Below are 54,597 nucleotides of genomic sequence, written 5' to 3'. Positions count from 1 at the left end.
GGATGCGAAATATTAGCTGTTGGGATGCCACGCGCGGGTGTCGCCGGTGTGTGTAACTCGATGTGCCGAGGGTGGAACGCATCTCGCGCTCCGTCTCCGCGCGGTGGCGGTCGTGGATCGATGACGGATCATGTGCCCACGAACGCGGTGATTGTGTTCTCGGTCACCCGAGCGGTGGTATCCGCATGGCCGCCACCGGGATTCGGCGCGAACCGCGTGTGGGCCGCCGCGCCGGGCTCGGAATCCGCGCGAATTCCGCCTCCGTGCGACACGCCTGACGGTCCGGCCGATATCGGGGTGAGCACCCGATATGACTCGTCATGGCGATTCGGCGCGTCCCGTCGATCCGATGTCGCGGCGGCGCAGGCCGAGTCGCGGTTCGCGCCCTCTCCGGTCTCCCGGTGCCGAGTGGTCGGATTCGACGCGGAATGTGGTTCGCGGCGCGTCGCGTGTCGCCGCGGGCCTCGACCGAAAACTATTGTGTCGGTGTGTCTCACGCGATGGCCTCGATCCCGCAGCCGGCAAAGTCCGGGCCAGTCGTGACCGAAGGGCAACGATCTAGCACACTTGACGGTGTGGGAGATGTCGAGGAGGTACTCAGCCGCCTGCGGCGGTATCCGGATGTGGAGGCCCTGAACCTCTATGCCGTCGATGCCGCCGATCGGCTCGTCCTCGACGTCGCGGGCGAGGCCGTCGCCGCTGCGGGTAGCGGAAAGGTTGCGGTGATCGGCGACGCGTACGGCGCGCTGACGCTGGGCGTGGTCGTGGGCCACGATCTGCGCGATATCCGCGTTCACCAGGATCTGCTGACCGGTGAGCTCGCGCTCGCGAACAACGCCAAGGCGCTGGGCCTGGCCGATCGCTACACCGCCCACGCGCTCGACGTCGACCTGCTCGACGGTGTGCGTGCGGTGCTGCTGCGCCTGCCGCGGGCGCTGTCCGGGCTGGCCGAGATCGCCGAGTCGATCGCGCGCTACGCGGCACCCGACGTGACGGTGATCGCCGGGGGTCGTGACAAATACCTCACCAAGTCCATGAACGACACCTTGGGTCAGTACTTTTCGCAGGTCCGGGCCAGTCGGGGGCGGCAGAAGTCGCGCACGCTGCTGGTCACCGGGCCGAAGGCCGTCGGCTCGCCCGCGTTCCCCGTGCGCGATCGACTCGAGGATTTCGACCTGGACGTTGTCGCGCACGGCGCGGCCTTCTCCGGCCCGCGCCTGGACATCGGCACCCGGTTCCTGCTGCAACATCTGAAGTGGATGAAGCCCGACGCCCGCGACGCCATCGATCTGGGCTGCGGGACGGGCATCCTGGCGGTCGCGCTGGCCAAGGCGCGTCCGGCGATCCGGGTGGTCGGCACCGACCAGTCGGCGGCGGCGGTGGCCTCGGCGCGGGCGACGGCGGCCGTCAACGAGGTGGAGGATCGGGTGCGGGTGGTGCGCGACGACGCGATGTCCTCGGCCGCGGACAACAGCGCGGATCTGGTGCTGTGCAATCCGCCGTTCCACGTGGGGGCGGCGGTGCACACGGGGTCGGCGATCAAGATGTTCGCCGAGACCGGTCGGGTGCTGCGTCCGGGCGGAGAACTCTGGACGGTGTACAACTCGCACCTGAACTATCGTGGTGTCGTGGAGCGGATGGTCGGGCGCACCGATGTGGTGGGCCGGAACCGGAAGTTCACGGTCACCCGATCCGTGCGTGGCCTGCACGACGTCCAGGAGCGGTAGACCCCGGCGACGGTGGAGTCCGAATTGTCGGTATTCCGCCCACCCTCGGGAACCGGACGGTCCGATCGTTCGTTACCTGGTCGATAGGGACATAACGGACCGATCATGGAATGCTTCCCGGTAACCGGACACAGGTAGCATCCCGGCCAGAGATCACCCCACCAGGAGGTAGGTGCTTTGCGTACCAGCAGCAATCCGGTCTTCAGAAACTTGCCGAGGCAAGAAGGCGTCGGCGGTTACGCCAATTTCGGATCCGGGGTGGCAGGCGCCGGCCAGGTCGGCAACCAGTACGGACAGCAGCAGCCCTACCAGCAGCAGCCGTACGCCCCGGCCCCCGCGACGCGGGCCATGACCATCGACGACGTGGTGACCAAGACCGGCATCACCCTGGGCGTACTGGCCCTGTCGGCGATCGTGTCCTACGCGCTCACCAACGCCAACACCTCGCTGGCCCCGCTGTTCGTCATCGTCGGCGGCCTGGTCGGCCTGGTGCTCGTGCTGATCGCGACCTTCGCGAACAAGATGGACAACCCGGCCATCGTGCTGTCCTACGCGGTCGCCGAGGGTTTCTTCCTCGGTGCGCTGTCGTTCATGTTCACCGACGTCGCCTTCGGCGGAGTCGGCGGCAGCGCCCTGATCGGCCAAGCGGTGCTCGGCACCTTCGGCGTCTTCGCGGGCATGCTCGTGGTCTACAAGACCGGGGCCATCCGCGTCACGCCGCGCTTCACCCGCATGATCGTCGGCGCCATGATCGGCGTGCTGGTGCTCGCCGTGGGCAACCTGATCGCGAGCTTCTTCATCTCCGGCGGCCTCGGCCTGCGTGACGGCGGTGCGCTGGCGATCGTGTTCAGCCTGGTGTGCATCGCGATCGCGGCGTTCAGCTTCCTGCTCGACTTCGACGCCGCCGACCAGCTGATCCGCGCCCAGGCGCCGGAGAAGGCGGCCTGGGGCGTCGCGCTCGGCCTGACCGTCACCCTGGTCTGGCTCTACGTCGAGATCCTGCGACTGCTGAGCTACTTCAACAACGACTGATCGGTCGAACCGAGAAGGGCGGTCCCACCACCGGTGGGGCCGCCCTTCGTCGTCCAGGGACCGCTAGCTCAGTCGCTCGATGACCATCGCCATGCCCTGGCCGCCGCCGACGCACATGGTCTCCACACCGAACTGCTTGTCGTAGGTCTGGAGGTTGTTGATCAGCGTGGTGGTGATGCGCGCGCCGGTCATGCCGAACGGGTGGCCCAGCGCGATCGCGCCGCCGGAGACATTGAGGGTGTCCTCGTCGATCTTCAGCTCACGCGCCGAGCCGAGCACCTGCACCGCGAACGCCTCGTTGATCTCGAACAGGTCGATGTCGGAGACGGACTTGCCCGCCAGCGCCAGCGCCCGCTTGACGGCCTCGATCGGGCCCAGACCCATGATCTCCGGCGAGAGCCCGGACACGCCCGTGGAGACGATGCGCGCCAGCGGGGTCAGGCCGAGGTCCTTGGCGGCGGTGTCGCTCATGATGACCAGCGCCGCCGCGCCGTCGTTGAGCGGGCAGCAGTTGCCCGCGGTGACGGTGCCGTCGGGGCGGAACACCGGCTTGAGCTTGCTGACCGCTTCGTAGGTGACGCCGGCGCGCGGGCCGTCGTCCTTGCTGACGACGGTGCCGTCGGGCAGCGTGACCGGGGTGATCTCACGCTCGAAGAAGCCCGCCGCGATGGCCTGTTCGGCCCGGTTCTGCGAGCGCACGCCCCACCGGTCCTGGTCTTCCCGGGTGATGCCGGTGAAGGAGGCGACGTTCTCGGCGGTCTGGCCCATCGCGATGTACGGGTCGGGGACCAGTCCGTCCTCGCGCGGGTCGTGCCAGGCGCCCTTGCCGCCCTCGGCGGTGGCCGCGGTGCGCGCCTGGGCCTCGTCGAAGAACGGGTTCTTGGTGTCGGGCCAACTGTCGGCCGAGCCGTTCTTGTACCGCGACACCGTCTCCACGCCCGCGGAGATGAACACCTCGCCTTCCCCGGCCTTGATGGCGTGGAAGGCCATCCGGGTGGACTGCAACGACGACGCGCAGTAGCGGTGCACGGTGGTGCCGGGCAGCGAGTCGTAACCCAGTTCCACGGCCACGATGCGGGCCAGGTTGAACCCCTGTTCGCCGCCGGGCGAACCGCAGCCCAGGATCAGGTCGTCGATGCGGGTGGGGTCGAGCGCGGGGATCTTGTCCAACGCGGCCCGCACGATCTGGGTGGTGAGATCGTCGGGGCGCATATTCACCAGCGAACCCTTGGCGGCGCGGCCGATGGGGGAGCGAGCGGTGGAAACGATGACTGCCTCGGGCATGAGGGCTCCTTGGGTACTCCGTGCTCAGTTTTGTACTGGCACTTCTATGTGTACCGAATCCGCGGAGCGTCGCAGACGCCACCCCGGCGATTCGACGAGTCCGCGCAGGCGGGCGGTGATGCCGCGACGATCGGCCGAGCGGGCCTGCTCGGATTCGCCGCGTCGTTGCGCGAGCGCGCCCACCAGGACCGGCAGGACGTGCGCGGCGGCCAGGGCGTAGCCGTCGGCGGAGGGGTGGAAGCCGTCCTCGGCGAACAGGCGGTCGGGGGCGGTGAGGAATTCCGGGCCGAGATCGCGCATCGACACCGGTTGTCCGCCCGCCGCGAGCACCACCCCGAGTTGGGCACGGGCGAGTCGGGCGCTCCAGTTGTGCACGACGGTGCGCAGCGGTTGCGGGATCGCCGAGACGGTGCCGAGGTCGGGACAGGTGCCGACCACCACGACGCTGCCCGCGGCGCGCAGACGCCCCACCGCCGCGCCGAGTCGGTGGGCCGAGGCGGAGATCGAATGCTTCTTGGTGATGTCGTTGGCGCCGATGAAGATGACCGCGGCGTCCGGCGGCGGCCCCGCGATGAACATCGCGTCCACCTGGCCCGCCAGACCTTTGGAGGTGGCCCCGCAGATCGCCTTGGTGCTCAGCCGCACGCGCAGCCCCGTCGCCTCGGCCAGCCCGCGCGCGATGCGCACCCCGGGCACTTCCTCGCAGACCGCGCAGCCCAGCCCGGCCGCCGTGGAATCGCCGAAGACCATCAGGTGCACGTCGACCGGCGTGCCCGGTCGCCACGGCAGCGGGTCCGCGCCGCCCGCGGTGTAGACGCCGTCCGCCTCCGGCGGTTTGGAGGTGTCCCGGCCGATGACGCCGCGCGCGACGCCCGCCTGCGCGGTCAGCACCCGATACGCGGCCCACGACGCCGTGCCCGCGCCCGATCCGGCCAGCACGGTGGCTATCCCTGTCATGGCGGCGGTCCGCCTGTTCATCCGACGTGCCACACCGGAAATATTACGGGGAGATGGCCGGTGCCGGCTCGTGCCGATTCCGACGAAGCTCAGGCCGGGACGTCGAATCCGGCCTGCGCCGGGACGTTGAGCGCGTCCGTGCTGACCACGACCTCCACCCGGCCCGGCCCGGTGTCCTGGAACAGCGAGTACTGGATGCTGCCGTAGATGCCGGTCACCACGGTGTTCTCGTAGGTGCCGACCGCGCCGGTGTTCATGTTGCGCCAAGCCACGATCGCCCGGACCTCGCACAGCGGCGCGAACGGGTACAGGCCCGGTCCGACGCCCTGGACCGGGGTGGCCTTCATGTTCAGGATCGCCCGGCCCGGCCAGTCGGGGCTGGTGTCGGCCCAGGTCTGGATGTTCGTCCAGCACAGACCGCCGCGCGCGAGGGTCGGGACCTGGGGGAAGGAGGTGGTGGCCGCGGCGGCGTGCGCGCCGGAGGCGACGGCCAGCGAGGCCGCGACGCTCACGAGTACCGCGACCGCGCGGGCGAGGTTGGGCTGCTTCATGTTTCCGCATCCTAGGCGCGCGGGGTCCGGTTCGGGGGACGGGACAGGCCGATGTCGTGCCGGTGCGCGAGCCCCCGGCCGATGTGGCGTGTTCTCGCACTTCTGCAACGATGGGGCTATGCGCATCGCGGATCACGTCGTGGACCTCATCGGCAACACTCCCCTGGTCCGGCTGAACTCGGTGGTCGGCCCGAACGCGGGTCTGGTCGCCGCCAAGATCGAATATCTGAACCCGGGCGGCAGCTCCAAGGACCGCATCGCGGTGAAGATGATCGAGGCGGCCGAGGCGTCGGGGCAACTGCGGCCGGGCGGCACCATCGTCGAGCCGACCTCCGGCAACACCGGCGTCGGTCTGGCGCTGGTGGCGCAACAGCGTGGCTACAAGTGCGTGTTCGTCTGCCCGGACAAGGTCTCCGAGGACAAGCGCAACGTGCTGCGCGCCTACGGCGCCGAGGTCGTGGTGTGCCCGACGGCCGTCCCCCCGGACCACCCGGACAGCTACTACAGCGTCTCCGACCGCCTGGTGCGCGAGATCGACGGCGCGTGGAAGCCCGACCAGTACTCCAACCCGGGCGGCCCCGACAGCCACTACGAGACCACCGGTCCGGAGATCTGGCGTGACACCGAGGGCAAGGTCACCCACTTCGTCGCGGGCGTCGGCACCGGCGGCACCATCACCGGCGCCGGCCGCTACCTCAAGGAGGTCTCCGGCGGCAAGGTGAAGGTCGTCGGCGCGGACCCGGAGGGCTCGGTCTACTCCGGCGGCACCGGGCGGCCGTACCTGGTCGAGGGCGTCGGCGAGGACTTCTGGCCCTCGGCCTACGACCCGGCGATCCCCGACGAGATCATCGCCGTCTCCGACGCGGACTCCTTCGACATGACCAGGCGACTGGCCCGCGAGGAAGGGCTGCTGGTCGGCGGCTCCTGCGGGATGGCGGTGGTGGCGGCCATCGAGGTGGCGCGCCGCGATCCCGAGGCCGTGGTGGTCGTGCTGCTGCCCGACGGCGGCCGCGGCTACCTGTCGAAGATCTTCAACGACCAGTGGATGAGCTCCTACGGCTTCCTGCGCACCCGCCTGGACGGCAGCACCGCCGAACCGCTGGTCGGCGACGTGCTGCGCGGCAAGTCCGGCGAACTGCCCGATCTGGTGCACACCCACCCGTCGGAGACCTTGCGCGACGCCATCGAGATCCTGCGCGAATACGGCGTCTCGCAGATGCCGGTGGTCGGCGCGGAACCGCCGGTGATGGCGGGCGAGGTCGCGGGCAGCGTCTCCGAGCGGGATCTGCTCTCGGCGGTCTTCGAGGGCCGCGCGCACCTCACCGATTCGGTGGAGAAGCACATGAGCGCCTCGTTCCCGCTGATCGGCTCGGGTGAGCCGATCTCCGCGGCCACCAAGGCGCTCTCGGACACCGACGCGCTCATGGTGGTCGACGACGGCAAGCCGGTGGGCGTCATCACCCGCCACGACCTGCTCGGCTTCCTCAGCATCGGCACCCTGGGCCACTGAGGGCGGCGGCACCGAGGGCGGCGGCCACCGGGTAGCCGCAGTGGGGGCAACGACTACCGGGTGGCAGTTCTCGAGGGCGGTGGCTACCGCGTCGGCGGCCACAGGGATTCGTGGCAACCATGTTCGGGGCGGCCGGGTTCGGGCCGCCCCGGCGTGTTCGGGGCGGCCGGGTTCGGGCCGCCCCGGCGTGTTCGGGGGCGGCTGCTCCCTCAGCGGAAGGCGTCCGCGCCGGTCAGCGCCTTGCCCAACACCAACTGGTGCACCTCGGCGGTGCCTTCGTAGGTCAGCACCGACTCCAGGTTGTTGGCGTGACGCAGCACCGGATAGTCCAGGGTGATGCCGTTCGCGCCCAGGATGGTGCGGCACTCGCGCGCGATGGCGATCGCTTCGCGCGTGCTGTTCAACTTGCCCGCGCTGATCTGCTCCCCGCTGATCTCGTGCCGGTCCTTGAGCCTGCCGAGCTGGATCGCCAGCAGTTGCCCTTTGCCCAGTTCCACCGCCATATCCGCGAGTTTGGCCTGGGTGAGCTGGTAGGCGGCGAGGGGTTTGTCGAAGACCTCGCGGGTACGGGCGTAGTCGATCGCGGCGTTCAGGCAATCCCTGGCCGCCCCCAGCGCGCCGAACACGATCCCGAAACGCGCCTCGCTCAGGCAGGCCAGCGGCGAGGCCAGCCCGCGCGATTCCGGCAGCACGGCGTCACCGGGCAGGCGCAGGTCGTCGAATTCCAGTTCCGCGGTGATCGAGGCGCGCAGCGAGAGTTTGCGGTGCATCTCGCGGGCCTGGAAACCGGGGGTGTCGGTGGGGACGAGGAATCCGCGGATGCGTTCGTCGGTGCGCGCCCACACCACCGCGACGTCGGCCACCGACCCGTTGGTGATCCACATCTTCGAGCCGTTGAGCACCCAGTCGTCGCCGTCGCGGACCGCCCGGGTGCGCATCCCGCCCGGGTTGGAGCCGAAATCGGGTTCGGTCAGGCCGAAACAGCCCAGGACCCGGCCCGCCGCCATCTCGGGTAGCCAGTGCTGCTTCTGCTCCTCGGAACCGAACAGGTGGATCGCGGTCATCGCCAGCGACCCCTGCACCGACACCATGCTGCGGATGCCGGAGTCGACCGCCTCGAGTTCCTGGCAGGCCAGGCCGTAACTGGTGGCCGAGAGTCCCGCGCAGCCGTAGCCCTCGAGATGCATGCCGAGCAGGCCCAGCTCGCCCAATTGCGGCGCGAGTTCGCGCACCGGCAGGCTGCCCGCCTCGAACCAGTCCGCGATGTGCGGACGCAGCCGTCGCGCCGCGAAGGCGGCCACGGTATCCCGGATCTCGCGCTCCTCGGCGGTGAGCAGGGCATCGATCGCGAACAGTTCGTCAACGGTCACCATGGGCTCAGCCTAGAGGTCCGCACCCGGGCGCTCGGCGGGCCGCGAAGCGCGGAGTTTAGGGTGGGACCATGACCGAGCTGGGATTCTCCACACGGGCCGTGCACGCCGGTTACGATCCGGATCCGCTCACCGGCGCGGTGAACGTGCCGATCTACGCGAGTTCGACCTTCGCCCAGGACGGCGTCGGCGGCCTGCGCGGCGGATTCGAGTACGGCCGCACCGGCAACCCGACCCGCACCGCGCTCGAGGCGAATCTCGCCGCGCTGGAATCGGGTTCCCACGGCCGCGCGTTCGCCTCCGGGATGGCCGCCACCGACTGCGCGCTGCGCGCGATGCTGCGTCCCGGCGATCACGTCGTGATCCCCGACGACGCCTACGGCGGCACCTTCCGCCTGATCGACAAGGTCTTCAGCCAGTGGGGGATCGAGCATTCCCCGGCGCACGTGTTCGACACCGACGAGATGCGGGCCGCGATCCGCCCGAACACCAAGCTGATCTGGATCGAGACCCCCACCAACCCGCTGCTCAGCATCGGCGACATCCCCGCGCTGGCCGACATCGCGCACGCGGTGGGCGCGAAACTGGTGGTGGACAACACCTTCGCCACCCCGTACCTGCAACAGCCGCTGCTGCTGGGCGCGGATGTCGTCACCCACTCGACCACCAAATACCTGGGCGGGCACTCCGACGTGGTCGGCGGCGTCCTGATCACCAACGATCCCGAACTCGACGCGGCCTTCGCGTTCCTGCAGAACGGCGCGGGCGCGGTACCGGGCCCGTTCGACGCCTACCTGACCGCGCGCGGCACCAAGACGCTGGCGCTGCGCATGGAACGGCACTGCGACAACGCCGAGACCTTGGCGGGCTATCTGACGGGTCATCCGAAGATCTCCCAGGTCATCTACCCGGGTCTGCCCGAACACCCCGGTCACGTGGTGGCCGACAAGCAGATGCGCCGTTTCGGCGGCATGATCTCGGTGCGCCTGCACGGCGGACGCGAAGCCGCCCACGACTTCTGCTCGCGCACGAAGATCTTCACCCTGGCCGAATCCCTCGGCGGGGTGGAGTCGTTGATCGAACATCCGGCCGCGATGACCCACGCCTCCACCGAGGGATCGGTGCTGGAGGTGCCCGCGGACCTGGTGCGGCTCTCGGTCGGCATCGAGGATGCCGGCGATCTGCTCAGCGACGTCGAACAGGCGCTGGCGGGTTGACACGACAGAGCGGCCGCCTCCGATCCGGGGGCGGCCGCTCTGGTCTCGGGTTTCCGACGAAGGAGATCAGCTGTGGTACGGCTCCGCGCTCAGCAGTGTGACCTTCATGGTGTTGCCGTTGGGCAGGGTGTACTCGCGCGTCTCACCGACCTTGGCATCGATCAGCGCGCCGCCGAGCGGGGAGTTGGGGGAGTAGGTCTCCAGCTTCGAATCGCTCAGACCTTCTTCGCGGGTGGCGATCAGGAAGGTCTCGGTGTCGGATTCGTCGCCGTCGTAGTAGACCTTGACCACCGAACCGGGGAGTGCGACGCCGGACTTGGTGGGGGCGACGCCGACCTTCGCGTTGTTCAGCAGTTCCTGGAGCTGCCGGATGCGCGCTTCCTGCTGACCCTGCTCCTCGCGCGCGGCGTGGTAGCCGCCGTTCTCCTTGAGGTCGCCCTCCTCCCGGCGCTCGTTGATCTCCGCGGCGATGACGGGACGGTTGGCGATGAGCGCGTCGAGTTCGCCCTTGAGCCTGTCGTGCGACTCCGGGGTCAGCCAGGTCACTTGCGTCTCGGTCATCTCGATCACTCCCTAGTAGTTGTTCCCGGCGTGCCGGGATTCCCTGATACCGCTGCGGCCCACCCGGAGGCAGGCGCGCACCAGCCGACGGCTAGAGCGATCCTGGGAAGTTCGTCGAACCCCGACAGGCCTGGTCCCGGGCAAACCCGAAAACCCGGAACTCACAGCGCTGGCCGCCAATGCAGCAAACACGGCTCCGAGCCCCGGAACCGTGTATCACGCCATTTTAGCATGATTCACAAATACGCAGGTCGGAGTTCATTTTGCGAGCGAGCGCGGGGTCGATTCGTGACCTTTGCACCGCTCGCTACTTCGCGGTCACTCCGCCCGCAGATACTCCGGCACGTGCATGCTGCACCCGTAGACATCCCCCGCTGAGGGCCGCGAGGAGGACCGCACCTCGGTGGTGAACTCGACCGTCCCGTGCTCGGAGGAGGTCACCAGGATCTCGCGCCTGCCGACCTCGACGGTGTCGCGATCCATCGCGCGAACGAAACAGACCGCCGGGCGCGTCGGATCGTCGCGGGTGACCTTCAGTCGCACCGACAGGGTGCTGTCGTCGACGACGGTGTAGCCGAGTTGTTCGGCCTCGACATCGCGGGTGCCGTACTTCTGGAAGCCCAGGTAGGCGACCCCGAAGCCGAGGACCAGCACCGCGGCGGTGGCCGCGACGGGCAACCAGGGCCGCCGCCGTGGCGCGGCGGCGCCGTAGCGATCGGCGCGCCGGGCCGCTCCCGCGGCGGGCGCGCCACCGATGGTTTCCGGCTCGGGCTCGTTCATGGACTCGGCACTCCCGGGGGGTACGTCGGAACAAAACTGGGTCGAATGGAACTATAGGGAACGAAGACTTGACACCCGCGACCGAGAGCGACGGTGAACGAGACGTGAGTGGCCTTCGCCTCATGGCGGTGCACGCCCACCCAGACGACGAATCCAGCAAGGGTGCCGCGACCACCGCCCGGTACGCCGACGAGGGGCACGAGGTGCTCGTCGTGACGCTGACCGGCGGCGAACGCGGCAGCATCCTGAACCCGGCGATGGACACCCCGGGGGTGCTCGACCGCATCCACGAGGTCCGCCGCGAGGAGATGGCCGCGGCCGCCCGCGCGCTCGGGGTGCGCCAGACCTGGCTCGGCTACGTCGACTCCGGGCTGCCCGAGGGCGATCCGCCGCCGCCGCTGCCGGAGGGCTGCTTCGCGCTGGTGCCGCTCGAGGAGTCCACCGAGGCGCTGGTGCGGGTGATCCGCGAATTCCGCCCGCACGTCATCACCACCTACGACGAGAACGGCGGCTATCCGCACCCCGATCACATCCGCTGCCACGAGGTGTCGGTGGCCGCCTACGAGGCGGCCGGTGATCCGGAGCGCTTCCCCGACGCCGGCGAGCCGTGGACGCCGCTCAAGCTGTACTACGACCACGGCTTCAGCATGAAGCGGCTCGAGGTGTTCTCCGCCGAATACGAGCGCATGGGCGAGCCGTTCCCGTTGCAGGAGTGGCTGGACCGGATGCGCCAGTACAGCGAAGCCCGCGCGGACCGCATGGTGCGGGTCACCACCCAGATCGAATGCGGCAAGTACTTCACCCAGCGTGACGACGCGCTGCGCGCGCATGCCACCCAGATCGACCCGAACGGCGCGTTCTTCGCCATCCCGATCGAGTTGCAGCAGCGGCTGTGGCCGACCGAGGAGTTCGAGTTGGCCCGCACCCGGGTCAGCACCGCCCTGCCGGAGGACGATCTGTTCGCCGGGATCGAGGACGAGCACCGGTGATTCTCGAACTGCTCGCCCAGACCCCCGGAACCCCCACCGGCCCCGAATTCGGCAAGGCGTCGCCGCTGGGTCTGGCGATCGTCCTGTTGCTGCTGGTCGGCACGGTGCTGCTGGTGCGGTCGATGAACAAGCACCTGAAGAACCTGCCGCCCACCTTCGAGCCCGAACATCCGGAACCGGATCAGGAGGCCGACGAAGGGACCGAGCACGGCATCACCCGACGTTCGGAATCCGGCCCGGAGGGGTCGGCGAAAGGTCGCTGACCGGGTTGGGGAACGCCCGCGCGTCCCCCGACCCGCTCAGAACGGCCAGCGGGCGTCGCGACCCGCCTCGAGCAGCGGGATCATGCCGAATCCCGCGTCGGTGAGCCCGCCGAACGCGTGCCGGTGCGCACCGCCGCTGGGCGCGTGGCCGTAGCGGTAGCCCGCCAGATTCCACGTGTACAGCGGCGTCTTCGCCGGCAGCGCCGCGCCGACGTCGCCGTCGCCCGCCTGCTCATCGGTGAGCAGGACGACCCGATCGTGGCCCGCCCAGTGCTCGCGCACCGCCGCCGCCGTCTCGGTGGCCGCGCCGAGGAAGTAGCCGTCGCGCTGCCAGCGCTCGACCGCCCGCAGCACCGGCTCGCGACGCCGCGCCTCGAACACCCGGGTGCGCGGGGTGTCGCCCCACGCGCTCGAGTAGGAGACCACCTCGGCGCGCGCGCACCGATTCGCCAGCGCCAGTCCGAAGACCACCGCCGCGTCCCACCGCTTGGTCGCGCCGTCGCGGGAGAACGGGGCGGACATGGAGCTGGAGGTGTCCACCAGGATCAGCGTGCGGCCCGGCAGCGCGGGCACGTTCGCCAACGAGTGGTTCAGCGCCCGCTCCAGGGCATGACCCCACCGCAGCGACGGCGCCGCGCGGTAGGCCGAGAGGAACCGCATCGGCAACTGCCGCGAGGTCGCCACCCGCTCCGGATCGGCCAACTCCGCCGCGACCTCGGCCGCGACGGCGTCGCTCACCCCGGCCGTGTCGAAGCTGCGCAGATTGCGCAACTTCGCCATGTAACCCATGGACGGGATCAGCGCCTCCCACACCGCCGCGTCCAATGGACCCTGGAGCCAGCCCGCGACCGACTCCCACGTCATCCCGGCCTCGCGCAGCGTGGCGCGGGCGACGTCGCGGTCGGCGAACAGGTCACGACGCCGCTCGACCGGCCGCGCCAGCAGCGCGGCGTTGGCGCGCAACACCGTCAGCTCGGCGGGCAGGTCGACCGCGCGGTTGCCGTGCCGCCGGTCCAGTGCGTGCGCGTAGACCGCGCCCTGCCACGGCTTGTCGGGCGCGGCCGACGGGTGGGTCAGCTCGATGACGTCGGCGAAGCGGAACGCGCGGCCCGCGCTGTCCCACTTCAGCAGGGAGCGCTGGTCGTAGAGGCGGCGCACCGCGTCGGCGACGCCGCGCTTGACCGGCTTGGGCAGTGCGCGCCCGTGCGCGGCGGTCCAGTAGGCCAGCAGTTCGCCGGGCTCGTCGGCCCGCAGCAACACCGAGTCGATCACCTGCCTGGACATGCCGGGCAGTCCGGCGTCCAGGCGCGCCTTGGCGAATTCGGCCGCGCCGACCAGGGCGGCGCTGCGCAGATTCGCCGAACCGCGCAGCCAGCCCAGCAGCCGCGCTGTCCACTCGGGATCGGCGAGTGTGGCCTCGCGCACCAGCGCGGTGTAGCGGTCGTCGCGCTGAACGGCGGCCTCGTAGAAGGTGTCCTCGCCGACCATGTTCGACACGGCCAGCAGGAACAGCTCACCGCGCACGGTGCGCGCGTAACCGGGCGCGCCCTCGTGGGTGCGGCCCGTGGGGACGGACTCGCTCACCACCGGCGAAGTGGGCGCGCGACGCGCACGCGCGATATTGAACTTGCTCATGGAAATTCCCCCGAGAGAAATGGCGGGGGGATTCGCGTGACCGGCCGAGATCGAAATGGCGGACGGCTCCCGCTGTGTCTGCCAATTCCACCATCACCGCGCGCGGTGATCCGGGTTCGAACCGGAACGATCCGGAGATCGGCGGGCTGGAAGTAGCCGTCGTCCACGCACCGGCCGGTGCGCACGCGAATCCTCCCGAGATCGTATCCGGTCGGACGGATTCACGCTGACCCTCGCGCGATATCCGTCGGCCGTGCACCGGGAGGTGCGTATGCAGTTGTGCGGCATCCGAGTTCAGGTCGGTGACGGAACGGAAGACCATATCGAGATACGGACGGGATTCGAACCCGAACTTCCCACCAGAAGTAACCGTTACCCACGCACCGGATGCGTTGTCGACTGTATTCGAGTCGATGTCATTCGCGCATCCCCTTTTCCGTGTGGTCGTAGAGTTGGCGCACCCGAGTTCGCCTCGGTGACGGTGTGTACCGCTCTGCCGCTGAGCTACCGGGCCTCGTGGTCCGGGCGGGATTCGAACCCGCGACCTGTTCCGTGAAAGGGAAGTAACCGTCTCCCTCGCACCGGGTGCTGAAGACGAAAGTAGCCGGTCGGCCGCGGGCGCGCACCGCATTTTTCGGCGGGACGTCCGAGATCGAAGCGGGGACGGTTCGTGCTCGCCGTATCGAGCGATCGGAGTTCCGACCGGAGTTGAACCGGAGTAGCCGTCCCCCGCGCACCGGAACGTCGACGGAAAGGTAACCGGACAGTCCCCGGCGCGCAAGCGTTTTCACCGATAGTGACGAACGGTACTCGCCGGTAGTGTGAGCCGTTGGATGTCGCTCCGTCGTGCTACCAATGCAGTAGACACTCCAGTGAAGGAAGCCCATGCAGACTGTGATCGGCCGGATCGACCGCGCCATCGATATGACAGGCCGAATCGTCGACGCGGTCGAGAAGGATCGATGGTCGGCGGCCACGCCGTGCACCGAATGGGAGGTCCGCAAGGTGCTCAATCACACCGTCGGCGGAATGCGCGTGTTCGCCGCCGAACTGTCGGGCACCGAACCGGTCGGCTCGCACGACAGCGACTGGCTCGGCGGCGATCCGCAGGCCGCGTTCGCCGCCGCCGCCGAAATCGACCGCGCCGCATGGCATCGCCTCGATCTGCCCGACGCGAAGGTCCGCCTCGCGGTCGGCATCCTCGCGGCCCCCGAAGCCGCGCTGGTCCACCTGACCGAGGTCGTCGTGCACGGGATCGACATCGCGCTCGCCCTGGGCCGCGCCGACCTGATCGACGAGGGGTTGTGCGCGGAACTGCTCGAGGTCATGCACGAGACCAAGGGCGTGGAACCGTTCCGGCAGCCCGGCCTGATCGGTCCCGAACTCCCCGCGCCCGCCGACGCGCCCGCGCACGCCGCGCTCATCGCCTACCTCGGTCGCACCTGGGGCTGACCGGCGAGCCGCCGAACCGGATGGCGCAGAACGGTTCTCATCGTCTCCGGATTCGCCCGCCGCGGATCGGAGAGATAGATCTCGTGATGGCGCCCGTTCATCGCGAGCCCTTCGGCGCGCAGGAATTCCTCCATGCGCGCCAGCGTCTCCGGTTCGGCCGCGTACGGTCCGCGGTGCATGACCTGCACGGCCTCCCCTTCGCACAACTCTTCGTAGGCGGCCCCTTCGACGGTCTCCGCCGTCACGAACTCCGGTAGCCGGATCATCATCTTCCAGTGCCACAACTCACGTGGCACCGTCAACGGCGGCTCCGTCGACTCCACCCACCACAACCCCTCCAACTTCGGCGCCACGAAATCCAGTCCCGCCGCCTTCGACCGCTTCTTGGCCCCGTACACGGCCCGATACAACCTGCCCACCGCCTCGGTGTACGCCTCCCCCAACGGCGCGCCCCGCCCGGTGACCGTCGCGTATCCGTAGGTGCCGAACGTGCGCAACACCGGTTGCGCGGGTGCGCCGTAATAGTGCGGGTCACTGCGGACCAGATCCAGTTTCATACAGACCTCCGATAGTCGATCTCGGGATCATGCCGTCTCCCCCGAGGGGAGGGTCCAGCCGCGCTGGACCCGGAGGTTCGGTGCGGTTGTGTCGATTGCGGGTGCTATTTGCTACTTCGAGTAGTAATCTTGTCGGGTGGCAGCACTACATGATGAGTACGCCCCGGGCTCCGGCCCTGCGGCGAAGGTCAGTGTGTCGCTCCGGGCGGGAAATATCAGAGCGATCAGGAAGCGGGTGGGTGCGCGAGGATTCTCGGCCTACGTGGATGCCGCCGTCGAGCGTCAGATCGAGCGCGACCTTCTGGAGGAGGCGTTGCTGGCGAATGAGCGGGAGGCCGGCGTCATCCCGGCAGAGATCGCGGACGAAGCCGCCGCCCTGTTCCGCGAGGTGAAATCCGCGCCGGAACTGCACGGGGAGGATGAATGGCGCGAACGCCGAGCCGACTGACCGCTGGAACGGTGGTACTCGACAGCGAAGGGCTGTCGAAGTGGTGCTCGGCGGACCGGAGAGTCATCGCACATGTCCGCGAAGCACAGAGCAACGATTTCCGCGTGGTCGTCAGCGCGCTGTCCGCCGTTGAGGCATTCGATACGCGGGTCGAGAACGAACGCTTTCGCTGGCATCTCTCCCGTCTACGGATCGAGCCCGTGACGGATGAGATCGCGTTCGAGGCAATCGGCCTTCTGCGTGCCGCGGGCCTGCACGGTCACAAATACGCGATCGACGCCGTGGTAGCGGCTACCGCACTTCGCGCGGTGAAGCCGGTGATCGTCCTGACTTCGGATGTGGACGACATGACCCAGTTGTGCGGCAAACGAGTTCGTGTGGTGCGGGTGTAGGGCTCGTGCGCGGTCGCTAGGACTCGAGGATCCAGATGCCTCGGCCTTCGGCTTTGGCGCGGTAGAGGCGGACGTCGGCGGCGTCGAGGAGTTTCTCCGGGTCGGCGCCCGCGACGGGGACGATCACCGCGCCGATGCTCGCGGTGATCGTCAGTGGGGCGCTCGTGCCGAGAGGGATCGGCTCGCGCAGGGTGGTGAGGATGGTGTCGGCGGTTCGGGTGATGCGGGCCTCGTCGCAGGGAGGTTCGAGCAGAGCGACGAATTCGTCGCCGCCGATACGCGCCAGGGTGACCTCGGGGGAGGTCAGGGCCGCGGTCAGGCGGCGGCCCACTTCGGTCAACAACCGGTCGCCCGCACTGTGCCCGTAGCGGTCGTTGACCTGTTTGAACCCGTCAAGGTCGACCAGGCACAGGCCGATCCGGTCCAGGGGTCGGGCCGTCGCGGCGGTGCGGGTGAGACGCTCGAGCAGACAGCGGCGGTTGGGCAGACCCGTGAGCGGGTCGTGCTCGGCCAGCCAGCGCAGTTCGGCCTGCATCCGATGGCGTTCGGTGGTGTCCTCGCCGACCGCCAGCAAGTAGGCGTCGCCTTCGCCGAGCATCAGCGTCATCGTCCACACCCCCTGTCCGATGCTGCCGTCACCGCGCACGAAACGCCCCTCGAAACGCAACGTGCCGGAACCGCGTCCACGCAACGCGAGCACCAGATCACGAAGTTGCGCGCGATCCTCGGGATGCACCAGCCGCAGACCGGGCATACCGGGCAGCTCCTCGACCGGGATGCGGACCATCCGCGCCGTCGCGCGATTCGCGTCGATCGTGACGCCGTCCACGTCGTACAGGGCGATCGCGATGGCCGCGTTGTCGAAGACCGCCCGGAAACGCTCGGTCGCGATATCCCGCCGTCGCGCCTGCATCTCCAGAAGTTCGGCGGCCGAACCCTCCCCGATCTCGGCGAGCACCGCCCCGAACCGGTACGCCCGATCCGCCCGACCCGAGCGTTCCAACAGACCAGCCCACGCCGTCGCCGCCGCCCCCATCGCGGCGGGCGAGGCCAGACCGCCGCGCACCATCTCCCGGCCCACCCGCCGCCCCGGCGCGGGATCGAACGGATCGCTGTCCATCGCCGCGTCCAGATCCGCCAACCAGACCGCCATCGCCCGCCGCAACTCGGTGTCCGGCGGCACCACGAACCCGCCGTCGAGCGCGGCCGTCAACCAAGCCCCGGCCATCTCGACGAATTCCCAGCGCTCCATGACACCGAGAGCCTCCTGCCCGGCTGACCCGGGCGACCGACATCGCGCATCCTTCCGACTCAAAGGTATGCCCCTGGACCGCCCTCCCGCGGCATCGCGGCCCCGCGAATCCCCACCGAACACCGATCCACCCCCGACCCGACGTTCCGCGCGCGATTTCGGGGGCCGATCTGTTCGCGCAACTGTGGAAGGGTGGGGATATGAACCGATTGGGCAGCGCGACATCTCCGTATCTGCGTCAGCATGCCGACAATCCGGTGCATTGGCGGGAATGGGATGCCGACGCGCTGGCCGAGGCACGGGAGCGGGATGTGCCGATCCTGCTGTCGGTGGGGTATGCGAGTTGTCACTGGTGTCATGTGATGGCGCACGAGTCGTTCGAGGACGCCGAGACCGCGGCGGTGATGAACGAGCACTACGTGTGCGTGAAGGTGGATCGGGAGGAGCGGCCCGATCTGGACGCGGTGTACATGAGCGCCACCGTCGCCATGACGGGCCAGGGCGGCTGGCCGATGACGTGTTTTCTCACCCCCGCGGGGGAGCCGTTCTACTGCGGCACCTATTACCCGAAGGTGCCGCGCGGGGGGATGCCGTCGTTCACCCAGGTGCTGACGGCGGTGGCGGAGACATGGCGCACTCGCCGCGACGAGGTGGATCAGGCGTCGGCGCAGGTGGCGGAGGCGCTGCGGGGGCAGATGCAGGGGTTGCCGGAGACCGAGATCCGGATCGACGCGGATCTGCTCGCGCACGCGGTGGCGGCGGTGCTGCGCGACGAGGACGCCGAGCACGGCGGCTTCGGGGGCGCGCCGAAGTTCCCGCCCTCGGCGTTGCTGGAGGGTCTGCTGCGGCATGTCGAGCGCACCGGCGACACGGCCGTGCTCGACGCGATCGGGCGGACGGCGTCGGCGATGGCCCGCGGCGGCATCTACGACCAGATCGGCGGCGGTTTCGCCCGCTATTCGGTGGACGCGGCGTGGCTGGTGCCGCATTTCGAGAAGATGCTCTACGACAACGCCCAATTGCTGCGCTGCTACGCCCATCTCGCGCGCCGCACGGCCGATCCCTTGGCGCGGCGCGTCACCGAGGAGACGGTGGATTTCCTGCTCGACGATCTCGGTACGGGCACGGGCGGTTTCGCGTCCGCGCTGGACGCGGACACCCGGTTGGAACCCGGCGGCCCCGGCGTGGAGGGCGCGACCTACGTGTGGACCCCGGCGGAACTGGTCGGAGCGCTCGGCCCGATCGACGGCGCGTGGGCGGGCGAGGTGTTCGGGGTGAGCACCGCGGGCAATTTCGAGCAGGGCACCTCGGTGCTGACCCGCTACGCCGACCCCGAGGACGCCGAACGCCTCGAACGGGTGCGCGCCGCGTTGCGCGCCTCCCGCGACAACCGTCCGCAGCCCGCCCGCGACGACAAGGTGGTCACCGCCTGGAACGGCATGGCGATCACCGCGCTCGCGGAAGCCGGTTCCGCGCTGGGCAGGCCGGACTGGGTGAATGCCGCGCTGCGCTGCGCCGACTATCTGCTGGACGCGCACGTGGTCGACGGACGGGTGCGCCGCGCGTCGCTGGACGGTCTGGTCGGCACGGCCCCGGGTATCCTCGAGGATCACGCCTGGCTCGCGGTGGGCCTGCTGTCCCTGCACCAGGCGACCGGCGAACTCGTCTGGCTGGAACGGGCACAACGCCTGCTGGACACCGCGATCCAACATTTCGCCGACCCCGAATCGCCGGGCAGTTGGTTCGACACCGCCGCCGACGCGGAAACTCTCGTCGCCCGCCCCCGCGACCCCATCGACGGCGCGACCCCCGCCGGTGCGTCGGTCTTGGCGGAGGCCCTGTTGACCGCGTCCGCCGCGAGCGCCCCCGAGCACGCCGAACGCTACCGTCTGCTCGCCGAGCAGACCTTGCGCCGGGGCGCGGTGGTCCTGGCCCGCGCACCCCGCTCGGCGGGTCAGTGGCTCACGGTCGCCGAGGCGGCCCTGCGCGGCCCCCTGCAAGTCGCCGTCGCCCTGCCCGATGGCAACGAATCCGCCGCTGCCGCCAGGGATCTCGTCGAGGCCGCCCGGTTGGGTGCGCCCGGTGGCAGCGTGGTCGTGGCCGCCGCCCGCGACGCCGTCCCGCTACTGGCCGAACGTCCGCCGCTCGGCTCCGACGCGGCCGCCTACGTGTGCCGTGGCACGGTCTGCGATCTGCCGGTCACCACCGTCGAAGACTTGGCCGCCGCCCTGGCACGCTGACCCTCGCGTGCGGGCTGGTCCTCCGACAGTGCCTGCTGCCTCCACGCGTGCTGGTCATCTGCCGGCCTCCACTGCACGAGGCCGGGGCTCTCGGTGGCCTGCGGGCCTTCACTGCGCGAGGCTGGGCTCTCGCGGCCTGCCGTCCTTCGCACGCGGGGGCTGGGTTGCCGGTCGTGCCTGTTGAGCGTGCCCGCTCGGGCTCGACTGCTGATCGGGTGTGCTGACCCGGCAGCGCGCGATGCCCGGTAGCGGCCCGTGCCGCGCTCAGTGTTCCGGAGAGTAGGAATCGGCAGCGGCGGAGTGGGTTTCGGTGCGGGCCGGAGAAGTGGCCGTCGGTGGCTGCCCCGGATGCTTGCCCTCGTAATCCTCCGGGATGGAGGTGCCCACCTGCGGAAGCGGGCCTGCCGCAACCGCTTCGGATTCGACAGGTGCGGGGGAGGCGGCTGGAACGACGGCGGGTGCCATGTCGGTCCAGCAGACGGTCGGTTCGAGCCGTCCGCGCAGGAGGATGTCGCCGTAGTGCGTCCACGCGCGGCGTTCGTCGGCGTGCGCGGCGTCGAGTACCGCGTCGCTCACCAGGATTCGGCGGGGGGCGGCTTTGGCCTGGGAGGTGAGGCGGGCGGCTTCGTTGACCGCGTCGCCGATGACGGTGAATTCCAGGCGACTGTCGGCGCCGACGTCGCCCGCGAAGACGCGGCCGCGCGCGACGCCGATGCCGATGTCGAGTTCGCCGCCCGCGAGGACTTCGTCGCGGATGCGGCGGGCGGCGCGCAGCGCGGGGGTGGCGTTGTCGGCGAGGGCGATCGGCGCGCCGAATACGCACAGCGCCGCGTCGCCCTCGAATTTGTTGACCAGACCGTCGTTCTCCTCGGTGGCGGCGACGACGATGGCGAGCAGCCGGTTGAGTTTGGCGACGAATTCCTGCGGGGGCAGGCCGGTGGAGAGGGCGACCGACCCGGTGACGTCGACGAACAGGGCGGAGACCACGCGCACGTCGCCGGTGAGGTCCATACCGCCCGCGAGGGCCCGTTCGGCGACCTGCGCGCCGACGTGGCGGCCGAAGACGTCGCGCATGCGTTGGCGTTCACGGAGATTGGCGGCGAGTTCGTTGACCGAGCGTTCCAGCAGCCCGATTTCGCTGGTGCTGCCCACGGTGACGCGGATATCGCTCTCGCCCAGCGTGATCCGGTCCAGGGCCAGGCGCAGCGCGCGCAGCGGCAGCGCGACCGAGCGGGCGAGCAGGGTGGTGGCCAGCGCGCCGACGCCGATGCCGACGACAGATAGGTACAGGGCGGTGCGGATGCGGTCCTCGGCGGCGGAGGCGGGGTCGGCGAGCACCACGATGAGCATCGCCAGCGGCATGGCCCCGGCGACTCCCCAGGTGACGATCACGCGGACCAGCACGGACGAACTCCAGTGCGTGGTGGGTCCGAGGACGGCCGAGACCATGGGAATGGTGGGTCGGATCATCCGGTCGACGATGAGGAAGGTGACGGCGGCGGATTGGAACGCGCCGAGGGTGAACACCGAGGCGGTGACGGCTTTGTCGTTGTGTTCGGTGAGGTGGGCGAACATCGCGGTCGCCACGACGACGCCGGGCAGCCACAGCGCGAGCGCGCGTGCGGTGACGGCGGCGGGCAGTCGCAGGAGTCTGCGGGCTTCGGGCGGGGTGGGCGCGCGGCCTTCGTCGAGCCAGGCGAAGTGGGCGGTGCGGTCGCGCAGCGCGAGTCCGATGCCGATCGCGAACCCGATGGACGGGTAGATGCCGACCTGCGCCAGCGTGTGTCCCCAGCCTTCGCCGAGCCGGCCGAAGAACCCGCTGAGCCACAACTCGGTGACGATGACCCCGAGCCCGCTGATGTTGGCGGCGATGACGACCGCGGCCAGTCCCCAGCGTGCCGCGAGCGCCCGGAGGACGAGTTTGGCGATCACGGTGCGCGCACTTCCCCTTCAGCGCCGCGCCCACGACCGGTCGGTCGCGGGGACGGCGACGACCAACACGAACGTGCAGCATAGAACTCGCGCGCCTCGCGCAGGCGATTTCCGCTGTCCGTGATCGGATCCGGGCGGTCTCAGTGCAGGACGACCAGCCAGATCGCGATGTAGTGGGACAGCGCGGCGATGACGGTGGCGGCGTGGAAGAACTCGTGGTGGCCGAAGACTTCGGGCCACGGGTCGGGCCAGTGGGTGGCGTAGAGGATCGCGCCGATGCTGTAGGTGACGCCGCCCGCGACGAGCAGCAGCAGTGGGGCGAGGCCGACGTTGGCGTGCAGTTGGCCGGCGACCGGGACCACCGCCCAGCCCAGCAGCAGGTAGAGCGGCACGCCGACCCAGCGCGGCGCGGTCGGCCACAGCAGTTTCAGCGCGACCCCCGCCAGCGCGCCCGCCCACACTACCGCGAGCAGGGTCTGTCCGGTCTTGCCGGGCAGGCCGAGCAGCGCGAACGGGGTGTAGCTGCCCGCGATGAACAGGAAGATCATCGAGTGGTCGGCGCGTTTCATCCGGATGCGGGTGCGCGGCGATCTCCAGGTGACGCGGTGGTAGACGGCGCTGATGCCGAACAGGCCCAGGACGGTGAGTCCGTAGACCAGGGTCGACCAGCCCGCGGTGGCCGAGACGTTCGAGGCCACGAGGACCAGCGCGAATACGGCGACGGCGGCGATGCCGACGGCCCAGGTGTGGATCCAGCCGCGTAGCCGCGGTTTCACCAGGGCGATGGCCGCGACCTCGCCGATCGCGGCGGCTCCGGTCTCCTCGTGCGCGGGCGTCGTCGAGCCCTCGCCCGCCACGCGTGTTTCCGACACGAAATACCTCCTGGGTGACCGATGAGTAACCTACGGTACCGTAAGTTTCGGGTCCGCGACAGATGCGCCGTCGATGTAATGATCCCGGTCGCGGGGCGTACTGTTGGACGCCGTGGAGGTTCCGAGTCCGGTCCGTGGTCTGCCCTACCGCATCTACGAGGCGCGGCTGTCCAAGCAGCTGGCCGGTAAACAACACCCCCGGCACGTGGCGGTGATGTGCGACGGCAACAGACGGTGGGCGCGCGAGAACGGCTTCACCGACGTCAGCCACGGCCACCGCGTCGGCGCGCTGAAGATCGCCGAACTCGTCGGCTGGTGCGCCGACGAAGGCATCGAGATGGTCACCGTCTACCTGCTCTCCACCGAGAACCTGAACCGCGACCCCGAGGAACTGGAAACCCTGTTCGAGGTCATCACCGACGTCGTCGAGGAACTCTCGGCCCCCGAGCAGAACTGGAGCGTGCGCATCGTCGGCACGCTCGACGACTTCCCGGAACTGATCGCCAAACGCCTGCGCACCGCGGCCGAACGCACCGACGGGCGCGACGGCGTGCACGTCAACGTGGCCGTCGGCTACGGCGGACGCCAGGAGATCACCGACGCGGTGCGCAAACTGGTCCGCCAGGAGATCGCCGCGGGCGAGACCGGCGAGGACCTGGTCCAGTCGATCACCGTCAACGCGATCGGCCAGCACCTCTACACCTCCGGCCAGCCCGATCCGGACCTGGTCATCCGCACCTCCGGTGAACAGCGCCTGTCCGGCTTCCTGCTCTGGCAGAGCGCCTACTCCGAGATCTGGTTCACCGAGGCGTACTGGCCGGAGTTCCGGCGCGTCGACTTCCTCCGGGCGCTGCGCGACTACGCCGCGCGCCACCGCCGTTTCGGCGTCTGATACCCCCGCCGTTTCTCATACCTCGCCGCTTCGGCGACCTACCGCGCCGCCGCGTCCGACCGCATCTCCGTCCGGCGTCGGAGCCCGCCGGCCGTCGCGGTGGTCATCCTTCACAGTTTGCGCAGGCGCAACCGGTTGATGCTGTGGTCGGCGTCCTTGCGCAGCACCAGCGTCGCGCGCGGGCGGGTGGGCAGGATGTTGTCGACCAGGTTGGGCCGGTTGGTGGAATTCCAGATGTCCTGGGCCGCGACGGTCGCCTGCTCGTCGGTCAACGCCGCGTAGTGGTGGAAATGCGCGCCCGGATCGGCGAACGCCGTCGCCCGCAGGGCGAGAAAGCGCTGCACATACCACTTCTCGATGTCCTCGATCCGCGCGTCGACGTAGATGGAGAAGTCGAACAGGTCCGAGACCATCAGCCGCGGCCCGGTCTGGAGCACGTTGAGTCCCTCGACGATGAGGATGTCGGGCTGACGGACGCAGTGCTTTTTGTCCGGGACGATGTCGTAGGAGATGTGCGAATACACCGGCGCGCACACCTCGGCCGCGCCCGATTTCACCTCGGTGACGAATCGCAGCAGTTTCCGGCGGTCGTAGCTTTCCGGGAATCCCTTGCGATGCATCATCCCGCGCCGGGTCAGTTCGGCCGTGGGATAAAGGAATCCGTCGGTTGTGATCAAATCCACACGCGGGTGGTGATCCCAGCGTGCGAGCAAAGCCTGGAGTACGCGCGCGGTGGTCGATTTCCCGACCGCGACACTGCCCGCGACGCCGATCACGAACGGCACCTGGCGATCGGGATGCTTTTCCCCGAGGAAGGTCGCTGTGGCCGCGAACAGGCGTTGTCGGGCCGCCACCTGCAAATGGATGAGTCGGGCCAGAGGCAGATAGACCTCGGCGACCTCTTCGAGGTCTATCTGTTCGCCGAGACCGCGCAGACCGATCAGTTCTTCCTCGGTGAGCACCAGCGGAGTCGATTTGCGAAGCGTTCGCCACTGCTTCCGATCGAATTCCACATAGGGGCTCGGCTCGCTCATTCGTCCCACGTACCCGACGCTCCATTTCGGCAAACACGCGCCCAACCCGCGGTGGCGTGTGAGATTCGGTCCAGCTCTCGCCGCATGGCCGAATTGTCCTCCGGGTCAACGGGGTGAAGAACGCGGGGTATCACTACCCGCCGGTAACCCACTCGATACGCGGTGTTCGTCGCACTACTGTGGGCCGATATGGAAGCGCATCCGCTGGTGACCGAGTACCTGCGACTCGGCCTGGCCTTCGATCGGCTCGAAGAAGGTTTCGTCGACGCCTACACCGGTGATCCGGTGCTGCGGCGCGAGACCGAGAACGCCCCCGCCCCCCAACCGGGTGAACTGGCCGTACGGGCCGCGCGACTGCGCGCGGAACTGCCCGCCGCGGGCCTCGCACCCGAACGCACCACCTTCCTCGACGCCCACCTGCGCGCGCTGGAGACCTCCGGACGCAAGTTCGCGGGCGAGGACATCGGCTTCGTCGACGAGGTGCACGCCTATTTCGACGTCGAGATCGCACCGGGCGACGTCGAGGACTACCGGGCCGCACACCGCGCGATGGATGAGGTGCTGGCCGGCGACGGGCCGTTGGCCGAGCGTGTGGCCGCCCACCGCAGGACCGACGAGATCCCGCCCGCCCGGTTGCGGGAGTGCGTCGACGCGTTCTCCGGGGCGCTGCGCGAACTGGTCCGCGCCCGCTACCCCCTGCCCGACCACGAACACGTCACCTACGAGGTGGTCGGCGACAAACCGTGGTCCGGGTTCAACTACTACCTCGGCGACTACCGGTCCAAGGTCGCGATCAACGCCGATCTCAAGCAGCACATGGCCAACCTGCCGCACCTGATCGCGCACGAGTCCTATCCCGGCCATCACACCGAGCACTGCCGCAAGGAAGCGGGACTCGTGGCGGCCGGCCAGGCCGAACAGACCTTGTTCCTGGTCAACACCCCGCAGTGCTTGATGGCCGAGGGGCTCGCCGATCTGGCGTTGCGGTCCATCGTCGGACCGGACTGGGGCCTATGGGCGCAGGAGATCTACGCCGATCTCGGTCTGCGTTTCGACGGTGAACGCGCCCAGCGCTTGGCCGACGCGTCCGGGAAACTGCTCGGGGTCCGGCAGGACGCGGCACTGCTGCTGCACGACCGGCGTCGTGACGAGACGGAGGTGGCCGAATTCCTCCAGCGCTGGAACCTGCTCACCCCCGACCGGGCCCGGCAGTCGCTGCGATTCCTGTCCTCGCCGCTGTGGCGCGCCTACATCAGCACCTACGTGGAGGGCTACCGCCTGCTCGGCGACTGGCTCGACCGGGCCGCCGACGACGCGGAGCGCGCCGAGCGGTTCCGTCGCCTGCTGGACGAACCCCTCACGCCCGCCGCGGTCCGCGCGATGTGAGTCGGAACGCGAACGGCCCCGTCACCGTGGGTGACGGGGCCGTCGTGCGAGCAGGGGCCGCGCTCACCAGTTGGCGCAGGCCGCTCCCCCCGAGGAGATCGAGCACGCGGACTGCAACAGCGACTTGAGCAGCGCGTCGAACGTACCGGTGGCGATGAAACTGAGCAGCATTTCCGAATTCCCTCTTGATGTCGAATGTGGACCTGTGCTGTCCACCGGCCATCCTGTCACAGACGGCCGACATCGCGTCGGGGGGCGTCGAAAACGATTGTGCTGCTGACCAACACCGGTCGGATGCCTGTGCCGCGTTACCGCTCGTCCTGCCCCGTTGATCAGGGGCGGAACAGCACGCAGGTGGTGGTGCCGTGCGCGACCAGGCGGCCTTGCTCGTCCACCACCCGCCCCTCGGCGGTGGCCGTGGTGCGGCCGACGTGGATGGTCGTGCCGGTGGCGGTGAGCCTGCGGCCGTCGGTGGGCGCGGAGCGGATGTAGTTGATCTTCAGTTCCAGCGTCGTGTAACCGACGCCGGGTTCCAGCGTGGTGTGCACCGCGCAGCCCATCACCGAATCGAGCAGCGTGGCGCAGATTCCGCCGTGGGTGGTACCCAGCGGGTTGGCGAAATCGGGACGGGTGCGCACCGCGAAGACGACGCGGCCGTGCTCGAGTTCGTCGACCTCCATGCCGAGCAGATCGCCGATGAAGGGCGGACGGTCGGTCCGGCCCATGGCCGCGCGCAGCAGTTCGAGTCCGGTCATCGCGCCGTAGTCGGCTTCGCCGGTGCTCGATTCGCCGGTGCTCGACTCGGTGGTGGTCATCGAATCCGTCCTTTCCGGTGAACCGATCGGTCCACATCTGTCATGATTGCAACATGGACCGATCGGTTCACGCAAGATGTCCGACACCGGACCGAACGCGCCGCAGCGGAGGAGAGGACACCCGTGGGACCACGTGACCGCCTCGTCGAGAGCACCATCGAACTGGTCAGGGAACAGGGCGTGCACGGTGCCGGACTCACCGCTCTGCTCGACCGCAGCCGCACCTCGCGCAACTCGCTCTACCAGCACTTTCCCGCCGGCAAAGGCGAACTGGTCGAGGCCGCGACGCAGATCGCGGGCGCGCGCCTGACCCGCTTCCTCGCCAAGGTCGTCGCCACCGGCGAACCTCGCGACTGGCTGGCCGCGATGACCGGGTGGGCGCGCGCCCTGGTCGAGCCCAGCGACTACCGCGCGGGCTGCCCGGTCCTCGGCGCGGCCCTCGCCGAGTCCGAACCCGCCGTCCAAGCCGCCGCGGGCGCCGCCTTCGCCGACTGGACCGCGCTGCTCACCACGGCGCTGCGCGAACGAGGCGTCGACCACGAACGCGCCGAAGCTCTCGCGGGCACGCTCATCAGCGCGATCGAAGGGGCCATCGCGCAAGCGCGGGCACTGAAGACCTCGCGCCCGCTCGACGACGTCGAATCCGTGTTCGCGCCGTTGCTGGACGCGATCGGACCGGCATGACCCGCGCCGACGCCGGGAAGTGCCGCGAAGTCCTGCGCGCGGGCGGGTCCGCGGGTAGCCTGGTCGATCGGTCCGCGGTCGCCCACCCGCTGCCGGTGGAGACGCTCCCGGACCATAGACTGTCCGGGTGACGCAGACGACCGCCTCTGTCAATACCCAGTCCCTCGGTGAGCTCGATCCGGAGCTCGCGGCCGCGATGGCAGGCGAACTCGCCCGCGAACGCGACACGCTCGAGATGATCGCCTCGGAGAACTTCGTGCCGCGCGCTGTCCTGCAAGCCCAGGGCAGCGTGCTGACCAACAAGTACGCCGAGGGGTACCCGGGCCGTCGCTACTACGGCGGGTGCGAGGATGTCGACGTCGTGGAGAACCTCGCCCGCGAACGCGTCAAGGAACTGTTCGGCGCGGAATTCGCCAACGTGCAGCCGCATTCGGGCGCCCAGGCCAACGCCGCGGTGCTGATGGCGTTGATGGACCCGGGCGACAAACTGCTCGGCCTGGACCTGGCCCACGGCGGTCACCTCACCCACGGCATGCGCCTGAACTTCTCCGGCAAGCTCTACGAGACGCATTTCTACGGGGTCAGCAAGGAAGACCACCGCGTCGACATGGACGAGGTCGCCGATATCGCCCGTCAGACGCGCCCGAAGGTGATCGTCGCCGGATGGTCGGCGTATCCGCGTCAGCAGGATTTCGCGCGGTTCCGGGAGATCGCCGACGAGGTCGGGGCCTACCTGTGGGTCGACATGGCCCACTTCGCCGGACTCGTCGCCGCCGGTCTGCACCCCTCGCCGGTCCCGCACGCGCACGTCGTGTCCTCCACCGTGCACAAGACCCTCGGCGGCCCTCGTTCCGGAGTGATCCTGGCCAAGCGGGAATTCGCCAAGAAGCTCAACAGCGCGGTGTTCCCCGGCCAGCAGGGCGGCCCGCTCATGCACGCCATCGCCGCCAAGGCCGTCGCGTTCAAGATCGCCGCGGGCGCGGAGTTCCGCGACCGTCAGGTCCGCACCCTGTCGGGCGCGAAGATCCTGGCCGAGCGTCTGGGCGCCGCCGACGTGAGCGACAAGGGCATCAGCGTGCTTACCGGCGGCACCGACGTGCACCTGGTCCTGGTCGACCTGCGCAACTCCCAGATCGACGGTCAGCAGGGCGAGGATCTGCTGCACGAGATCGGGATCACCGTCAACCGCAACGCCGTCCCGTTCGACCCGCGCCCCCCGATGGTCACCTCGGGTCTGCGCATCGGCACCGCCGCGCTGTCCACCCGCGGGTTCGGCGACACCGAGTTCACCGAGGTCGCCGACATCATCGCCGCCGCGCTGACCGGAGGCTCCGACACCGAGACCCTGCGCGGCCGGGTCTCGGCGCTGGCCAAGTCCGTCCCGCTCTACGACGGCCTCGAAGACTGGCGTCTGCTCGGCTGAGCGTCCCGCGTCACCCCGCGGCCCGTACGCTCCGGCGTGCGGGCCGCGGCCTTTCGAATCCGCGGCCTTGCGAATCTCAGCGCAGGGCGGCCTCCGCGCGCCGGATCGAATCGTCCACGTAGCGCAGGATGTCGGCCCCCGAGGCGGGCCGGATCATCAGGGCGCGGTTGACGGGGATCTCGCAATAGCGGCCGTCGTCGGCGTCGATCCACCGCACGCGCCCGGTGCGTTGGGCCTCGCTGGTGCGGGGGCCGTGCAGCACCGTGACCACTCCGCGGGTGGTGGACGGCCGATTCCAGAAGCGGCGGTAGCGCTCCTGCACCGCGCGGGCCGGGTCGTTGTCGAACGGGTCGGGGCGGTCGGCGGCGAGATCCTCGCGCAGGAAACGCTTTTCCGAACTCTCGCCGGGGGCGCGGTCGGGGAGCAGGCGCAGCAGTTCGGTGGCGACCTGTTCGGCGCGGAAGCGGCGCAGGCGGACCCGACCGCCGTCGGCGTCGGGATTCTGCTGCGCGACGATTCCGGCGCCGCCGCGCACCCCGCAACCGATCCCGCGCAGTTCGACGCCCCCGCGCCGGTGGTCCAGGCCGAACAGTTCGATCCGCCAGTCCGGTGCGCTCAGGACCTGGACGGCCCGACGCAGCGGGGTGTGATCGGGATTCTCCAGTTCGTCGCGGAATTGCCGCTGGTACGCGTCGTATTCGCGCAGTCCGGCGAAGCGACTGGTGAAGCGGAACGGGAACGGCAACCGGTCCAACCCGGTGCCGAACCACGCCGCCGCGAACTGCTCGGCCGACAGGATCCATTGCGCCGTCATTCGGCTCCGATCGCCGGGGGGACCGTCTTCTCCGGTTCGCCGAGCAGGTCGGCGGCGTGCTCCTCGCTGCGCAGGTACCGCGCCGCGCGGTGCTCGCCGTCGTCCTCGCCGCGCCCGCGCGCCCCGGGCGGCATCATCCCCGCGTACCCGGAGGACCCGGGCATCCCCGGCCTGCCCGGTGCGCCCGACGAGGTGGGCGGAGGCGCTGTCTGGGCGGCCGGCTGGGCCGGGACGGAACTGCCCGGTCGGGGCGCGGGCCCGGAGGCTCCAGCCGCCGTACCCGCGGGAGTATCGGTGCGGATCGGCGCACTCGCCGGTTGCGCCGCTGCGGCCGGGGCGACGCCGCCCGGGACACCGGGGGCCTGCGTATTCGTGTACTGCGGCGCGTAGGGGTTCACGGCTCCGCCGCCGGTGCCGGAGTAGCCGTTCCCGAAGCCGGCGGGCGCCGTATTCGTGGGTGCGAGGGGCGGGCTCGGCGTCGTGCTCTGCGCCGCGGTCTGCGCGCCCTGCGTGTCGGTGGATGTTGGGGGCACGCTGTCGCCGGGTTCCCCGGGCGACGGGGATTCCCCGTCGGACTTGCCCTCCGATGCTCCTGCCGACGCCGGGTTCTCCTCGCCCACCGGCGTTTCGGCGGTCGGCGGGTTGTCGTTCGGCATCGACGGTTGTTCCGCACCCGGAGTGTTCGCGCCGGCACCCGCATCCTGCCCGGGGTGTGCGCCGACCCCATTCACGACGGCCGCACCGTCGCCCCCGGTGGCGGGCGAATCCGATCCGCCTGCGCCGGCCGTTCCGCCGTCACCGCCGAGCGCCCCGAGCAGCGCGCCCACGATCGTCGGCCGATCCGGGCTACCGGCGGGCCGCACCGGATCGGGCAGCGCGGGGATCTGGCCTGCCGTCGCCCCGAAGGGACGGATGTAGTAGGTGATCATGTCGTCGCGGGCCTGCTCCTCGGCCGCGTTGCGGGCTTCGGGCGCCGAGGAGGACGTGGACGCGTCGGGGACCGCGGGCACGGCCGCCTGGAACTGGGCCGCGGACTGCCCTGCCGCCGCGACCGGTTCGGACTGACTCGCCAGCGCGCCGCCGAGTTCGCCCACCCGCGTGGTGAACTCGAGAATGGAACGCAGGGCGGCGTCGGCGGCCGCGCCCTCCCACTGCTGCCCGACCACGCCGCGGATCGCGGACTCGAACCGCGCGCCCGCCGTCTGCACCGCGTCCGCGATGGCGTTCCACGACACGACCACCTCGGTCAGCGCGTCCGGTTTCATCCGGTCGGCGGCCTGTCTGATCTCGGCGTGGGAAAAGCTGTGCGCGTTCTCCGGATTCGTGATGCCCCGGCCGTCGATCGGTTTCATGACAGTGCCGGTTTCATGACAGTGCCGATTTCATGACAGTTGCCGCCCCATGGCAGTGGCCCCTTCCGTCAGTGCCGTCTGACCATATAGACGCGACGGGGGTCCGCGCGGTTCCATCGATCCGGCCGCGACCGCTGTCCCATACGGTCCTACCGTCGGGCCCGCCCGCCGCCTATCGTCAGGTCATGACCGACGAACTGACCCAGAACTCGATCACCACGGTGCGCGAATTCCTGTCCGCGCTCGAGCTCAACGCCCTCGACGAGGCGGCGGAACTGCTCGATCCCGACATCGTGTGGAAGAACAGCTCGCTGCCCGATGTCCGGGGCGCGCGCCGGGTCATCGGGGTGATGCGCGGCTTGGAGGGCGATCGTTTCGGCTTCGCCGTCGACATCCACCACATCGCCGCCGAGAGCGAGCAGGTCGTGCTCACCGACCGCACCGACTATCTACGCTTCGGCCCCGTCCGCATCGCGTTCTGGGTGACCGGCACCTTCCGGCTGCGCGAAGGTCGAATCGTGTTGTGGCAGGACCGCTTTTCTTTCGAGAACTTCTTCCGCGGCGTCGCGGTCGGGCTGTTCCGCGCGGTCTTCGCCCGCGACGCGGTCCAGCGCCTCTGAGCCTCAGGAGTGTTCGCTCAGGTACTCCAGGTAGACCGGGCGCAGGACCTCGGCGACGTCGCCGTCCCCGGCGTGGACGTAGTCGTCGAGCATGGGCAGGACCCACTTGATGTCGGCCTCGCTCTCGCCCACATTGCCCGCCGCCGCCTCGGCGGCGGGGATCGCGGTCAGCAGCCGCCACAGGAACCGCACGTCCCCGTGGCGTACCGCCAGCTTCACCGCCCGGTCGTGCAGCTGCTTGGAGGTCAACTTCTCGAGCTCCGCGTCATCGGCCATATTTCGAGTGTAAATGGCCCCGGTGACCTGCGGCGACGACTGTGCACCCGCCGCTCGTTAACGGGATCTTCACCGACACGCCTCGCACTCCGGGAGCGGAGAGTGGGCACTCGGCGGTAGCGTCGATGCTGCGGACCGCGTCGTTGTGGTTCGTACGGGAGGTCCTGACCGTGACTGAGCTACTCAGTGCGAGGGGGCCGGCACCCGGCCCTCGTGGTATCTGACCCAGTCGGAACCATCAGGACGGACCGGTCCAGCGAGATCGTCCGCGCGGGTGCCGCACGGACACAAAAGGAGCCACCGTGACTGCTGCACGCTCCGTTTCCGCTCCCTCGGCGAATACCCGTAACACCGGGAAGCTCGCCTCCTCCTCGGATATCGCGTCCGCCGATGCCGTATCCGTCACCTCCGAGGGAGTCCGCCCCTCGCTCGCCCGGGAATCCGGCGCTCGGACCTACGTCATCGATACGTCGGTCCTGCTCTCCGATCCCTGGGCCTTCACCCGGTTCAGTGACAATGACGTGGTGCTACCGCTGGTCGTCATCAGCGAGCTCGAAGCCAAACGGCATCATCACGAACTGGGCTGGTTCGCGCGGGAGGCCCTGCGCAACCTCGACGAGCTGCGTCTGCGGCACGGCAGGTTGGACCAGCGGGTGCCGATCGGCGCCGAGGGCGGAACGATGCAGGTGGAACTCAACCACACCGATCCCGCGGTACTCCCGATCGGCTTCCGCACCGACACCAACGACTCTCGCATCCTGGCCTGTGCGCTCAATCTCGCGGCGGAGGGCCGCGACGTCGTGCTGGTGTCGAAAGATATTCCGCTGCGCGTGAAGGCGGGCGCCGTCGGTCTGCGCGCCGACGAGTACCACGCCCAGGACGTGGTCACCTCCGGATGGTCCGGCATGGTGGAGATCGACGTCGCGACCGCGCAGATCGACCGGATCTACGCCGAGTCGATCCTGGATCTGGACGAGGCCAGAGAACTGCCCTGCCACACGGGGGTGCGGTTGCTCGGCAGTTCGTCCAGCGCGTTGGGCCGGGTGACCGCGGACAAGCGGGTGCAGTTGGTCCGCGAACGCGAGGCGTTCGGCCTGCACGGCCGCTCCGCCGAACAGCGCATCGCCCTGGACCTGCTGTTGGACGAGAGCGTCGGCATCGTCTCGCTGGGCGGCAAGGCGGGCACCGGCAAGTCGGCGCTGGCGCTGACCGCGGGTCTGGAGGCGGTGCTGGAACGCCGGACCCAGCGCAAAGTGGTCGTCTTCCGTCCGCTGTACGCGGTCGGCGGGCAGGATCTGGGCTACCTGCCGGGCAGCGAGAGCGAGAAGATGGGCCCTTGGGCCCAGGCGGTCTTCGACACCCTCGACGGCCTGGCCTCGGCGGAGGTGATGGAGGAGGTGCTCAGCCGCGACATGCTCGAGGTGTTGCCGCTGACCCATATCCGCGGCCGGTCGCTGCACGATTCGTTCGTGATCGTCGACGAGGCGCAGTCGCTGGAGCGCAATGTGCTGTTGACGGTGCTGAGCCGGTTGGGCACCGGTTCGCGGGTGGTGCTGACCCACGATGTCGCCCAGCGCGACAATCTGCGGGTGGGCAGGCACGACGGCGTCGCGGCGGTCATCGAGAAGCTCAAGGGGCATCCGCTGTTCGCCCACATCACCTTGACCAGGAGTGAGCGGTCCCCGATCGCGGCACTGGTCACCGAAATGCTGGAGGAGTACGGTCCCAACGCTTGAGCGGGACGTTTGTAGCAATCTCTCGGCATGTGGTTCGTCTCACTTATCGGTGGGTAGAATCCGCGTGACAGCTGTTCGGTAGATGAACCGGCGAGTCTCATCGATTCGCCGGTTCATTGCTGAACGACAGCCCGGCTACGCGCGGCGCACCGCGTACGGAGCGGCACGCAGGCCATTTCCGAGAGGATGGACATGCACCACTTCGCTCGACGAACGGCTGGACTCTCCTCCGCGGCGCTGCTGTCCGCGGGCCTGCTGCTCACCGCGGGCTGCGGTGACGACGACAACTCGGGATCGAACGCGCTCTCCAGCGTGTCCTCGGCGATCCTCGGCTCCACCACCGCCGCCTCGCCCACGCCGACCACCGCGGGCACGGGCACCGGCACGACGACTCCCGAGACGACGAGCCCCGGGGCGACCACGACCGGCGAGGAAGCCGGCGAGCAGACCAAGATCGCGACCCCTTCGGGCGCCGAGGTCACCGTCTCCGGCGACATCTACGACAAGTACGTCGCCTCCGGCGGCCCGACCGGTCCGCTCGGCGCGCCCGAGGAAGCCGAGGAGAACGGTCCCGCCAACGGTAAATACCAGGACTTCGTCGGCGGCACCATCTACGAGCCCGAGGAGGGCGAACCGCACATCGTGTGGGGCGAGATCCGGGAAGCCTGGGAGGCCAACGGCGGCGCGAGCGGCAAGCTCGGCTACCCCACCAGCGACGAGACCGACATCCCCGGCGGCAAGCAGTCGACGTTCACCGGAGGCACCATCACCTGGGTCGACGGCAAGATCACCGTCACGCCGACCTCCTGAGCGGATGCGGCGTCCGGGACCTGCTGTGAGATCATGTCCCGGTCCCGGACGCCGTCCGTGAACTCTCACCGTCCCTCCCCGCACAGCGGGCCCGGCAGCTAGGTTGTGGTGGTGCAAAATCTGTTGACCGATCGTGAGCTGCTCGAATCGCTCGCGGACGAAGTGGAACTGAATCTGCGTCGGCACATCCAGGTGGCCGACGGCTGGCAGCCCCACGACTACGTGCCGTGGGACGACGGGCACAACTTCGGTTTCCTCGGCGGAACCGACTGGGCTCCCGAGCAGTCCGAGCTCAGCGACACGGCCAAGCTCGCGCTGACGGTCTCGGTGCTCGTCGCGGACAACCTGCCCTCCTATCACCGTGAGGTCGGCAAGTACCTGCGCACCGGTTCGTGGTGGCGCTGGGTCGGCCGCTGGACGGCCGAGGAGAACCGTCACGAGATCATGATCCGCAACTACCTCATGGTCACCCGCTCGGTCGATCCGGTCGAACTCGAGCGGCTGCGCATGGATCACATGACCAAGGGTTTCCGCAGGCCGCCGCTGCACCTGCTCGAGGTGTTGGCCACCTGCGCGTTCGAAGAGGCCGCCGCCGCGATCCGGCACCGCAACACCGCCGCGCTCGGTGAGAACGCGCTGGTCACCGCGATCAGTGAGCGCATCGCCCGCGACGACGAACTCCAGGCCGAGTTCTTCGCCGATCTGATCGCCGCCGGCTTCCAGATCGCGCCCGATCAGACCGTCCGCGCGATCGCCGACAGCGTGGCCGCCTTCCACGTGCCCACCGTCACCCTGCCCGACGGCCGCACCAGCGACACCGTGCTGGCCGAGGCCGGGATCTACGATCCGGCGCGCGAAGGCGAACTCGTCTTCGCGCCGCTGCTGCGGCGCTGGAACGTCTTCGACCGCACCGATCTCGGTGAAGAAGGCGAGCGGGCCCGCGCCGAACTGGCGCACCTGCGCGGCTGACCCGTCCGGTCGGCGCGCCGTCCGCGCGCCGACCGCCTCGGGCACTCAGCCCTCGTCGACCTTCGCCATGGACAGCACATCCAGGCGACGGTCCAGTTCTTCCTCGCTCAACTTCTCGCCGAGCAGACCGCGATCGATGACGGTCTGCCGGATGGTCTTCTTCTCCTTCAGCGCCTGCTTGGCCACCGCCGCGGCCTCCTCGTACCCGATCGCCGAATTCAGTGGCGTGACGATCGAGGGCGAGGATTCGGCCAGCGTGCGCAGATGCTCCTCGTTGGCCACCAAGCCGTGCACGCACTTGTCGGCGAAGAGCCGGGACACGTTGGCGAGCAAGCGGATCGACTCGAGCAGGTTGCGCGCCATCACCGGGATGTAGACGTTGAGCTCGAACGCGCCGCTCGCCCCGGAGAACGCCACCGTCGCGTCGTTGCCGATGACCTGCGCCGCCACCTGCGTGACCGCTTCCGGCAGTACCGGATTCACTTTGCCCGGCATGATGGAGCTGCCCGGTTGCAGGTCGGGCAGTTGCAGCTCGCCCAGACCGGTCAGCGGTCCGGAACCCATCCAGCGGATGTCGTTGGCGATCTTGGTCAGGCTGACCGCGATGGTGCGCAGCGCGCCCGACGCCTCGACCAGACCGTCGCGCGCGGCCTGCGCCTCGAAATGGTCCTCGGCCTCGGTGAGCGCGTCGATGCCGGTGGTCCGGCGCAGTTCGGCCACCACCGCCGCGCCGAAACCGTCGGGCGCGTTGAGGCCGGTGCCGACCGCCGTGCCGCCGATCGCGAGTTCGCCCAGACGCGGCAAGGTCGCCATCGCCCGATCGATGCCCGCCGCGATCTGCCGGGTGTACCCGCCGAATTCCTGGCCGAGGGTGATCGGCACCGCGTCCATCAGATGGGTGCGACCGGATTTCACCACCGTCCGCCACGCCGTGGACTTGTCGAGCAACGCCAGTCGCAGGTGCTCCAGCGCGGGCACCAGATCCTTGATGACGCCCTCGGTGGCGGCCAGATGGGTCGCGGTCGGGAACGTGTCGTTGGAGGACTGCGACATGTTCACGTCGTCGTTGGGGTGCACCGTGACGCCGTTGGCCTTGGCGATCGAGGCGATCACCTCGTTGGCGTTCATATTCGAGCTGGTGCCCGAACCGGTCTGGAAGACATCGATCGGGAACTGGTCGTCGTGGCGGCCCTCGGCGATCTCGTTCGCCGCGGCGATGATCGCCTCCGCCTTGTCGGTCGCCAGCAGCCCCAGATCCCGGTTCACCGTCGCGCACGCGGCCTTGAGCAGCCCCAGCGCGCGGATCTGGGCCCGCTCGAGACCGCGTCCGCTGATCGGGAAGTTCTCCACGGCACGCTGGGTCTGCGCCCGCCAGAGGGCGTGCACCGGAACCCGTACCTCGCCCATGGTGTCGTGTTCGATGCGGTACTGCGTTTCCTCGGTCATGAAATCGACCCTATGCGGACCCGTCCCGCGGTGGGGCTGCCACGCCTGAGGTGATGCGCACACCCCGCCGCGCGCCGGCCGGCGCGAGAGCCGGACTGCCCCCCGAGGGGATCGCTCGGCCGCGAAAATAACCGAGGACGCGCGACTTCCGCCGCGCGCCCTCGCCGTCGCGCACCGCCCGGTCAGGGCAGCGGCGGCACCGCGTCCTCGTCGCCGATGAAATCGACCGAGGAGTATTCGCGCAGTTTGGTGAGCCGGTGGTAGGCGTCGATCATGCGCACCGTGCCGGACTTGGACCGCATGACGATCGACTGAGTGGACGCGCCGCCACCGTAGTAGCGGACGCCGCGTAGTAGATCACCGTCGGTCACGCCGGTCGCGCAGAAGAAGATGTTGTCGCCCGACACCAGGTCCTCGGTGGTCAGCACCCGGTCCAGGTCGTGGCCCGCGTCGAGAGCCTTCTGGCGCTCCTCGTCGTCGGTGGGGGCCAGCTTGCCCTGCAACGCGCCGCCCATACAGCGCAGCGCCGCCGCCGCGATGATGCCCTCGGGGGTGCCGCCGATGCCGACCAGGATGTCGGTGCCGGAATCGGGGCGGGCGGCCGCGATCGCGCCCGCCACGTCACCGTCGGAGATCAGGCGGATCCGCGCGCCCGCGTCGCGGACCTCCTGGATCAGCCCGGCGTGGCGGGGCCGGTCCAGGATGCAGACCGTCAGATCCGACTTCGACAGGCTCTTGGCCTTGGCGACCCGCGCGATGTTCTCCGCGATCGGCACCGAGATATCGATCACGTCGGCGGCCTCGGGGCCGACGGCGATCTTGTGCATGTAGAACACCGCCGAGGGGTCGAACATCGCGCCGCGTTCGGCGACCGCGAGCACCGAGATCGCGCCGGGCGAGCCCTTCGACATCAGGGTGGTGCCGTCGATCGGATCGACCGCGAAGTCCACCTCGGGACCGGTGCCGTCGCCCACCGCCTCGCCGTTGTACAGCATGGGGGCTTCGTCCTTCTCGCCCTCGCCGATCACCACGGTGCCGCGCATCGACACCGAGTTGACCAGTTCGCGCATGGCGTCGACGGCCGCGCCGTCGCCACCCTCCTTGTCACCGCGGCCGACCCAGCGGCCCGCCGCCATGGCTCCCGCCTCGGTCACCCGGACGAGTTCGAGCGCCAGGTTGCGGTCCGGGGCCTCGCGGCGGCTGGGTGCTGGCGAAGTTGCCGTCATGGCGGGGTGCCTCCCTCGGTTGGTTCGTTCCGCACGATTGTCTCATTCGCTGATCAGGCGACCTCGCACCAGAGGTGCCGCGAGCACCGGGGGAGTGCGGGGCGCGCGCGTCGGCGGGTGGATACTGAGGGGGTGTCCTACCAAAAGCCCCGCATCCTGCACGACTACAAGGATCTGTTCTTCTCGCTGATCCCGTTGGTGCTGATCGCGGTGGTCTTCGCCGGTCTGGCCAGCCAGTGCAGCTTCTCCGCCACCGGTCCGACCGAGGGGCGCATCCCGCAGTTCGACGCGCGCGCCGCCCTCGCGGCCGACGCGCGGACCCTGCCGTTCCCGGTCCGCGACCCGGCCATGCCCGAGGACTGGACCCCGAATTCGGGCAGCCGCGACACCATCATCGGCGCGGGCGGCGGTCCGGTCAGCACTGTCGGTTACATCACTCCCGGCGGCGCCTACATGCGGCTCAGCCAGAGCAACGCCGCCGACGACGTGCTGGCCCGCCACATCCTGGGTTCGCGCTTCGCGAGCGGTACGCAGACCGTCGGCGACCAGCGCTGGACGGTCTTCGCCGAACCGGCCGAGGAGACGGCCTGGGTGGCCGATTTCGGCGGGTCGAGAGTGCTGATCACCGGTTCGGGCGACGCCGCCTCGTTCACCACGCTCGCCACGGCCGTCACCACCGCGCGACCGCTGACCCGCTGAGCCTCGCTCAGCGGTGGCCGACGATGTTGACCACCGTCCCGTCCGGATCGCGGACGAAGAACCGCCGCACACCCCAGGGCTCGTCGCGCAGCGCGTAGACGATCTGCGCGCCCGCCGCCTCGAGTTCGGCGTGCACGGCGTCGACATCGGCGACCTCGACACTCATCGCGGGCCGTACCCGTTCCGCGCCCGCGCCGATCAGCAGCACCTGCGCGGTGGGATTGCTCGGCGAGACCATGGCCACCGCCCAGCCCAGATCCATCGCCTCCTCGAAGCCGATCCGCCGGTAGAACTCGCGACTGGCCGCCAGATCGTCGGTGTGGATGTCGGGGGTGGCGCGGCGGATGTCCATGGCTGCTCCTCCTAGACCTGCTCGTCGGCTTCGGATCGGGAGATGGCGTCCTCGACGCGTGTGCGCGCGCCCGCGAGATGCTGTTCGCAGCGCGCGGCCAACGCCTCGCCGCGCTCCCACAGCGCCAGCGAATCGTCGAGGTCCATCCCGCCCTGTTCGAGCATCTTCACGACGTTGACCAATTCGTCCCGCGCGCGTTCGTAACCGAACCCGCTGATCTCGGCCAAGCCGCTCTCGGCCGTCTCGCCCGCATCGGTCACCGTCGGTTCCTCTCGGTCTCGTGATCGCGCCTACCCGCGCCGCCGCCCGAGGCTGTGACGCCCAACGCGGCGGCGGTGACCGCGCCGTCGGCGACGCGCACCCGCAGTTGACTGCCCGCGGGCGCGTCCTCGATGGAGCGCACCACGTGACGCTCGGCGCCCGCGACCCGCTGCACCACAGCGTAACCGCGGGCCAAGGTGGCGGCGGGGCCGACGGCGACCAGTTTCTCGCGCAGATGTGCCGTCGCCGTGTCCTCGACCGACACGCGGTGTCGCGCGCAGCGCCGCGCCGCCTCGCGCAGTCGGACGATCTCCTCGCCGCGCCGAGTGAGTTCGCGCAGCGGATCGGCCAGCACCGGCCGCGAGCGCAGATTCGCCACGGTGTGCGTCTCCCGCTCGACCCAGCCGCGCAGGGCGGCCGCGGCGCGCGAGCGCCATTCGCGCACGCCGGCGAGTTCGGCGACCGCGTCCGGGACGACTTGTTTGGCGGCGTCGGTGGGGGTGGCCGCGCGCAGGTCGGCGACGAGATCGCTGATCGGCGTGTCGGGTTCGTGGCCGATCGCGCTCACGATCGGGGTGGTGGCCGCGGCGATCGCCCGGCACAGCGCCTCGTCGGAGAAAGGCAGCAGATCCTCGACGCTGCCGCCGCCGCGAGCCAGCACGATCACCTCGACGGCGGGGTCCCGGTCGAGTTCCTCGAGCGCGCGCACGATCTGCGGGACGGCCGTCGGCCCCTGCACCGCGGTGTTGCGCACCTCGAAACGCACCGCGGGCCAGCGTTTCCTGGCCACGGTCAGCACATCGTGCTCGGCGGCGCTCGCGCGCCCGGTGATCAACCCGACTGTGCCGGGCAGGAACGGCGGCGGGCGTTTGCGTCGCGGGTCGAACAGTCCTTCGGCGTCGAGCAGCGCCTTGAGGCGTTCGATCCGGGCCAGCAGTTCGCCGACGCCCACCGGCCGGATCTCCAGGACGCGCAACGAGATCGTGCCGCGCCCGACGAAGAACGAGAGCTTGCCGAAAACCACCACGCGGCTGCCCTCCTGCAACGGCACGGGGGAGCGGCGCAGCAGATCCGGGTCACAGGTCACCGACAGCGACATGTCGGCCGACGGGTCGCGCAGCACGAGGAAGGCCGTGCGGGCGCCGGGGCGCAGAGTGATCTGGGTGATCTGCCCCTCCACCCAGACACTGCCCAGCCGGTCGATCCACTGGGAGAGCTTGAGGGCCACCGTGCGCACCGGCCAGGGCGACTCGGCGGAGTTGGCGGGCGCGGGCGCGGGGGCGCCGGGCCGGGCCGGCGTGGCGTCCTGAGTCATACCGCCAGATATACGCGCCGCCGCCGACAGATTCGCGGCGGGCCGGCCGGGTGTGTCCGGCCGGCCCGTGGCGCGCGTGTCCCGACCGGGGTCACTGCGCCCTGACGGTCGCGATCCGGTTGGTCAGCATGGTGACGAACGGCGCGCGGGCCAGGGTGCGCTGTTCGTAGTCGAGCAGGTCGGTGAGGTCCTCGACGCTGAGCATGCGCAGGCGGGCGCGCAACTGGGCCAGCGTCATGTTCGCGTAGTCGTAACGGGTGGCGACCTCGGGAGCGAGGACCTCCTCCGCCTCCGCGGGGTCCGGGTCCGGCACCGGGGTGAGTTGCGCCTCGGCCGGGATCGGCGCGGATGTGACCTCGGTCTCCACGGGCTCCGGATCGGGGACGGCGGTGAGCGTCACCGGCTCGGTGTGCCCGTTGGTCTCCGGGCGCGTGGTCGGTTCGTCGCCGGTGAACAGGTCGAAGCTGCTGGCCCGCCCGGGTATGCCGGTGGTTTGCTCGGAGTCGAGGTCCTCCTCGAAGGTGGCCCACTCCGGCTGCTCCTCGTGGCCGCTGCCCAGACGGTCGAACACGGCGTCGCCCTTGAGTGCGAGGCTGGTCACGAACTGCTGGACGTGCATTGTGGTCTGTAACAGCTGACTGATGGCCGTGATCGGGAAGTTCATCGCCGCGGTGGGTAGCCGCCGGGACTCTTCCAAGGCGTAGACGGCGGCGCCGGCCGCGACCCGGGCCAGGTAGGGAGGTCGGAACATGGTTCTAGCCTGCCCGATGGGCCGGGTTATGCAAAGGGTAGGTGTCACAGACAGATTGTCGCGTCCGGCTCCGGCCGGGTCGCGCGCGGCGTACGCAAGTAAGCTGGGCGCATGTCTTCGGCCATCCCCTTGAACGTCGGAATCGCCCGCACGGCGGGAACCGGAACCGCCGATGCCGATGGCGGAAAACGCGTGCTACTCGCGGAACCGCGCGGCTACTGCGCGGGCGTCGATCGCGCCGTGGAGACGGTGGAGAAGGCGCTCGAGAAGCACGGCGCCCCCATCTACGTCCGCAAGGAGATCGTGCACAACCGCCACGTCGTGGAGACGCTGCGCGAGCGCGGCGTCATCTTCGTCGACGAGACCGACGAAGTGCCCGAGGGCCAGGTCGTCGTCTTCTCGGCGCACGGCGTGTCGCCCGCGGTCCACGCCACGGCGGCCATCCGGAACCTGCACACCATCGACGCCACCTGCCCGCTGGTCACCAAGGTGCACCAGGAAGCCAAGCGCTTCGCCCGCGACGACTTCGACATCCTGCTGATCGGCCACGAAGGCCACGAAGAGGTCGAGGGCACCGCGGGCGAGGCGCCCGAACACGTCCAACTGGTCGACGGCCCCGACGCGGTCGACAAGGTCACCGTGCGCGACGAGAACAAAGTGATCTGGCTCTCCCAGACCACCCTCAGCGTGGACGAGACCATGGAGACGGTGCAGCGCCTGCGGCAGCGCTTCCCGCTGTTGCAGGATCCGCCCAGCGACGACATCTGCTACGCCACCCAGAATCGTCAGGTCGCGGTCAAGGCCATGGCCCCCGAATGCGATCTGGTGATCGTCGTCGGGTCGCGCAACTCCTCGAACTCCGTGCGCCTGGTCGAGGTCGCGCTCGGCGCGGGCGCGCGTGCCTCGTACCTGATCGACTACGCCCGCGAGATCGATCCGGCGTGGCTGGAGGGTGTGCGCACCGTCGGCATCACCTCCGGCGCCTCGGTGCCCGAGATCCTGGTGCGCGGTGTGCTCGACACACTCGAGGAGCACGGTTTCGCCGACGTGCAACCGATCACCACCGCCAACGAGACCTTGGTGTTCTCGCTGCCCCGTGAACTGCGCACCGCCCGACAGTGATCTCTCGCGTCCCGGCCCGCGGCGGGCCGGGACGTTCCGTCAGCGCTTCTCCGGCTTGCGCCGTTCGGCGCGCTGGGGTTCGCGTTCCCGGTAGCGGACATTGGGCCGCGGATGCGGCGGCGCCTCACCGCGCTGCCTGCCGCCGCGCGGCGGTTCGTCCGCGCGCGGCACCGCGGCGGCTTGGCGGGCGGCGTTGCCGCGGCCCTGCGCCGGCCTGCCCTCGCGGGGCCGCCCTTGTCCTTGCCCCTTGGCCGCGACCCGCGGCGGCTTGTCCGCCACCTCGTCGGAGGGGCGCTTGCCGCCCGGGCGCGGCGGCTCGTACTTGTCGGTCTTCTGATCGGCGATGTCCACGATCGGCTCCGGCTTGGGCCGCGGCCTGCGCTTGACGGGCGCGTCCTCCGCGCGTGACGTGTCTTTCCCTTTCGCGCCGCCTTTGCCCGAGCCCGCCCGACCCGCCGCCGTCTTGGCCGACTTCTTCGCGGGCGCGCCCTTGCGCGCCCGATCGACCGTCGAATCGCGGCCCCAACTGGTGCCGCGCCGGGCCTCGTCGTCCTTGGCCGCGTTCTCGCCGTTGCGATGCAGGTAGATCCGCAGGCCGCCGAGCGCGAGCACCAGCGAGGTGGCCAACATCATCACCGGGAACCGGTCGACCAGCGGGATCGCCAGGTTCAGCAGGATGTCCTTGACGCCGGTGGAGGATCCCTCGGTCAACTGCTGGTAGGCCAGCGGCACGGCGAGGAACAACAGCAGCGGCGGCAGCACCATCGCGGTGAACAGGCCCCGGTAGCGCACGGCGCACACCGCCGCGACACAGCCCACGACATACAGTGCGGCGAAGGTGCCGGTCAGATCATCGCCGCCGCCGTTGGCATCGATGAAGAACCCGAGGAACGTGCAGGCAACCGCAATGAGGATCGCGGCCCCGGCGGGGATTCCCGAGACCGAGGGCAGGATCGAACGTTGCGGCGCGGGCACCCGGGATCGCACACGTTGGGAAGCAGCCACGTAAAGACACTAACCGCCGGCGCGTCGGTGGGCGTTACGGCACGGCCTGCCACCGGGTAGCGAGGATCACATCGGGGCCGGGAGAATCCGTCGTCCGGGCTCGCGCGCGGCTCAGTCCTCGGCGTCGGCGAACCCGACCGCGCGCGGCCAGGAATCGACCCGACGAACGGCGGGCAACTCCTCCTCGGCCAGCTCCAACTCGTGCAATCGGCGCGCGGTGACCAGGACCCGCGACTCCACCGAGGCGACCGCCTGGTTGAAGGAGTCGACGGTCTTGCCCAGTTGCGCGCCGAGTTTGTCCAGGTGACGACCGGTCAGGCCGAGGCGCGTGTAAAGCTCCCTTCCCAATTGCTGAACTGTTGCCATGTCGCGGGAAAGCGCTTCCTGTCGCCAACTGAAGGCCACGGTCCGCAGCAGCGCGATCAACGTGGTCGGGGTCGCGAGGATCACATTTCGGCCGAAGGCGTACTCCAGCAGGCCCGCGTCGGTGGTGAGCGCGGCGTCCAGGAACGGGTCGCCGGGGACGAACAGCACCACGAATTCCGGCGACGGGTCGAACGCCGCCCAGTACGCCTTGTCCGCGAGTCGGTCGACGTGGGTGCGCAGGTGTTTGGCGTGGGTGCGCAGCAGGTCGGCGCGCGCGTCCGGGTCCTCGGCGGTACTGGCGTTCAGATAGGCGTCGAACGGGACTTTCGCGTCGACCACGATGTGCCGCCCGCCCGCCAGTCGCACCACCAGGTCCGGGCGGACCAGACCGGCGTGGTCGCCGGTGGCGGTCCGGCTGACCTGGGTGTCGAAATCGCAGTGCCGCGTCATCCCGGCGAGTTCGACCACCCGTTCCAACTGGATCTCACCCCAGCGCCCGCGCACCTGCGGGGCGCGCAAGGCCGCGACCAGTTGACCCGTCTGCCCCGACAGTTGGTGGGAGACCCGGTGGATGCCCGCGACCTGTTCGCGCAGACCGGCGTAGGCGTCGACGCGCTGGTGTTCGATCCGGCGGATCTGTTGATCGAGCGCGCCGACCGCTTCGCGCAGCGGTTCCACCATCGCGCCCACGGCGTGGGAATGTCGGCGTGCCGCATCCTCGTTCGCCGCGTTCAAAGATTGGCGCAGCAGTCGTTCGTTGTCGCCCGCGGCGGCGAGTCTGGCCTCGGCGGCGGCGGTGCGTTGCCCCGCGCGGGCGGAGTGGCCGAGCCAGCCGATCCCCACCCCGGCGGTGAATACCAGCATCAGTGCGACGAGCATCGGTGCGGTCATGCCGGTGATGGTGCACCACGGCACCGACACATTCCGCGCGGCCCCGCTATCGAGTGGCGATCGACCTGGGATCGGGTGGAACTGCCGCAACCGGGATCTCGTGAAGTAGACCGACCAGTCTGGCAAACGATCCGGAAAACGCCGCCGGACACGCCGTGACGAATGCGACGAATCCGACACGGAGTCGACGGCGATTGAATTGTGTCGGTGGGTGCGCCTACGGTGTGCGCCCATGCGGATGCTGCACACCTCGGATTGGCACATCGGGCGTACCTTCCACGGTGTCGATCTGCTCGCCGACCAGGAACGCGCGCTGCTGGCCATCGCCGACCTGGTCCGGGAGGAGCGGGTCGAGGCGGTCCTCGTCGCGGGCGACGTCTACGACCGATCCGTCCCCGGCGCCGACGCGATCGCGGTGTGCAACCGCGGATTCGAGGCCATCCGCGCGGCGGGCGCGGTGATCGTCGCCACCTCCGGCAACCACGATTCGCCCACCCGACTCGGCGCGGGCGCGCGGTTCGCCGCCGCGGGCGGGCTGTATCTGCGCACCACCGTCGCGGGCGCGGGCGAACCGGTCCTGCTGCGCGACGACCACGGCGAGATCGCCTGCTACGGCATCCCCTATCTGGAACCCGAGATCACCCGCGCCGAACTCGGCGTCCTCCAGGCGCGTTCGCACGCCGACATCCTCGCCGCCGCCATGGCGCGCATCCGGGACGACATCGAGCGGCGCGCGCCCATCCGCACGGTGGTGCTCGCGCACGCCTTCGTCGTCGGCGGCGAGGCCACCGGTTCGGAGCGCTCGATCTCGGTCGGCGGTGTCGAGACGGTGCCGCGCTCGGCCTTCGACGGCATCGACTACGTGGCGCTCGGTCACCTGCATTCACCGCAGGTGCTCGCGGAATCGGTGCGCTACAGCGGATCTCCGCTGCCCTACTCCTTCGGCGAGAGCTCCCACCGCAAGGCGGTGTGGATCGTCGACCTGGACGCCGCCGGCCTGGGCGAGGTGCGCCGGCGCGACCTGCCGGTGGTGCGCGGGCTGAGCAAACTGACCGGCACCGTCGAGGAACTGCTGGCCGACCCCGTGCACGCCGCGGCCGAAGACCACTACGTCGCGGCCACCCTCACCGACATCGCCCGTCCGGTCGACGCGCTGCGCACTCTGCGCGATCGGTTCCCGCACATCGTCCACGTGGAATGGGCACGCCCGGAGGGCGATACGGTGCTGCGCTACCGTGAACGCGTGCACGGTCGTCGCGACAGCGAGGTCGCCCGGAGCTTCCTCACCGACGTGCGGGGCGAGCCCTCCGCGGGCGAGATCCGCTGGCTGGACCGGGCGCTCGCCGCGGCGGTCGCCGAAACCGATCATCCGCGCCGTCCCGCGCCGGTCACGGGCGACCTCGACGCGTGAACACCGAACGGGGGTACGCCATGCGGCGGTGCACGGGGAAGGGGCGCGTATGAGACTGCACCGGTTGGAGATGACGGCGTTCGGTCCGTTCGCCGCGCCCACCGTCATCGACTTCGACCAACTCGGGGCCGACGGCCTGTTCCTGCTGCACGGGCGGACCGGCGCGGGCAAGACCACGGTCCTGGACGCCATCGCCTTCGCCCTCTACGGCAGCGTCCCCGGCGCGCGCGGGGAGAGCAAACGTCTGCACTCCGATCACGCCGACGAGCGCACCCCGCCGCGCGTGGAACTCGAGGCCACCCTGGGCGGCCGTCGGGTCCGGTTGGTCCGCACACCGGAATTCCACCGGCCCAGCAAGCGCGCGAAGAACGGCTTCGTCAAGGAGAACCCGTCCGCCACCCTGGAATGGTTGGACGGCCGCGGGGTCAACTTGTCGCGGCTCACCGACATCGGCGACGAGATCATCCGCCTGCTCGGGATGAGCGCCGACCAGTTCTTCCAGGTCGTGCTGCTGCCCCAGGGCGATTTCGCGAAATTCCTGCGCGCGGAGAACGAGGATCGCGAACGACTGCTCGAAAAGCTGTTCGACACACGTCGATTCGGTGACGCCGAACAATGGTTGACCGAACGCAAGCGCGCGTCGGAAGCCGAGATGAAGGTGCGCGGCGACGCGATCGACCGGCTCATCGACAAGGTCGCCATCGCGGCGGACCGGCATGTCACCGAGGCCGTCGCGCCCGGCGAGGCCGAGGTGTGGTCGCAGGAACTGCTCGCGGCGGCGCGCGCCGAACTGACCACGGTCACCGCCGACTGGGAACGTCACCGGGTCGCGGCCGCCGAGGCCCGCTCCCACGCCGAACGACACCGTCGACTGGCGCGGCAACGCGCGCGGATCGCGGATGCGCGAGGATTCCTCGATCGCTATGCCGCGGGTTCCGCCCACCGCGCCGCGCTGACCGCCGAACTGGAACTGGCCCGCCGCGCCCAACCCGTCGCCGAGGCCATCGACGAGGCGCGCACGGTGGTGGTGGCGAGCAGACAGCGACAGACGCAACGGGACGAGGCCGAGGCGCGGTTGGTGTCCGCTGTCCTCGCGCCGGAGGCCGCCGATCTCGGTGGCGCCGAATTGCTCGCGGAGGCAACCGATTCAGCGAATCCGGTGCTGCGTGCCGACGCCGATGTCGACGCGGTGATTCGCCGGTGGAGTGCCCGCTCGGGCGCGTTGGACGAGGTGCGCGGCGATGCCGAGGCGGCCCCGCGGTTGTCCGCCGACCTCGCGCAGGCACGGGCCGAGGACGAGCGACTCGCGGCGCGCATCGCCGAGTCGACCCGCCGCCGGGCGGCGCTGCCCGCGGCCATCGCCACGGCCGAGGTCCGCCTGCGCGAGGCGACCGCCGCCGCGGCCACCGCACCCGCCTTGGCCGCCGAACTCGAACGGTTGCGCACGGCCGCCGACGCGGCGGTGGACCTGGCTCGCCGCCGTCCCGAACTCGACCGCGCCCGAGTCGAACTCGAAACCGCCAGGTCCGCGCACAACGACGCGCGCGAACGGGTGCTCGCGCTGCGGGAACGTCGACTGGCGGGCATGGCGGCCGAACTGGCCGGTCAGTTGGTCGCGGGGGAGCCGTGCGCGGTGTGCGGGTCGGCCGAGCATCCCGCTCCCGCGACGCCCGCCGCCGAACAGGTCTCAAAAGAGGCCGAGCAGGCCGCGATCACCGCCGAGCGGGCGGCGGAGACGGCCCGCGACGACGTCCAGAACCGCATCAACGCCCTCGAAGTGCGGATCGAGAACCTCAAAGCGGTGGGCGGTGACGCCGATCCGGTCGATCTGGCCGCGCGGCGTCGCGCCGCCGCCGACCGCTACACCGATGCCGCCGAGAGCGCCGAACTGGTCGACGCCTGCACCGCCGATCTGACCCGCCTGCGCGGCGCGGACGCCGAACTGGGCGAGGAGGTGAGCGCCGCCGAGAACCGGCGCGGTGCGATCGCCACCGGGATCGCGTCGACCGAAGCCCGCCTGACCGAGATCACCGACCGATTGCGCGCCGCGGCGGGCGCCGACCGTGACATCGCCGCCCGCCGTCGCCGACTGGACGCCCTCGTCGGCGCGGCGAGCGCGTTCCGCTCCGCCCGCGACGCGGCCGTGGCCGCCGCCGACCATGTCGTCGCGGTCGCCGCCCGGGTCGAGAGTGCCGCGAACGCGGCCGGTTTCACCGCCGACGTCCGTGCCGTGGCGGGGGAGGAACTGACCCTGCTCAAGGCGTACGCGGCGGTCGTGGCCGAGGCGGCGCGCCCGCAGCGCCGCCAGGACGAGATCGACACCGAACTGCGCGCCGCCGAGGAGGACCGGGTGCGCGCGGAAAGCGTGCTCGCCGACCCCGAGTCCAGGGCGGCCGAAGCCGAGGCACCGCGGGACCTCGCCGAGGTGGACGGCGCCGAGGCCGCGGCGCAGGCCGCGTTGGAAGCCGCCGTCGCCACGCACGCCGAGGCCACCCGACGGGTGAGCCAACTCGAGGATCTGGGCGCGCAACTGTGGGCCGCGCTGGACCACATCGCCCCGCTGCGCCGCGCCCACACCGAACTCGCCGCGCTGGCCGAGGTGGTGGCGGGGCGCGGCGAGAACAACCGCCGGATGTCGTTGCGCTCCTACGTTCTCGCCGCGCGCCTGGAGGAAGTCGCGGTCGCCGGTTCCGTGCGACTGCGCCGAATGTCGGGTGGCCGTTACGAATTCGTCCACACCGACCGCGCGGGCAAGTACGGCCGCCGCGGCGGCCTCGGTCTCGACATCCGCGACGACTACACCGGTGCGATCCGCCCCGCCAAAACCCTCTCCGGCGGCGAGACCTTCATGGCCTCGCTGTCCTTGGCCCTGGGCCTGGCCGACACCGTGGCCGCCGAATCCGGCGGGCTACGCCTGGACACCTTGTTCATCGACGAGGGTTTCGGCAGCCTCGACTCCGACACCCTCGACGCCGTCATGGGCGTCCTGGACGAACTCCGCGCGGGCGGTCGGGTGGTCGGCATAGTCAGCCACGTGGACGAGATGCGCCAACGCATTCCCAGCCGCCTCCACGTCATCCGCGGCCGCGAGGGCTCCCACCTGAAATCCACCGTCGCCTGACCCGGAGGTTTCCGCCGAGTCTTCGGGCGGGAGTGTGGTCCCCCGCCCGCAGCATCGAGGTTTCAGGCGCGGTGTTCGTGGGCGAGGAGCCATTGTTTGGCGGGCAGGCCCCAGCGGAAGCCGCCGAGTGCGCCGCCGATGCGGATGACGCGGTGGCAGGGGACGAACAGGGCGGCGGCGTTGCGGGCGCAGGCGTTGGCGGCGGCGCGGGTGGCGGCGGGGCAGCCCGCGACGGCGGCGAATTCGGTGTAGGTGACCGGGTCGCCCGCGGGGATCTTGCGCAGGATCGTCCAGGCGTGCAGGAGGAATTCGCCGGAGTGTTGGGCGACGGGGATGTCGTCGATGGCGGTGACCTCGCCGCGGTGGTAGGCCGTCACGGCGTCGCCGATGGCTCCGAGGTCGGGGCGTTCGCGCAGGTCGGTGGGGCGCAGGCGCGGGTGGACGAGGGTGCGCAGGTTCTCGGCGTCGGCGGTCCACCCGGAGGCGAGGACCGCGCCGTCGCTGTCGGCGAGGGCGGTGAACGGGCCGATGGGGGTGGTGAGGGTGGTGTAGTCCGCGGTGCGGGTCATGGTGCTCGCCTTTCGGTTCGGGTGGGTCAGCGCGCGGCGCGTCCGGCCAGCGCGGCCTTCCACAGGTGCATGGACAGGTAGGACCGCCACGGGGCCCAGCGGGCAGTGTCGGTGAGGTCGACGCCGAGCAGGGTCGCGCCTTGGCGCACGACCAGGTCGGTGCCGAGCAGGATGTCGGGGTCGGCGAGCAACCGCATGGTGACGTAGTCGGCGGTCCACGGGCCGACGCCTTCCAGCGCGAGCAGGTCGCGGCGCAGGTCGGCGGCGGTGCGGCCCGGATGCAGTTGCAGGTCGCCGGTGGCCAGGGCGGTGGCCGCGCCGACGATGGAGCGTACCCGCCGTCCGGGGCCGGTGAGGACGTCCATGCCGCGTTCGGCGATGGCGGCGGCGGTGGGGAACAGTCGGGGGACGGGTCCGTCGACGGTTTCGCCGAGCGCGTCGACCAGGCGCGCGGTGTGGGTGGCGGCGGCCGAGACCGAGATCTGCTGCCCGATCATGGTGCGCAGCAGCAGTTCGTGGCCGTCGAGGCAGCCGGGAACCCGGATGCCGGGGCTGAACAGCGGTCTGCGGGCGTCGTCCACGTGCGGCGGTTCTTCGGTGGCGGGCGCGGTGCCCGCGTCGGGCAGTTGTTCACCGTCGAGGTCTTCGGGCTCGGTGTGGCGGGGCAGTACACCGAGGACTTCGTCGATGCCGACCGGGTCGGCGTCGAGGTCGAGCAGATGCCGCAGTCGGGCGACGGTGGGCGCGAGGTCGCGCATGTCGTGCAGGGCGAGTTCGGCGCGCACGTGGTCGCGCTGGAAGCTCAGGCGGGTGGTGGCGTGCCCGAGCGGGGTGCGCAGGGTGCGGGTGTAGGCGTGGTCTTCCCACAGTTCCATGCCGGGGGCGACGTGGGCGGAGAGGAACCATTCCAGCCAGGATCGGTCCAGGGGTTCGCGGTAGGGGAGCCGCAGGGTGAGCGAGCCGTTGGTGGCCTGCGCGGGGGCGGTGTCGCGACGGGCCCGCTGCGCTTCGGTGCGCATGGTGGTGGGGCTGACCGCGAAGACCTCGCGGACGGTGTCGTTGAACTGGCGGATGCTGGCGAAGCCCGCCGCGAACGCGATGTCGGACATGGGCATCGCGGTGGTCTGGATGAGCAACCGCGCGGTGTGGGCGCGGTGGGCGCGGGCCAGGGCCAGCGGCCCCGCGCCGAGTTCGGTGGTCAGGACCCGGGTGAGTTGTCGCTGCGAGTAGCCGAGGGTGGCGGCCAGCGCTGGCACGCCGCCGCGTTCGATGACCCCGTCGCCGATCAGGCGCATGGCCCGGGCGGCGAGGTCGGCCCTGGTGTTCCACAGCGGGGAGCCGGGGGCGGCGTCGGGCAGGCAGCGGCGGCAGGCGCGGTATCCCGCGTGCTGGGCGGCCGCCGCGGTGGGTAAGAAGGTGACGTTGGAGCGCTTGGGGGTGATGGCCGGGCACGAAGGGCGGCAATAGATCCCGGTGGTCCGTACCGCCGTGAAGAATTGCCCGTCGAAGCGCGAGTCGCGCGTCGACACCGCTCGATAACACCGCTCGAAATCCAACGCCGTGATCGTCACGTAATCAACAATGTCAGCTCGCGCGCGGCCGTGCTAGCGGGTTTCGGACACGTAGGGTTGTCGCCGGGGATTCGGGGGCAATCTCCGGTCTCAACAGCAGCGTTGCTGCGGATTCCGATCGGCCTCGGCCCAGCGTTCGCGCCAGTACTCGCGCTCGCTGGGAATCGGGCGTCCCGGATGTCTGCGCCGCAGGTGTTCGACGTAGCGACGGTAGTCCTGACCGCCGAGCACCGAACTGAACCACCAGGTGACACCACGCGCGGCCGTGCGGAGACGTGCGAAACCCACCCGCGCGACCTCGCTCATTCCGCCTTCTCCGCGACCTTCTCCGCGGCCCCAGGCGCGCGCACCGTACCGGCCTCGATCAGCGCGTCCCACTGTTTCTGCACGTCGCGCTCGGCCTTGGTCGCCAGGAACCCGCTCGGCGCGAAGATCGCCGACGGTTCCTCCGGCGATTCGGTCGTCGTCGATCCGCCCGACCGCAGCGCCCGCGCGCACACGACCGCGCCGACCACGGCCACGACCAGGACGAGCACCGCGAACACGATCGAGAGCGTGCCCTGGATGAAGGTGTTGCGCAGGGCGGTATCGACCTGATCCGGTTTGGCCGTCAGACAGCCTTTCCCCGCGTCCTTCGCCGCCTGACACAGGCTATGTTGTTTCCAGTAGCCGAGTTTCGGGTCGGCGGAGAAGATCTTCTGCCACGAGGCGGTCATCGTCACCACCAGATCCCAGACCAGCGGAATGCCGGGAATCCAGGCGTATTTCACCAACCCCTTCTTCACGACGATGGTCAGCACGACCGTCAGCGCCACCGCGGCCAACAGTTGGTTGGCGATGCCGAACAGCGGATAGAGCGCGTTGATCCCGCCGAAGGGATCGTTGACGCCCATCAGCAGCACCGACCCCCACGCGGCCACCACGACCAGCGAGCACAGCCACGCCCCGACCCGCCACGACGGGTCCTTGAATTTGCGCAGCGGCCCACCGAAATTGCCGAGCGCGTCGGAGACGATGAATCGGGCGACACGGGTGCCCGCGTCGATCGTGGTGAGGATGAACAGCGCCTCGAACATGATCGCGAAGTGGTACCAGAACGATTTCATGCTCGCGCCGCCCAGGAATTCGGAGAACACCTGGGAGATGCCGATGGCCAGCGTCGGGGCGCCGCCGGTGCGCGAGATGATCGAGGTCTCGCCGACGTCGGCGGCGGTCTGCGCGAAATCGGCCGGGGTGGCGGGCGGTCCGGACAGGCCGAGTGAATTCGTGTACGCGGCGGCGGTTTCCGGGGTGCCGCCGGTGAGCGCGGCGGGTGCGTTCATGCCGAAATACAGATGCTGGTCGATGATCGAGGCGGTGATGATCGCCATGACGGCGACGAAGGATTCCATCAGCATCCCGCCGTAGCCGATCATCTTCGTCTGGGATTCCTTGGCCAACAGTTTCGGTGTGGTGCCCGAGGAGACCAGCGCGTGGAATCCCGAGAGCGCGCCGCAGGCGATGGTGATGAACAGGAACGGGAACAGGCTGCCGGCGAAGGCGGGGCCGGTGCCGGACCCGGCGAATTTCGAGATCGCGGGCGCCTCGAGCACCGGCATGGTCACCAGGATGCCGATGGCCAGCAGTCCGATGGTGCCGATCTTCATGAACGTGGACAGGTAGTCGCGCGGGGCCAGCAGCAGCCACACCGGCAGCACGGAGGCGACGAAACCGTAGGCGATGAGCAGCCAGGCGATCGTGGTGGTCGAGAGCGTGAACCAGTCCTCGCCCCACCCGGTGTCGGCGACCCAGCCGCCGCCGACGATCGCGGCCAGCAGCAGCACGATGCCGATCGCGGAGACCTCGCCGACCTTGCCGGGCCGCAGGAACCGCAGGTAGACGCCCATGAACAGGGCGATGGGGATGGTCATGCCGATGGAGAACACGCCCCACGGGCTCTCACCGAGCGCGTTGACGACCACCAGGGCCAGCACCGCCAGCAGGATCATCATGATGACGAGGATCGCCACGATCGCGGCGGCGCCGCCGACCGCGCCGAGTTCGTCGCGGGCCATCTGGCCGAGGCTGCGGCCGCGCCGTTTCGTGGAAGCCCACAGCACCAGGTAGTCCTGCACCGCGCCCGCGAGGACCACGCCGACAACGATCCAGATGGTGCCGGGCAGATAGCCCATCTGCGCGGCGAGCACCGGACCGACCAGCGGCCCGGCGCCGGCGATGGCGGCGAAATGGTGTCCGTAGAGGACCCGCCGGTCCATCGGCAGGTAATCCTTGCCGTTCTCCAGGATTTCGGCGGGTGTGGCCAGATCGTCGCGCGGTCTGGTGATCTTCCATTCGATGAAGCGCGCGTAGAGCCGATAGGCGATGACATACGTGCACACCGCGGCGACGACGATCCAGACGGCGTTGACGTTCTCCCCGCGCGCCAACGCGAGAATCGCCCAGGCCACACCGCCGAGGAGGGCGAGTACGGCGAGGACGGCTTTGTCGGTGGCGCTCATCGGTCTGCGATCGACCACGCCGACGGGCGGCAGTTCCGGATCGGTCCGCAGGTATTCGATTGCCACCATCTGACCACTCTCCCGTAGCGCACTTCAGAGCGTTGTCCGAACGAAGTCAACGTAACCGATGGGGGATCGCGACCGTGTGGAATTCCTCCGTC

Annotated in this window: 50 protein-coding genes and 1 tRNA gene; 22 read left to right on the top strand and 29 right to left on the bottom strand. The window is 69.9% G+C overall.

The window, feature by feature from the left end:
- Window positions 1–575: 575 nt before the first annotated feature.
- Entirely contained in the window at window positions 576–1,727 is a 1,152-nt protein-coding gene (locus tag ON30_RS22380; protein WP_040709816.1) for a class I SAM-dependent methyltransferase, read from the top strand.
- Window positions 1,728–1,904: 177 nt separating this feature from the next.
- Window positions 1,905–2,759, top strand: a complete 855-nt coding sequence (locus ON30_RS22375) for a Bax inhibitor-1/YccA family protein (RefSeq protein ID WP_040709814.1) — start codon at window positions 1,905–1,907, stop codon at window positions 2,757–2,759.
- A gap of 63 nt (window positions 2,760–2,822) precedes the next feature.
- Here the strand turns inward: ON30_RS22375 and ON30_RS22370 are convergent, their stop codons facing one another.
- The 3 genes from ON30_RS22370 to ON30_RS22360 form a co-directional block, all read right to left on the bottom strand.
- Window positions 2,823–4,043, bottom strand: coding sequence for an acetyl-CoA C-acetyltransferase (locus tag ON30_RS22370; protein ID WP_040709812.1), 1,221 nt, complete (start codon window positions 4,041–4,043; stop codon window positions 2,823–2,825).
- 24 nt (window positions 4,044–4,067) lie between these two features.
- Window positions 4,068–5,000, bottom strand: a complete 933-nt coding sequence (locus ON30_RS22365) for an SGNH/GDSL hydrolase family protein (protein ID WP_085999390.1) — start codon at window positions 4,998–5,000, stop codon at window positions 4,068–4,070.
- An 89-nt stretch (window positions 5,001–5,089) separates the two neighbouring features.
- Entirely contained in the window at window positions 5,090–5,551 is a 462-nt protein-coding gene (locus ON30_RS22360; protein WP_040709810.1) for a hypothetical protein, read from the bottom strand.
- A gap of 118 nt (window positions 5,552–5,669) precedes the next feature.
- Here ON30_RS22360 and ON30_RS22355 point away from each other — a divergent pair, with 118 nt between their 5' ends.
- On the top strand, window positions 5,670–7,061 hold the full coding sequence (locus tag ON30_RS22355) for a cystathionine beta-synthase (RefSeq protein ID WP_040709808.1): 1,392 nt from the start codon (window positions 5,670–5,672) through the stop codon (window positions 7,059–7,061).
- 209 nt (window positions 7,062–7,270) lie between these two features.
- Here the strand turns inward: ON30_RS22355 and ON30_RS22350 are convergent, their stop codons facing one another.
- Window positions 7,271–8,434, bottom strand: coding sequence for an acyl-CoA dehydrogenase family protein (locus ON30_RS22350; protein WP_040709806.1), 1,164 nt, complete (start codon window positions 8,432–8,434; stop codon window positions 7,271–7,273).
- Window positions 8,435–8,502: 68 nt separating this feature from the next.
- Here ON30_RS22350 and ON30_RS22345 point away from each other — a divergent pair, with 68 nt between their 5' ends.
- A complete protein-coding gene (locus ON30_RS22345) occupies window positions 8,503–9,648 on the top strand; it encodes a cystathionine gamma-synthase (protein WP_040709804.1) in 1,146 nt (381 codons plus the stop codon).
- A gap of 66 nt (window positions 9,649–9,714) precedes the next feature.
- Here ON30_RS22345 and greA read toward each other — a convergent pair whose 3' ends face one another.
- Together greA and ON30_RS22335 are read right to left on the bottom strand one after the other, a co-directional pair.
- On the bottom strand, window positions 9,715–10,209 hold the full coding sequence (greA, locus tag ON30_RS22340; protein WP_040709801.1) for a transcription elongation factor GreA: 495 nt from the start codon (window positions 10,207–10,209) through the stop codon (window positions 9,715–9,717).
- A gap of 318 nt (window positions 10,210–10,527) precedes the next feature.
- Entirely contained in the window at window positions 10,528–10,989 is a 462-nt protein-coding gene (locus tag ON30_RS22335) for a DUF4307 domain-containing protein (RefSeq protein WP_040709868.1), read from the bottom strand.
- A 104-nt stretch (window positions 10,990–11,093) separates the two neighbouring features.
- Here ON30_RS22335 and mca point away from each other — a divergent pair, with 104 nt between their 5' ends.
- Window positions 11,094–11,978 (top strand): mycothiol conjugate amidase Mca, encoded by an 885-nt coding sequence (gene mca, locus ON30_RS22330; protein WP_169334939.1) that lies wholly within the window; start codon window positions 11,094–11,096, stop codon window positions 11,976–11,978.
- Window positions 11,978–12,241, top strand: coding sequence for a hypothetical protein (locus ON30_RS22325; RefSeq protein WP_169334941.1), 264 nt, complete (start codon window positions 11,978–11,980; stop codon window positions 12,239–12,241). Before mca ends, ON30_RS22325 begins: the two co-directional genes overlap by 1 nt.
- 36 nt (window positions 12,242–12,277) lie before the next feature.
- On the opposite strand, the gene ON30_RS22320 is transcribed toward ON30_RS22325, so the two are convergent.
- Both ON30_RS22320 and ON30_RS22315 read right to left on the bottom strand, forming a co-directional pair.
- Window positions 12,278–13,876 carry a TROVE domain-containing protein gene (locus tag ON30_RS22320; RefSeq protein ID WP_040709796.1) on the bottom strand — a complete coding sequence of 533 codons (1,599 nt, stop codon included), beginning with the start codon at window positions 13,874–13,876 and terminating at the stop codon, window positions 12,278–12,280.
- 517 nt (window positions 13,877–14,393) lie between these two features.
- Window positions 14,394–14,461: transfer RNA gene (locus tag ON30_RS22315), tRNA-OTHER, on the bottom strand.
- A gap of 300 nt (window positions 14,462–14,761) precedes the next feature.
- On the opposite strand from ON30_RS22315, the gene ON30_RS22310 reads away from it, so the two are divergent.
- Entirely contained in the window at window positions 14,762–15,328 is a 567-nt protein-coding gene (locus tag ON30_RS22310; RefSeq protein WP_040709794.1) for a TIGR03086 family metal-binding protein, read from the top strand.
- Here ON30_RS22310 and ON30_RS22305 read toward each other — a convergent pair.
- Window positions 15,304–15,885, bottom strand: coding sequence for a GyrI-like domain-containing protein (locus tag ON30_RS22305; protein ID WP_040709791.1), 582 nt, complete (start codon window positions 15,883–15,885; stop codon window positions 15,304–15,306). The genes ON30_RS22310 and ON30_RS22305 overlap by 25 nt on opposite strands.
- 136 nt (window positions 15,886–16,021) lie before the next feature.
- Here ON30_RS22305 and ON30_RS22300 point away from each other — a divergent pair, with 136 nt between their 5' ends.
- A complete protein-coding gene (locus ON30_RS22300) occupies window positions 16,022–16,333 on the top strand; it encodes a hypothetical protein (RefSeq protein ID WP_051029769.1) in 312 nt (103 codons plus the stop codon).
- Entirely contained in the window at window positions 16,309–16,725 is a 417-nt protein-coding gene (locus ON30_RS22295) for a PIN domain-containing protein (RefSeq protein WP_040709789.1), read from the top strand. Before ON30_RS22300 ends, ON30_RS22295 begins: the two co-directional genes overlap by 25 nt.
- 16 nt (window positions 16,726–16,741) lie before the next feature.
- Here ON30_RS22295 and ON30_RS22290 read toward each other — a convergent pair whose 3' ends face one another.
- Window positions 16,742–17,977: a sensor domain-containing diguanylate cyclase gene (locus ON30_RS22290; protein ID WP_051029767.1), complete on the bottom strand. Its 1,236-nt coding sequence runs from the start codon at window positions 17,975–17,977 to the stop codon at window positions 16,742–16,744.
- 200 nt (window positions 17,978–18,177) lie between these two features.
- Between ON30_RS22290 and ON30_RS22285 the strand changes: the two genes are divergently transcribed.
- Window positions 18,178–20,217: a thioredoxin domain-containing protein gene (locus ON30_RS22285; RefSeq protein WP_040709787.1), complete on the top strand. Its 2,040-nt coding sequence runs from the start codon at window positions 18,178–18,180 to the stop codon at window positions 20,215–20,217.
- 264 nt (window positions 20,218–20,481) lie between these two features.
- On the opposite strand, the gene ON30_RS22280 is transcribed toward ON30_RS22285, so the two are convergent.
- Window positions 20,482–22,149 carry an adenylate/guanylate cyclase domain-containing protein gene (locus ON30_RS22280; protein ID WP_083911593.1) on the bottom strand — a complete coding sequence of 556 codons (1,668 nt, stop codon included), beginning with the start codon at window positions 22,147–22,149 and terminating at the stop codon, window positions 20,482–20,484.
- Between the two features lie 140 nt (window positions 22,150–22,289).
- Window positions 22,290–22,952: a PAQR family membrane homeostasis protein TrhA gene (trhA, locus tag ON30_RS22275; RefSeq protein WP_040709857.1), complete on the bottom strand. Its 663-nt coding sequence runs from the start codon at window positions 22,950–22,952 to the stop codon at window positions 22,290–22,292.
- 172 nt (window positions 22,953–23,124) lie between these two features.
- Between trhA and ON30_RS22270 the strand changes: the two genes are divergently transcribed.
- A complete protein-coding gene (locus ON30_RS22270; protein WP_083911592.1) occupies window positions 23,125–23,913 on the top strand; it encodes an isoprenyl transferase in 789 nt (262 codons plus the stop codon).
- Window positions 23,914–24,023: 110 nt separating this feature from the next.
- On the opposite strand, the gene coaA is transcribed toward ON30_RS22270, so the two are convergent.
- On the bottom strand, window positions 24,024–24,956 hold the full coding sequence (coaA, locus tag ON30_RS22265; RefSeq protein ID WP_040709785.1) for a type I pantothenate kinase: 933 nt from the start codon (window positions 24,954–24,956) through the stop codon (window positions 24,024–24,026).
- 180 nt (window positions 24,957–25,136) lie between these two features.
- On the opposite strand from coaA, the gene ON30_RS22260 reads away from it, so the two are divergent.
- Window positions 25,137–26,333 (top strand): hypothetical protein, encoded by a 1,197-nt coding sequence (locus tag ON30_RS22260; protein ID WP_040709854.1) that lies wholly within the window; start codon window positions 25,137–25,139, stop codon window positions 26,331–26,333.
- 332 nt (window positions 26,334–26,665) lie between these two features.
- Here the strand turns inward: ON30_RS22260 and ON30_RS22255 are convergent, their stop codons facing one another.
- Entirely contained in the window at window positions 26,666–27,148 is a 483-nt protein-coding gene (locus ON30_RS22255; RefSeq protein WP_051029766.1) for a PaaI family thioesterase, read from the bottom strand.
- A gap of 123 nt (window positions 27,149–27,271) precedes the next feature.
- Between ON30_RS22255 and ON30_RS22250 the strand changes: the two genes are divergently transcribed.
- The gene (locus ON30_RS22250) at window positions 27,272–27,832 is read left to right on the top strand and encodes a TetR/AcrR family transcriptional regulator (RefSeq protein WP_040709783.1); all 561 of its coding nucleotides are present in this window, start codon (window positions 27,272–27,274) and stop codon (window positions 27,830–27,832) included.
- 127 nt (window positions 27,833–27,959) lie between these two features.
- Window positions 27,960–29,255 (top strand): serine hydroxymethyltransferase, encoded by a 1,296-nt coding sequence (glyA, locus tag ON30_RS22245; protein WP_040709782.1) that lies wholly within the window; start codon window positions 27,960–27,962, stop codon window positions 29,253–29,255.
- A 76-nt stretch (window positions 29,256–29,331) separates the two neighbouring features.
- On the opposite strand, the gene ON30_RS22240 is transcribed toward glyA, so the two are convergent.
- Window positions 29,332–30,069, bottom strand: coding sequence for an ESX secretion-associated protein EspG (locus tag ON30_RS22240; protein WP_040709781.1), 738 nt, complete (start codon window positions 30,067–30,069; stop codon window positions 29,332–29,334).
- Window positions 30,066–31,421, bottom strand: a complete 1,356-nt coding sequence (locus ON30_RS22235) for a hypothetical protein (protein ID WP_040709780.1) — start codon at window positions 31,419–31,421, stop codon at window positions 30,066–30,068. Before ON30_RS22235 ends, ON30_RS22240 begins: the two co-directional genes overlap by 4 nt.
- A 185-nt stretch (window positions 31,422–31,606) precedes the next feature.
- On the opposite strand from ON30_RS22235, the gene ON30_RS22230 reads away from it, so the two are divergent.
- Entirely contained in the window at window positions 31,607–32,041 is a 435-nt protein-coding gene (locus ON30_RS22230) for a limonene-1,2-epoxide hydrolase family protein (RefSeq protein WP_040709779.1), read from the top strand.
- A gap of 3 nt (window positions 32,042–32,044) precedes the next feature.
- On the opposite strand, the gene ON30_RS22225 is transcribed toward ON30_RS22230, so the two are convergent.
- On the bottom strand, window positions 32,045–32,317 hold the full coding sequence (locus tag ON30_RS22225; RefSeq protein ID WP_040709778.1) for a hypothetical protein: 273 nt from the start codon (window positions 32,315–32,317) through the stop codon (window positions 32,045–32,047).
- A gap of 461 nt (window positions 32,318–32,778) precedes the next feature.
- Here ON30_RS22225 and phoH2 point away from each other — a divergent pair, with 461 nt between their 5' ends.
- From phoH2 to ON30_RS22210, 3 genes are all read left to right on the top strand, one after another.
- Complete coding sequence (phoH2, locus tag ON30_RS22220) at window positions 32,779–34,053, top strand: RNA 5'-3' helicase PhoH2 (protein WP_040709851.1); 1,275 nt, start codon at window positions 32,779–32,781, stop codon at window positions 34,051–34,053.
- Window positions 34,054–34,245: 192 nt separating this feature from the next.
- Window positions 34,246–34,863, top strand: a complete 618-nt coding sequence (locus ON30_RS22215; RefSeq protein ID WP_040709849.1) for an LGFP repeat-containing protein — start codon at window positions 34,246–34,248, stop codon at window positions 34,861–34,863.
- A 123-nt stretch (window positions 34,864–34,986) separates the two neighbouring features.
- Complete coding sequence (locus tag ON30_RS22210; RefSeq protein ID WP_083911598.1) at window positions 34,987–35,832, top strand: acyl-ACP desaturase; 846 nt, start codon at window positions 34,987–34,989, stop codon at window positions 35,830–35,832.
- A gap of 45 nt (window positions 35,833–35,877) precedes the next feature.
- Here ON30_RS22210 and ON30_RS22205 read toward each other — a convergent pair whose 3' ends face one another.
- Window positions 35,878–37,278, bottom strand: a complete 1,401-nt coding sequence (locus ON30_RS22205; protein ID WP_040709777.1) for a class II fumarate hydratase — start codon at window positions 37,276–37,278, stop codon at window positions 35,878–35,880.
- Window positions 37,279–37,460: 182 nt separating this feature from the next.
- Entirely contained in the window at window positions 37,461–38,504 is a 1,044-nt protein-coding gene (glpX, locus tag ON30_RS22200; protein ID WP_040709775.1) for a class II fructose-bisphosphatase, read from the bottom strand.
- A gap of 132 nt (window positions 38,505–38,636) precedes the next feature.
- Here glpX and ON30_RS22195 point away from each other — a divergent pair, with 132 nt between their 5' ends.
- A complete protein-coding gene (locus ON30_RS22195; RefSeq protein WP_040709774.1) occupies window positions 38,637–39,203 on the top strand; it encodes a DUF4245 domain-containing protein in 567 nt (188 codons plus the stop codon).
- A gap of 7 nt (window positions 39,204–39,210) precedes the next feature.
- On the opposite strand, the gene ON30_RS22190 is transcribed toward ON30_RS22195, so the two are convergent.
- The 4 genes from ON30_RS22190 to ON30_RS22175 form a co-directional block, all read right to left on the bottom strand.
- Window positions 39,211–39,555 carry a VOC family protein gene (locus tag ON30_RS22190; RefSeq protein WP_040709772.1) on the bottom strand — a complete coding sequence of 115 codons (345 nt, stop codon included), beginning with the start codon at window positions 39,553–39,555 and terminating at the stop codon, window positions 39,211–39,213.
- Window positions 39,556–39,566: 11 nt separating this feature from the next.
- The gene (locus ON30_RS22185; protein ID WP_040709770.1) at window positions 39,567–39,815 is read right to left on the bottom strand and encodes an exodeoxyribonuclease VII small subunit; all 249 of its coding nucleotides are present in this window, start codon (window positions 39,813–39,815) and stop codon (window positions 39,567–39,569) included.
- Window positions 39,812–41,131, bottom strand: a complete 1,320-nt coding sequence (gene xseA, locus ON30_RS22180; RefSeq protein WP_051029764.1) for an exodeoxyribonuclease VII large subunit — start codon at window positions 41,129–41,131, stop codon at window positions 39,812–39,814. The genes ON30_RS22185 and xseA overlap by 4 nt, the downstream gene beginning before the upstream one ends.
- A gap of 91 nt (window positions 41,132–41,222) precedes the next feature.
- Window positions 41,223–41,882: a lipid droplet-associated protein gene (locus ON30_RS22175; RefSeq protein ID WP_040709769.1), complete on the bottom strand. Its 660-nt coding sequence runs from the start codon at window positions 41,880–41,882 to the stop codon at window positions 41,223–41,225.
- A 111-nt stretch (window positions 41,883–41,993) separates the two neighbouring features.
- On the opposite strand from ON30_RS22175, the gene ON30_RS22170 reads away from it, so the two are divergent.
- Window positions 41,994–43,004, top strand: coding sequence for a 4-hydroxy-3-methylbut-2-enyl diphosphate reductase (locus tag ON30_RS22170; RefSeq protein ID WP_040709768.1), 1,011 nt, complete (start codon window positions 41,994–41,996; stop codon window positions 43,002–43,004).
- 39 nt (window positions 43,005–43,043) lie between these two features.
- Here ON30_RS22170 and ON30_RS22165 read toward each other — a convergent pair whose 3' ends face one another.
- Both ON30_RS22165 and ON30_RS22160 read right to left on the bottom strand, forming a co-directional pair.
- Window positions 43,044–44,009 (bottom strand): DUF6542 domain-containing protein, encoded by a 966-nt coding sequence (locus ON30_RS22165; RefSeq protein WP_218006293.1) that lies wholly within the window; start codon window positions 44,007–44,009, stop codon window positions 43,044–43,046.
- 111 nt (window positions 44,010–44,120) lie between these two features.
- Entirely contained in the window at window positions 44,121–45,266 is a 1,146-nt protein-coding gene (locus ON30_RS22160) for a DNA recombination protein RmuC (RefSeq protein ID WP_040709846.1), read from the bottom strand.
- A 232-nt stretch (window positions 45,267–45,498) separates the two neighbouring features.
- On the opposite strand from ON30_RS22160, the gene ON30_RS22155 reads away from it, so the two are divergent.
- Window positions 45,499–46,677: a metallophosphoesterase family protein gene (locus ON30_RS22155; protein ID WP_040709765.1), complete on the top strand. Its 1,179-nt coding sequence runs from the start codon at window positions 45,499–45,501 to the stop codon at window positions 46,675–46,677.
- A 49-nt stretch (window positions 46,678–46,726) separates the two neighbouring features.
- Window positions 46,727–49,798: an AAA family ATPase gene (locus ON30_RS22150; protein WP_040709764.1), complete on the top strand. Its 3,072-nt coding sequence runs from the start codon at window positions 46,727–46,729 to the stop codon at window positions 49,796–49,798.
- Window positions 49,799–49,860: 62 nt separating this feature from the next.
- Here ON30_RS22150 and ON30_RS22145 read toward each other — a convergent pair whose 3' ends face one another.
- The 4 genes from ON30_RS22145 to ON30_RS22130 all read right to left on the bottom strand — a co-directional run bounded on the left by ON30_RS22145 (window position 49,861) and on the right by ON30_RS22130 (window position 54,505).
- Window positions 49,861–50,367 carry a methylated-DNA--[protein]-cysteine S-methyltransferase gene (locus tag ON30_RS22145; RefSeq protein ID WP_040709763.1) on the bottom strand — a complete coding sequence of 169 codons (507 nt, stop codon included), beginning with the start codon at window positions 50,365–50,367 and terminating at the stop codon, window positions 49,861–49,863.
- A gap of 26 nt (window positions 50,368–50,393) precedes the next feature.
- On the bottom strand, window positions 50,394–51,938 hold the full coding sequence (locus tag ON30_RS22140) for a DNA-3-methyladenine glycosylase 2 family protein (RefSeq protein WP_040709762.1): 1,545 nt from the start codon (window positions 51,936–51,938) through the stop codon (window positions 50,394–50,396).
- Window positions 51,939–52,028: 90 nt separating this feature from the next.
- On the bottom strand, window positions 52,029–52,244 hold the full coding sequence (locus ON30_RS22135; RefSeq protein ID WP_051029762.1) for a YbdD/YjiX family protein: 216 nt from the start codon (window positions 52,242–52,244) through the stop codon (window positions 52,029–52,031).
- Complete coding sequence (locus ON30_RS22130) at window positions 52,241–54,505, bottom strand: carbon starvation CstA family protein (protein ID WP_040709760.1); 2,265 nt, start codon at window positions 54,503–54,505, stop codon at window positions 52,241–52,243. Before ON30_RS22130 ends, ON30_RS22135 begins: the two co-directional genes overlap by 4 nt.
- Window positions 54,506–54,597: the final 92 nt, after the last annotated feature.

Source organism: Nocardia takedensis NBRC 100417 (genome assembly GCF_000308695.1).
Classification (GTDB): domain Bacteria; phylum Actinomycetota; class Actinomycetes; order Mycobacteriales; family Mycobacteriaceae; genus Nocardia; species Nocardia takedensis.
This window is presented reverse-complemented; position numbering and strand designations above follow the sequence as displayed.

Coding starts and splice junctions, on each gene's coding strand:
- ON30_RS22370 (WP_040709812.1), bottom strand. CDS start 4,043: ATGCCCGAGGCAGTCATCGTTTCCACCGCTCGCTCCCCCATCGGCCGC.
- ON30_RS22365 (WP_085999390.1), bottom strand. CDS start 5,000: ATGACAGGGATAGCCACCGTGCTGGCCGGATCGGGCGCGGGCACGGCG.
- ON30_RS22360 (WP_040709810.1), bottom strand. CDS start 5,551: ATGAAGCAGCCCAACCTCGCCCGCGCGGTCGCGGTACTCGTGAGCGTC.
- ON30_RS22355 (WP_040709808.1), top strand. CDS start 5,670: ATGCGCATCGCGGATCACGTCGTGGACCTCATCGGCAACACTCCCCTG.
- ON30_RS22350 (WP_040709806.1), bottom strand. CDS start 8,434: ATGGTGACCGTTGACGAACTGTTCGCGATCGATGCCCTGCTCACCGCC.
- ON30_RS22345 (WP_040709804.1), top strand. CDS start 8,503: ATGACCGAGCTGGGATTCTCCACACGGGCCGTGCACGCCGGTTACGAT.
- greA (WP_040709801.1), bottom strand. CDS start 10,209: ATGACCGAGACGCAAGTGACCTGGCTGACCCCGGAGTCGCACGACAGG.
- ON30_RS22335 (WP_040709868.1), bottom strand. CDS start 10,989: ATGAACGAGCCCGAGCCGGAAACCATCGGTGGCGCGCCCGCCGCGGGA.
- ON30_RS22320 (WP_040709796.1), bottom strand. CDS start 13,876: ATGAGCAAGTTCAATATCGCGCGTGCGCGTCGCGCGCCCACTTCGCCG.
- ON30_RS22310 (WP_040709794.1), top strand. CDS start 14,762: ATGCAGACTGTGATCGGCCGGATCGACCGCGCCATCGATATGACAGGC.
- ON30_RS22305 (WP_040709791.1), bottom strand. CDS start 15,885: ATGAAACTGGATCTGGTCCGCAGTGACCCGCACTATTACGGCGCACCC.
- ON30_RS22295 (WP_040709789.1), top strand. CDS start 16,309: ATGGCGCGAACGCCGAGCCGACTGACCGCTGGAACGGTGGTACTCGAC.
- ON30_RS22290 (WP_051029767.1), bottom strand. CDS start 17,977: ATGGAGCGCTGGGAATTCGTCGAGATGGCCGGGGCTTGGTTGACGGCC.
- ON30_RS22285 (WP_040709787.1), top strand. CDS start 18,178: ATGAACCGATTGGGCAGCGCGACATCTCCGTATCTGCGTCAGCATGCC.
- ON30_RS22260 (WP_040709854.1), top strand. CDS start 25,137: ATGGAAGCGCATCCGCTGGTGACCGAGTACCTGCGACTCGGCCTGGCC.
- ON30_RS22255 (WP_051029766.1), bottom strand. CDS start 27,148: ATGACCACCACCGAGTCGAGCACCGGCGAATCGAGCACCGGCGAAGCC.
- ON30_RS22240 (WP_040709781.1), bottom strand. CDS start 30,069: ATGACGGCGCAATGGATCCTGTCGGCCGAGCAGTTCGCGGCGGCGTGG.
- ON30_RS22235 (WP_040709780.1), bottom strand. CDS start 31,421: ATGAAACCGATCGACGGCCGGGGCATCACGAATCCGGAGAACGCGCAC.
- ON30_RS22230 (WP_040709779.1), top strand. CDS start 31,607: ATGACCGACGAACTGACCCAGAACTCGATCACCACGGTGCGCGAATTC.
- ON30_RS22225 (WP_040709778.1), bottom strand. CDS start 32,317: ATGGCCGATGACGCGGAGCTCGAGAAGTTGACCTCCAAGCAGCTGCAC.
- ON30_RS22215 (WP_040709849.1), top strand. CDS start 34,246: ATGCACCACTTCGCTCGACGAACGGCTGGACTCTCCTCCGCGGCGCTG.
- ON30_RS22205 (WP_040709777.1), bottom strand. CDS start 37,278: ATGACCGAGGAAACGCAGTACCGCATCGAACACGACACCATGGGCGAG.
- glpX (WP_040709775.1), bottom strand. CDS start 38,504: ATGACGGCAACTTCGCCAGCACCCAGCCGCCGCGAGGCCCCGGACCGC.
- ON30_RS22190 (WP_040709772.1), bottom strand. CDS start 39,555: ATGGACATCCGCCGCGCCACCCCCGACATCCACACCGACGATCTGGCG.
- xseA (WP_051029764.1), bottom strand. CDS start 41,131: ATGACTCAGGACGCCACGCCGGCCCGGCCCGGCGCCCCCGCGCCCGCG.
- ON30_RS22175 (WP_040709769.1), bottom strand. CDS start 41,882: ATGTTCCGACCTCCCTACCTGGCCCGGGTCGCGGCCGGCGCCGCCGTC.
- ON30_RS22170 (WP_040709768.1), top strand. CDS start 41,994: ATGTCTTCGGCCATCCCCTTGAACGTCGGAATCGCCCGCACGGCGGGA.
- ON30_RS22160 (WP_040709846.1), bottom strand. CDS start 45,266: ATGACCGCACCGATGCTCGTCGCACTGATGCTGGTATTCACCGCCGGG.
- ON30_RS22155 (WP_040709765.1), top strand. CDS start 45,499: ATGCGGATGCTGCACACCTCGGATTGGCACATCGGGCGTACCTTCCAC.
- ON30_RS22150 (WP_040709764.1), top strand. CDS start 46,727: ATGAGACTGCACCGGTTGGAGATGACGGCGTTCGGTCCGTTCGCCGCG.
- ON30_RS22145 (WP_040709763.1), bottom strand. CDS start 50,367: ATGACCCGCACCGCGGACTACACCACCCTCACCACCCCCATCGGCCCG.
- ON30_RS22135 (WP_051029762.1), bottom strand. CDS start 52,244: ATGAGCGAGGTCGCGCGGGTGGGTTTCGCACGTCTCCGCACGGCCGCG.
- ON30_RS22130 (WP_040709760.1), bottom strand. CDS start 54,505: ATGGTGGCAATCGAATACCTGCGGACCGATCCGGAACTGCCGCCCGTC.